This is a genomic window from Maribacter sp. UBA3344 (assembly GCF_002362375.1).
GTDB lineage: Bacteria > Bacteroidota > Bacteroidia > Flavobacteriales > Flavobacteriaceae > Maribacter > Maribacter dokdonensis.
In genome coordinates this window covers 286,778-344,448 of record NZ_DERI01000008.1, presented here as the reverse complement: position 1 = coordinate 344,448, position 57,671 = coordinate 286,778, and the positions used below count along the sequence as shown (strand labels likewise).

Annotated in this window: 59 protein-coding genes (2 of these 59 running past the window's edge); 33 read left to right on the top strand and 26 right to left on the bottom strand. The window is 36.5% G+C overall.

Annotated features, from left to right (window positions below; translation table 11 throughout):
* Positions 1-654 carry the 3' portion of a Gfo/Idh/MocA family protein gene (locus B2Z27_RS04720; protein ID WP_286812754.1) on the top strand. It extends 483 nt beyond the left edge of the window, so 654 of the gene's 1,137 nt are visible here — the last part of the coding sequence; the start codon falls outside the window, past its left edge; its stop codon occupies positions 652-654.
* Between the two features lie 128 nt (positions 655-782).
* On the opposite strand, the gene B2Z27_RS04715 is transcribed toward B2Z27_RS04720, so the two are convergent.
* From B2Z27_RS04715 to B2Z27_RS04700, 4 genes are all read right to left on the bottom strand, one after another.
* A complete protein-coding gene (locus B2Z27_RS04715; protein WP_286812753.1) occupies positions 783-1,661 on the bottom strand; it encodes a PhzF family phenazine biosynthesis protein in 879 nt (292 codons plus the stop codon).
* A gap of 62 nt (positions 1,662-1,723) precedes the next feature.
* The gene (locus B2Z27_RS04710) at positions 1,724-2,254 is read right to left on the bottom strand and encodes a sigma-70 family RNA polymerase sigma factor (RefSeq protein ID WP_286812752.1); all 531 of its coding nucleotides are present in this window, start codon (positions 2,252-2,254) and stop codon (positions 1,724-1,726) included.
* A 47-nt stretch (positions 2,255-2,301) separates the two neighbouring features.
* The gene (locus B2Z27_RS04705) at positions 2,302-2,787 is read right to left on the bottom strand and encodes a GNAT family N-acetyltransferase (protein ID WP_286812751.1); all 486 of its coding nucleotides are present in this window, start codon (positions 2,785-2,787) and stop codon (positions 2,302-2,304) included.
* A gap of 140 nt (positions 2,788-2,927) precedes the next feature.
* On the bottom strand, positions 2,928-3,797 hold the full coding sequence (locus B2Z27_RS04700; RefSeq protein ID WP_286812750.1) for a CPBP family intramembrane glutamic endopeptidase: 870 nt from the start codon (positions 3,795-3,797) through the stop codon (positions 2,928-2,930).
* A gap of 254 nt (positions 3,798-4,051) precedes the next feature.
* On the opposite strand from B2Z27_RS04700, the gene B2Z27_RS04695 reads away from it, so the two are divergent.
* Positions 4,052-5,107: an IS110 family transposase gene (locus tag B2Z27_RS04695; protein ID WP_286812749.1), complete on the top strand. Its 1,056-nt coding sequence runs from the start codon at positions 4,052-4,054 to the stop codon at positions 5,105-5,107.
* Positions 5,108-5,415: 308 nt separating this feature from the next.
* On the opposite strand, the gene B2Z27_RS04690 is transcribed toward B2Z27_RS04695, so the two are convergent.
* From B2Z27_RS04690 to B2Z27_RS04675, 4 genes are all read right to left on the bottom strand, one after another.
* A complete protein-coding gene (locus tag B2Z27_RS04690; RefSeq protein ID WP_215998004.1) occupies positions 5,416-5,814 on the bottom strand; it encodes a DUF3997 domain-containing protein in 399 nt (132 codons plus the stop codon).
* 197 nt (positions 5,815-6,011) lie between these two features.
* The gene (locus B2Z27_RS04685; protein WP_215998005.1) at positions 6,012-6,416 is read right to left on the bottom strand and encodes a hypothetical protein; all 405 of its coding nucleotides are present in this window, start codon (positions 6,414-6,416) and stop codon (positions 6,012-6,014) included.
* Positions 6,394-7,896: a hypothetical protein gene (locus B2Z27_RS04680; RefSeq protein ID WP_215998006.1), complete on the bottom strand. Its 1,503-nt coding sequence runs from the start codon at positions 7,894-7,896 to the stop codon at positions 6,394-6,396. Before B2Z27_RS04680 ends, B2Z27_RS04685 begins: the two co-directional genes overlap by 23 nt.
* Positions 7,893-8,417, bottom strand: a complete 525-nt coding sequence (locus tag B2Z27_RS04675) for an ATP-binding protein (protein WP_286812748.1) — start codon at positions 8,415-8,417, stop codon at positions 7,893-7,895. Before B2Z27_RS04675 ends, B2Z27_RS04680 begins: the two co-directional genes overlap by 4 nt.
* A gap of 336 nt (positions 8,418-8,753) precedes the next feature.
* Between B2Z27_RS04675 and B2Z27_RS04670 the strand changes: the two genes are divergently transcribed.
* The 7 genes from B2Z27_RS04670 (at position 8,754) to B2Z27_RS04640 (ending at position 12,805) form a co-directional block, all read left to right on the top strand.
* Positions 8,754-10,076, top strand: a complete 1,323-nt coding sequence (locus B2Z27_RS04670) for a 2TM domain-containing protein (protein WP_099193156.1) — start codon at positions 8,754-8,756, stop codon at positions 10,074-10,076.
* Positions 10,077-10,097: 21 nt separating this feature from the next.
* Positions 10,098-10,550, top strand: a complete 453-nt coding sequence (locus B2Z27_RS04665; RefSeq protein ID WP_286812747.1) for a pyridoxamine 5'-phosphate oxidase family protein — start codon at positions 10,098-10,100, stop codon at positions 10,548-10,550.
* A 143-nt stretch (positions 10,551-10,693) separates the two neighbouring features.
* On the top strand, positions 10,694-10,978 hold the full coding sequence (locus tag B2Z27_RS04660) for a 2TM domain-containing protein (protein WP_091603337.1): 285 nt from the start codon (positions 10,694-10,696) through the stop codon (positions 10,976-10,978).
* 18 nt (positions 10,979-10,996) lie between these two features.
* Positions 10,997-11,287: a 2TM domain-containing protein gene (locus tag B2Z27_RS04655; protein ID WP_286812746.1), complete on the top strand. Its 291-nt coding sequence runs from the start codon at positions 10,997-10,999 to the stop codon at positions 11,285-11,287.
* Positions 11,287-11,625: a 2TM domain-containing protein gene (locus B2Z27_RS04650; protein WP_071342444.1), complete on the top strand. Its 339-nt coding sequence runs from the start codon at positions 11,287-11,289 to the stop codon at positions 11,623-11,625. The genes B2Z27_RS04655 and B2Z27_RS04650 overlap by 1 nt, the downstream gene beginning before the upstream one ends.
* A gap of 1 nt (position 11,626) precedes the next feature.
* Positions 11,627-11,986: a 2TM domain-containing protein gene (locus B2Z27_RS04645; protein ID WP_286812745.1), complete on the top strand. Its 360-nt coding sequence runs from the start codon at positions 11,627-11,629 to the stop codon at positions 11,984-11,986.
* A gap of 54 nt (positions 11,987-12,040) precedes the next feature.
* On the top strand, positions 12,041-12,805 hold the full coding sequence (locus B2Z27_RS04640) for a LytR/AlgR family response regulator transcription factor (RefSeq protein WP_058103123.1): 765 nt from the start codon (positions 12,041-12,043) through the stop codon (positions 12,803-12,805).
* A 24-nt stretch (positions 12,806-12,829) separates the two neighbouring features.
* Here the strand turns inward: B2Z27_RS04640 and B2Z27_RS04635 are convergent, their stop codons facing one another.
* Positions 12,830-14,035: an LETM1-related biofilm-associated protein gene (locus B2Z27_RS04635; protein ID WP_091603343.1), complete on the bottom strand. Its 1,206-nt coding sequence runs from the start codon at positions 14,033-14,035 to the stop codon at positions 12,830-12,832.
* Positions 14,036-14,237: 202 nt separating this feature from the next.
* On the opposite strand from B2Z27_RS04635, the gene B2Z27_RS04630 reads away from it, so the two are divergent.
* From B2Z27_RS04630 to B2Z27_RS04620, 3 genes are all read left to right on the top strand, one after another.
* Entirely contained in the window at positions 14,238-14,948 is a 711-nt protein-coding gene (locus tag B2Z27_RS04630; RefSeq protein ID WP_058103121.1) for a DUF4331 family protein, read from the top strand.
* A gap of 22 nt (positions 14,949-14,970) precedes the next feature.
* On the top strand, positions 14,971-15,741 hold the full coding sequence (locus B2Z27_RS04625) for a DUF4331 family protein (protein WP_286812744.1): 771 nt from the start codon (positions 14,971-14,973) through the stop codon (positions 15,739-15,741).
* 132 nt (positions 15,742-15,873) lie between these two features.
* Complete coding sequence (locus tag B2Z27_RS04620) at positions 15,874-17,151, top strand: tetratricopeptide repeat protein (RefSeq protein ID WP_286812743.1); 1,278 nt, start codon at positions 15,874-15,876, stop codon at positions 17,149-17,151.
* A 345-nt stretch (positions 17,152-17,496) separates the two neighbouring features.
* On the opposite strand, the gene B2Z27_RS04615 is transcribed toward B2Z27_RS04620, so the two are convergent.
* Together B2Z27_RS04615 and B2Z27_RS04610 are read right to left on the bottom strand one after the other, a co-directional pair.
* A complete protein-coding gene (locus tag B2Z27_RS04615) occupies positions 17,497-19,740 on the bottom strand; it encodes an efflux RND transporter permease subunit (RefSeq protein WP_286812742.1) in 2,244 nt (747 codons plus the stop codon).
* Between the two features lie 131 nt (positions 19,741-19,871).
* Entirely contained in the window at positions 19,872-20,663 is a 792-nt protein-coding gene (locus B2Z27_RS04610; RefSeq protein WP_286812741.1) for a DUF547 domain-containing protein, read from the bottom strand.
* A 209-nt stretch (positions 20,664-20,872) separates the two neighbouring features.
* Here B2Z27_RS04610 and B2Z27_RS04605 point away from each other — a divergent pair, with 209 nt between their 5' ends.
* Both B2Z27_RS04605 and B2Z27_RS04600 read left to right on the top strand, forming a co-directional pair.
* Positions 20,873-21,577 (top strand): glycosyltransferase, encoded by a 705-nt coding sequence (locus B2Z27_RS04605; RefSeq protein WP_286812740.1) that lies wholly within the window; start codon positions 20,873-20,875, stop codon positions 21,575-21,577.
* Positions 21,570-22,613, top strand: a complete 1,044-nt coding sequence (locus B2Z27_RS04600) for a VOC family protein (RefSeq protein WP_286812739.1) — start codon at positions 21,570-21,572, stop codon at positions 22,611-22,613. Before B2Z27_RS04605 ends, B2Z27_RS04600 begins: the two co-directional genes overlap by 8 nt.
* A gap of 9 nt (positions 22,614-22,622) precedes the next feature.
* On the opposite strand, the gene B2Z27_RS04595 is transcribed toward B2Z27_RS04600, so the two are convergent.
* The 9 genes from B2Z27_RS04595 to B2Z27_RS04555 form a co-directional block, all read right to left on the bottom strand.
* A complete protein-coding gene (locus B2Z27_RS04595) occupies positions 22,623-22,805 on the bottom strand; it encodes a hypothetical protein (RefSeq protein WP_286812738.1) in 183 nt (60 codons plus the stop codon).
* Positions 22,806-22,969: 164 nt separating this feature from the next.
* Complete coding sequence (locus B2Z27_RS04590) at positions 22,970-23,764, bottom strand: anti-sigma factor (protein ID WP_286812737.1); 795 nt, start codon at positions 23,762-23,764, stop codon at positions 22,970-22,972.
* Position 23,765: 1 nt separating this feature from the next.
* Positions 23,766-24,302, bottom strand: coding sequence for an RNA polymerase sigma factor (locus B2Z27_RS04585; protein WP_215998020.1), 537 nt, complete (start codon positions 24,300-24,302; stop codon positions 23,766-23,768).
* A 74-nt stretch (positions 24,303-24,376) separates the two neighbouring features.
* Entirely contained in the window at positions 24,377-24,970 is a 594-nt protein-coding gene (locus B2Z27_RS04580; RefSeq protein ID WP_286812736.1) for a superoxide dismutase family protein, read from the bottom strand.
* Between the two features lie 148 nt (positions 24,971-25,118).
* Positions 25,119-25,757 carry a YceI family protein gene (locus B2Z27_RS04575; RefSeq protein WP_286812735.1) on the bottom strand — a complete coding sequence of 213 codons (639 nt, stop codon included), beginning with the start codon at positions 25,755-25,757 and terminating at the stop codon, positions 25,119-25,121.
* A gap of 28 nt (positions 25,758-25,785) precedes the next feature.
* Positions 25,786-26,511, bottom strand: coding sequence for a DUF2490 domain-containing protein (locus B2Z27_RS04570; protein ID WP_286812734.1), 726 nt, complete (start codon positions 26,509-26,511; stop codon positions 25,786-25,788).
* A 34-nt stretch (positions 26,512-26,545) separates the two neighbouring features.
* Positions 26,546-28,465, bottom strand: a complete 1,920-nt coding sequence (locus B2Z27_RS04565) for a S9 family peptidase (RefSeq protein WP_286812733.1) — start codon at positions 28,463-28,465, stop codon at positions 26,546-26,548.
* Between the two features lie 34 nt (positions 28,466-28,499).
* The gene (locus B2Z27_RS04560) at positions 28,500-31,736 is read right to left on the bottom strand and encodes a VPS10 domain-containing protein (protein ID WP_286812732.1); all 3,237 of its coding nucleotides are present in this window, start codon (positions 31,734-31,736) and stop codon (positions 28,500-28,502) included.
* A gap of 641 nt (positions 31,737-32,377) precedes the next feature.
* A complete protein-coding gene (locus B2Z27_RS04555; RefSeq protein WP_339634287.1) occupies positions 32,378-32,971 on the bottom strand; it encodes a methyltransferase domain-containing protein in 594 nt (197 codons plus the stop codon).
* A 154-nt stretch (positions 32,972-33,125) separates the two neighbouring features.
* Between B2Z27_RS04555 and B2Z27_RS04550 the strand changes: the two genes are divergently transcribed.
* The 16 genes from B2Z27_RS04550 to B2Z27_RS04475 all read left to right on the top strand — a co-directional run bounded on the left by B2Z27_RS04550 (position 33,126) and on the right by B2Z27_RS04475 (position 47,180).
* The gene (locus tag B2Z27_RS04550) at positions 33,126-36,353 is read left to right on the top strand and encodes a S41 family peptidase (protein ID WP_286812731.1); all 3,228 of its coding nucleotides are present in this window, start codon (positions 33,126-33,128) and stop codon (positions 36,351-36,353) included.
* Between the two features lie 110 nt (positions 36,354-36,463).
* Positions 36,464-36,940, top strand: coding sequence for a hypothetical protein (locus B2Z27_RS04545; protein WP_286812730.1), 477 nt, complete (start codon positions 36,464-36,466; stop codon positions 36,938-36,940).
* A gap of 228 nt (positions 36,941-37,168) precedes the next feature.
* Positions 37,169-38,065: a DUF5677 domain-containing protein gene (locus tag B2Z27_RS04540; protein ID WP_286812729.1), complete on the top strand. Its 897-nt coding sequence runs from the start codon at positions 37,169-37,171 to the stop codon at positions 38,063-38,065.
* Between the two features lie 148 nt (positions 38,066-38,213).
* Complete coding sequence (locus B2Z27_RS04535) at positions 38,214-38,567, top strand: hypothetical protein (protein WP_286812728.1); 354 nt, start codon at positions 38,214-38,216, stop codon at positions 38,565-38,567.
* 509 nt (positions 38,568-39,076) lie between these two features.
* Positions 39,077-39,595, top strand: coding sequence for a RidA family protein (locus B2Z27_RS04530; RefSeq protein WP_286812727.1), 519 nt, complete (start codon positions 39,077-39,079; stop codon positions 39,593-39,595).
* Between the two features lie 198 nt (positions 39,596-39,793).
* The gene (locus tag B2Z27_RS04525; protein ID WP_286812726.1) at positions 39,794-39,994 is read left to right on the top strand and encodes a PspC domain-containing protein; all 201 of its coding nucleotides are present in this window, start codon (positions 39,794-39,796) and stop codon (positions 39,992-39,994) included.
* A gap of 388 nt (positions 39,995-40,382) precedes the next feature.
* On the top strand, positions 40,383-41,492 hold the full coding sequence (locus B2Z27_RS04520; RefSeq protein ID WP_286812725.1) for an alpha/beta fold hydrolase: 1,110 nt from the start codon (positions 40,383-40,385) through the stop codon (positions 41,490-41,492).
* A gap of 84 nt (positions 41,493-41,576) precedes the next feature.
* A complete protein-coding gene (locus B2Z27_RS04515; protein WP_286812724.1) occupies positions 41,577-42,101 on the top strand; it encodes a hypothetical protein in 525 nt (174 codons plus the stop codon).
* Between the two features lie 88 nt (positions 42,102-42,189).
* Positions 42,190-42,621, top strand: a complete 432-nt coding sequence (locus tag B2Z27_RS04510; protein WP_286812723.1) for a hypothetical protein — start codon at positions 42,190-42,192, stop codon at positions 42,619-42,621.
* Between the two features lie 68 nt (positions 42,622-42,689).
* Positions 42,690-42,857 (top strand): hypothetical protein, encoded by a 168-nt coding sequence (locus tag B2Z27_RS04505; RefSeq protein ID WP_157490837.1) that lies wholly within the window; start codon positions 42,690-42,692, stop codon positions 42,855-42,857.
* 107 nt (positions 42,858-42,964) lie between these two features.
* A complete protein-coding gene (locus B2Z27_RS04500) occupies positions 42,965-44,377 on the top strand; it encodes a carbon starvation CstA family protein (RefSeq protein WP_286812722.1) in 1,413 nt (470 codons plus the stop codon).
* Positions 44,378-44,450: 73 nt separating this feature from the next.
* Entirely contained in the window at positions 44,451-44,939 is a 489-nt protein-coding gene (locus B2Z27_RS04495; RefSeq protein ID WP_286812721.1) for a phosphoribosylaminoimidazolesuccinocarboxamide synthase, read from the top strand.
* 97 nt (positions 44,940-45,036) lie between these two features.
* The gene (locus tag B2Z27_RS04490; RefSeq protein WP_286812720.1) at positions 45,037-45,435 is read left to right on the top strand and encodes a hypothetical protein; all 399 of its coding nucleotides are present in this window, start codon (positions 45,037-45,039) and stop codon (positions 45,433-45,435) included.
* A 126-nt stretch (positions 45,436-45,561) separates the two neighbouring features.
* The gene (locus B2Z27_RS04485) at positions 45,562-46,107 is read left to right on the top strand and encodes a pyridoxamine 5'-phosphate oxidase family protein (protein ID WP_286812719.1); all 546 of its coding nucleotides are present in this window, start codon (positions 45,562-45,564) and stop codon (positions 46,105-46,107) included.
* A 20-nt stretch (positions 46,108-46,127) separates the two neighbouring features.
* Positions 46,128-46,520, top strand: a complete 393-nt coding sequence (locus tag B2Z27_RS04480) for a VOC family protein (protein WP_058103094.1) — start codon at positions 46,128-46,130, stop codon at positions 46,518-46,520.
* Between the two features lie 51 nt (positions 46,521-46,571).
* Positions 46,572-47,180, top strand: a complete 609-nt coding sequence (locus tag B2Z27_RS04475; protein WP_286812718.1) for a hypothetical protein — start codon at positions 46,572-46,574, stop codon at positions 47,178-47,180.
* A 92-nt stretch (positions 47,181-47,272) separates the two neighbouring features.
* Here the strand turns inward: B2Z27_RS04475 and B2Z27_RS04470 are convergent, their stop codons facing one another.
* Positions 47,273-47,749, bottom strand: a complete 477-nt coding sequence (locus B2Z27_RS04470) for a Dps family protein (RefSeq protein ID WP_286812717.1) — start codon at positions 47,747-47,749, stop codon at positions 47,273-47,275.
* 196 nt (positions 47,750-47,945) lie between these two features.
* Between B2Z27_RS04470 and B2Z27_RS04465 the strand changes: the two genes are divergently transcribed.
* Positions 47,946-48,845 carry a sterol desaturase family protein gene (locus B2Z27_RS04465; RefSeq protein WP_286812716.1) on the top strand — a complete coding sequence of 300 codons (900 nt, stop codon included), beginning with the start codon at positions 47,946-47,948 and terminating at the stop codon, positions 48,843-48,845.
* Between the two features lie 61 nt (positions 48,846-48,906).
* Complete coding sequence (locus tag B2Z27_RS04460) at positions 48,907-49,533, top strand: DUF998 domain-containing protein (protein WP_286812715.1); 627 nt, start codon at positions 48,907-48,909, stop codon at positions 49,531-49,533.
* 170 nt (positions 49,534-49,703) lie between these two features.
* On the opposite strand, the gene B2Z27_RS04455 is transcribed toward B2Z27_RS04460, so the two are convergent.
* The 3 genes from B2Z27_RS04455 to B2Z27_RS04445 all read right to left on the bottom strand — a co-directional run bounded on the left by B2Z27_RS04455 (position 49,704) and on the right by B2Z27_RS04445 (position 53,124).
* Entirely contained in the window at positions 49,704-50,948 is a 1,245-nt protein-coding gene (locus B2Z27_RS04455) for a metal-dependent hydrolase family protein (protein WP_286812714.1), read from the bottom strand.
* A gap of 13 nt (positions 50,949-50,961) precedes the next feature.
* Positions 50,962-52,389, bottom strand: a complete 1,428-nt coding sequence (locus B2Z27_RS04450; RefSeq protein ID WP_286812713.1) for an amidohydrolase family protein — start codon at positions 52,387-52,389, stop codon at positions 50,962-50,964.
* Positions 52,390-52,527: 138 nt separating this feature from the next.
* Positions 52,528-53,124 carry a YdeI/OmpD-associated family protein gene (locus B2Z27_RS04445; RefSeq protein ID WP_099193122.1) on the bottom strand — a complete coding sequence of 199 codons (597 nt, stop codon included), beginning with the start codon at positions 53,122-53,124 and terminating at the stop codon, positions 52,528-52,530.
* Between the two features lie 126 nt (positions 53,125-53,250).
* Between B2Z27_RS04445 and B2Z27_RS04440 the strand changes: the two genes are divergently transcribed.
* Positions 53,251-56,646 (top strand): ThuA domain-containing protein, encoded by a 3,396-nt coding sequence (locus B2Z27_RS04440; protein WP_286812712.1) that lies wholly within the window; start codon positions 53,251-53,253, stop codon positions 56,644-56,646.
* 73 nt (positions 56,647-56,719) lie between these two features.
* Here B2Z27_RS04440 and B2Z27_RS04435 read toward each other — a convergent pair whose 3' ends face one another.
* Both B2Z27_RS04435 and B2Z27_RS04430 read right to left on the bottom strand, forming a co-directional pair.
* Complete coding sequence (locus B2Z27_RS04435; protein WP_210707450.1) at positions 56,720-57,187, bottom strand: GAF domain-containing protein; 468 nt, start codon at positions 57,185-57,187, stop codon at positions 56,720-56,722.
* A gap of 94 nt (positions 57,188-57,281) precedes the next feature.
* On the bottom strand, positions 57,282-57,671 hold the 3' portion of the coding sequence (locus tag B2Z27_RS04430; protein WP_286812711.1) for a YkgJ family cysteine cluster protein. 216 nt of this gene lie beyond the right edge of the window; the window shows 390 of its 606 coding nt (coding positions 217-606); the start codon falls outside the window, past its right edge; its stop codon occupies positions 57,282-57,284.

Here is a 57,671-nt window from a genome sequence, read left to right as displayed (position 1 = left end):
GGTTGGCCCAATTACTGGCCGGGCTTACCGCCAATGCACTATGCTACACATTGTGTAGGACCGGTTTTAGGATTAACTCAGAATGAGGCAGAATATGTCTCTTGCTTTGGGTCTGGTACAATTCGCGATGAACTAATTAAAGAATACAATTCACCATTCGCTGTAGAAACTACCCATATTAAATTTAGAAATTCCGATTTAAGTGCTCAGGTATATCGCTCTTTGTTTGATGTTGCACGGCAGTATAGGGAAAGTTTTGAAGTATACGGTTCCAAGAAATCTGTAGAATGGCCGTTAATCGAGGGTAAACCCCTTGTAATGCATACGGCCAAGAAACCAGAACAGGAAATACCTGAAGAGGTTGTCTGTCCGGATTTTGCAAAGTTTTTGCCCAAAGAAATTCAGTCATTTACCACACACGGCGTATATGATGAGGATGATAATCAACATTTATCCTTTACCCAAGGCGCTGGTCATGGTGGTTCTCACCCTCATTTAGTACATGCTTTTGTAAACGGTTTGCTCAATGATACTACTCCTTATCCGAATGCAAAACAGTCTGCTAATATTACATGTGTGGGTATTTTATCACACGAATCCGCTTTAAAAGGAGGAGAGATCATAAAACTGCCAGATTTTACTTTTACAGATTAAAATACAGTAGGGCTTTAAATTATAAATACAGTCTTAATGACCATTTTAGGGCATTAAGACTGTGTAATATTATATTAATGGTTCCAGATTATTTTTATTAAATAATTAAATGAATGATAAGCTCATTTTCAAACATCGATCTCAACAACTAATTGTTTGTTCAAAATGCCTATGCCGCCTGCCATTAAACCGCTTATTTCTTCCTTTTCAATTTGTAATTTAACGGTAATTAAACTGGGCGAAGGCGGTGCCATATATTTACCTTGTTGAATATGAAAAGTACTTTTCTTTTGCTTTAAAATATCAAATAAATAGCTCCCCAGCGGACCGGCGGCCATACCTGTACCGGCTTCTTCCAATATACCATAACGCGGACCGAACATTCTTGCGGTAGCATCATATGAAGTATCTGTGGTAAACGCATAGTAACCAATGAGATTCAACTCGTCGCTGATTTTATTGATCATGTCAAAATCGGGTGCTATATTCTTTAATATTTCGCTGTTTTTAACGGGAATAAGTAAAAATGAGTTTCCCGTATGTGCGGATAGCATAGGGACATTTGGTAAAACGTCCGCTGTACCTAACCCTAGCGACTGTAAAACGGCATGTTTGTCGTTTATTTCAGTATATTTTGGAGGCAATTGCTCCATAAACGCTAAATCCCCTATGATTTCTATTTTTCGACTGCCATCGATCGTTTCTTTTGAAGAGCTATTTTTGGTTAAAATGCCCATTTGCTTTAAATAAGAGAATGTGGCAACAGTGGCGTGACCACAATGCGCAATTTGCTTGTTGGGCGTAAAAAAATCTAATTTAAAATCGTCGGTTGTAGATTTTGATACAAATGCCGTTTCAGATAAACCAACCTTTTTGGCAATTTCAAGTTTGTTTTTGTCAGTTAGGGCATCTGCGTTTAGCACAACTCCTGCAGGGTTACCACCTTTACCATGTTCGGCAAAAGCATTTAAAATTTGTACGGTTATCTTTTGTTTTAACTTTTCCATTTGTAATAATTTATGTGTTATACAAGATGGACGCTGTGCACTGGAAAAAGACGTAGTAATTATTACTTTTTTTCAAAATCTATTAATTTGCCCGTATTATCAGACGCTACATTTGGGCAATCTAGGATATTCTCCTTTAAAATTTCCTTGGCTTTTTGGACCCTGGATTTTGTACCGGAATAGGAGATGTTTAAATGCTGGGCAAGTTCTTTTTGCGAATAATTTTGAAAAGAAGTCAATATAATGGCTTCTTTATGATGAGAGGATAGGTCTTCAATTTTTTGATTGATACAATTTGTTAGGTTGGCGTATTCAAAATTGTCACTATCCACTTCGGGGAAATCCATGTCGTTTATTGAAATAGTTTTATTGGAAGATTTTCTATAGTGGTCAATAATACTGTTCCGTGTAATTTGATATACCCAAGAGGTAAGCTTAGAGGTGTGTTTAAGCTGATGTATTTTAGTTTGAACCTTTAAAAATACTTCTTGATGAATATCTTTAGCAATGTGTTCATCCTTAATTCTCCCTAAAATGAAGGCATACAGTTCTTCATTTAAATCTATCCAAATGGTGTTAAGTTCGGTTTTCACAATGGTAAGTTTTAAAGGGTTTAGGTCATATATTGGAATTGATGCGTTTATGAATATGAATTTTCGGCATTGTTTGCTTTGGTTTGATCACCCTTATACACATTGGGGTTATGTTTTTCCATATATAATTGAGGATTAGGCAATGCTGTAAAGCCATATTTTTTATAAAGCCATTCAGCGGTGTCGGTTAATAAAATCCAGCGTCTTAATCCTTGGAGGTTAGGGTGTTCCGTTATTTCGTCCATGAGCCATTTACTCAATCCTTTTCCTCTATATTCCTTTAAGATATAAACATCTCCTAAATAGGCAATGGTAGAGAAGTCACTAATTATTCTGGCAAAGCCAATTTGTTTGTTTTTGTAATACACCCCAAAATTTAGAGAATTTTCAATGGATGTTTTTAAAGTATGGATAGGAATTCCGTTTGCCCAATCGGTTTCGTTGGCAAGAAATTTATGAATGCTTTCCACATCTAACTTGTTCTTGTCCGTTGAAATGGTAAAATCATTTTTATGTACTTCTCTAATTATCATTTTACTGTATTCATTTTATTTTGATTGATGCAAAGCTAAATTTGAATATTTCGTTTACCCGCAATTTTCAATTTAACTACCGTATAAATATACATAGTTCTGAATGTTAGACCCTAAGCCCATATTGTTTGTAGGTTGTTTTAGTAGTAGTTATATTTAATGTCATAGTTTTCCCCAAATATGTCTACAATTTTGCTTTTATCAACACCATACTTAGATTTAAATTTTGCGTCTATTAAAACATCATCCACGTAAAATGTTTTGGGTTTGTATAAAGTGTCAAGAATGTGTTGAAGTGAGTATTGCTTTATATTCATCTCAAAGATTTTACCGTTTGCGCTATCTATTTTAATTTCTTGATTGAATTTTTCATCAAAAAAAAGTTTTTCATGGACACTTAATGAGTACTTGTTACTATTAAGCTTAATTGGATTTTGAATTACCAATATCAAGCCTGGCAGAGCAAGTAATACTATGAAATTCCACAGGCTATGATAGAAAACTCCATAAATGAATGAGAGCCTAACGCGTATAAAAGATATGATTAAACCACCTAGTATTTGACTTATTATAGTGAAAGGTGCTAGAATATAAAATACATTTTCATTATTCGTGTAATTGGTAAGGTGGACTAAACCAAACATTAAAGCTGATAAATAGACTAAAATATGAAATATACTTTTCCATTTTTTAATACTAATAAATCTAGTTTTGAAACCTTTATATCTTAAAAAATATCGAAATATCAATTCTTCAATAAGCGGCATCAGCATAATGTAACCAAAAACCATTACCCAAATTGTTTCATGATAATTTATTCTATCCGTACGAACATCTATAAGTAGATTCATACCCCATTCAATTGGAGCAATTAATACAAAAGTTATTATTAGTTCAAAGATTAGAAGAATGAAAATAAAGGATGTTTTTTCTTTGAAACTTAACTCAAATCTAGTGTCTGTAGGATTTTTTATAAAATGATATAAATCAAGAAGTGTTTCTTTTATCATTTAATATTGAATTTCTGCTGATTTTTAAGTTATGAACAGTACGGGAGCAAACTAGCGTTTGCTTTCCGACATGCACGTAGCGAAACCTTTTGGTTTTGTTTTATTTTTTTCTTGTCCAAAGCGAAATCCCAAAGATTTCGCGACTTCATAAAAATACACAAACCTTTCGATTAAGCCCGAAGCCCGTATTGTTTATAGCATCGATGAAAAAGCAGCAAGTCGAGTATCTTTAAAGTTCTCTAAAACAATAAGATATGAACACTCAACAAACTGCTTGCCCGAAGTTATACATTGGTATCGATATTCACAAACGAAGCTGGAAGGTTCACTGTTCAACGGATCTGTTCGCTGGTAAGTCTTTCAGTATGTCGCCAGACCCAAAGCAATTACATAGTTATGTTTCAAAACATTTCAAGGAGTATGAAGTTACCGTAGCTTATGAAGCTGGTTGTTGCGGTTACCACGCTCATCGTTGTTTTGAGAGTTACGGTTGGCGAAGTCTGGTAGTCAATCCAGCAGACATTCATAGAAAGGGCAAAGAGAAACATACCAAGACCGATAAGATAGATGCGCAGTTGATAGCGAGAGAATTGAGGGATAACCGATTGCGGAGTATCATAGTGCCGGACAGGAAACGTGAAGAGCTTCGTAGTCTGTTCAGACGCAGGAATGACCTTGTAAAGGATTTCAGAAGGGTCAAGAGCTATATAAAGATGCAATTGTTGTATTTTGGAATCAGGGAACCTGAAGAGTTCGACAATGACCATTGGAGCCATAAGTACAGAAATTGGTTAGATGATATAATGTTCGAGTACCCAACGGCGAAGGCCACATTGGATAGTAGAATGCGTTTTTTCCGTTTTGTGGACCAAGAGCTTCGCGATGTGTCCACACAGTTAAGAAGGTACTGTAAAGTGAATTATAAGAAGGATTATCTATTACTGAGAAGTATACCTGGTATCGGAGGTATCGTAGCCTGTGGCATATTATGTGAACTAGGGGATTTAAGACGTTTCAACAACATTAAACATTTGGCAGGTTACGTAGGTCTGGCACCAAGTATGTATCAAAGCGGAAACAGTCAAAGGACAATGGGAATGACCCCACGTGCAAACCGCTTATTGAGAAGTTATTTTGTAGAGGCATCTTGGCAAGCGATACGTGCAGACCCCGTAATGCAGGCCTACTATCGTAAACATCAAGGCAAGAACGTAAAAAGTATCATTGTCAAAGTAGCTAGAAAGCTGCTAAGTAGAACCTTGGCGGTAATTAAAACAGAAGTTCCATATACCATTGGGGTTATTGAATGATAAGTAGAAAAACTAATAAAATAAAAATCATAACAAAGCTCTGATATAGTAGTAAGAACCGTACCACAAAACAAAACCCGTGACCTGTACTATTAAGGATCACATTTTTAGCAAGTGACCGGTTTTATTATAATTTATAATCATACAGATGCCGGTGACGTTTCAAGTTTCGAACCGATCACACATAGGAGTGCGAGCAAGTTATATAAAAAGGAAAAAAAGGTGGTTTAAGGCAAAAAAGAAAATATTAATTAACTTTAAGAAACTGGACTAAGGCTTTTCATAGGAGGTTTTGTTGTATGCAGTTTTTATTTCAGTACCTCAAAAACCGTAGTGAACTCTAACTTTTCAGAAACCTGCAATTCCTTTTTTTTAGATTCAAATTGCTCTAATGTTAATGGAATGCTTTTACTTGCTCTAGCCACTTCAATTAAATGATAATACGTAACATTTTTGTTCAGTCCATTCACAGAATCATTGGGATGGCTTTTTGCAATTATGTAATCATCATTATGTCCAACTTCAAAAACAGTCTGTTCCACAATTAATTCAGACTGGTGTTCTCCAGGAAAGTACCAAATACTCATTTCGTCCAACGTATTATTAGCTGTTAGCCAGTATTTGTCCGTTATTTCTTGTTCCACTAATCCCACACCAAATAAACACGATTGAAGGAGAATTACGAAAAGGATTCCAATTTTTCTCATCAGTTTATTTGTTGATTTTAAATTGCATACAACGGTCGTGTATATGGCTCGTAGCGTATAAATTAGCGATTATTTTCGGATTAAGTACAAGCCAGATTTTTAAATTTTACTATTTATCTTTTTTATTGGAAATCGTCAAATTTAAAAATTTGGCGACTTCGCAAATATGCCTTAACTTCGTTCAAGCAACTAATTAGCTATGAGCTATATACGTTGTTGTGCAACGTACTTTCTCGCAGATAAGCAAATGACTGTGGCGGATTTAATCCGAAATTTTGCTTGATACAAAGTCCGATTTTATACTTTTTTGGATTTTTAACTTCTATCGCATAACCACTTTCTTTTCCATTAAAATATTTCATATAATAATCTTCCGAAATTCCCGAAAACTTCGAAGTTTGATTCCATAATTGGTCTAATTCTTCGTGAAAGATTCTATCAATCTCAAATTCGCCTATTACTTTGCTAATTGGTGCAGATGCATAAACAACAACTTTTTTAACCTCTTTGTTTTTAAATAATGTCCGACGAAATTCAAATTTCTTGGTGCCATTAAAAATCTTATTTGCAAATTCTGGTTTAATCGATAATATAACTTTCATTAGCTCTTGCTTCTTTTAGTATTTGTTCAAATTTATCATCACTTATTGGTTCAAATCCTCGTGGTGCGTTTTGTATGATATTTAAATCCCTCAATTTCTTTAGGTTAACTTTTGGCATTGGAAACGAGTCAATGTATAAAAAATTTACAATAAATGGTCTATTATTTTTATTCCAATTCCAATATTTTTTTAATTCTTTATCATCAAATACACTACGTTTTCGGCAAAGTTCAATAAAATGGCTTTCGTCCCGAATATTAGTAACTATATTTTCAACCACACCAATCGTTGATACTACTCCAGCGTAATGTCCGCCTGTTCTATAAAAAAGAACTAAATCTCCACCATTCAAACCTCTGTTATAAGAACGTGAGATATAGACCTTTTTAATAGCATTTCTATAAGGTTCATTTTCGGTAAAATTTTGTGGTGATTCATTATTTAAGATAGAATCAGGAAATAATTCTGTATGATATTCTGGGTAAATTGGTACAATCCATTTGGTTGTGTTTTTTGATACAGCTGGAAAGGATAATTTTGGTTGCTGAAGGTTAGGTGTTGGTTTGCATTGTCTAACATAGACTTGTTCAATGCCATTGTTTGTAGTTTTAGTTCCCCAATGTTTAAAACCCCAATCTTCAAGTAAATAAATTAGTCTTAATTGCTCATCTCTTTTGTTAAAAATAGTTACATAAATTTCTTCAACGTCATATTGTAAGGCATTGTCAAATATTACTTTTAGAAATCTTTCTCCTAATTTGTAGCCAGTTGAAGTAACCTTAAAAGTTCCTATTTTGAGTCTTTTCTTTTGAGGAAATGCAGGTGCTATATCATTATATATTTCATCGATGTTTTCTTGTTTTAGATATAGGAAGGCTTTTACATCTCCGTCCGTAATACACACATAAGAAATATTATCGGCTTTTTTATTGAACCAGTTTCCAAATTCGGCATAGTCTTGTTTGAAAGAGTCGAAAAATGTATCGTCTATGTTAAGATTTCCAAAGTACTCTTTCTTTACTGCTAATACTTGATAATTTTTTAATTCGGGATTTTCAGCGATACATTTTTCTAAAAATGCATCGATTTTGAAAACTTTTTCAGCACAACCTAAAAAGTTAGCCTTTCTATGAATTCCTCTATCTTCAGTTATTAGATAGTCAACGCGATTATTGTATACCTCATTTAATATACTCGTATCTATAAAGTCGTTGCGTGATTTATCAGATTGTCTAATTTGCGTTATTAATTGGTCATCGGCTGATTCAGTTTTCAATAGATTGTAGTTGGCAATCTTAATTTTCATCGTTTTAACCACTTCCTCATCTCGATACCCTGAAATTTCTTCAATTGAAAGTGGATGAACGCATTTATCAAATTTTAGTTTATCAAGCCAGTTGAAAAGTAACCCTATATCTTCGTTAAAAACACGATTTGCCTCACGATGAATTATTATGTTAGTATCAATAAGTATTCTCATAATTTTTCTAAATATTCAAAAATTGAAGTTGTGTTTCCATCGATAACTGTTAATAAAGGTATATCTAATTTTTGCGAAATGTATTTGGCGTGTTCAACTTCCATCGCTTGCATTTCTTCAAGAACTTCTAATTTGTAAGTTGAGTTATCTCTTTTTTTTAATCTTTCAAAGATTATTTTAGGCTCGCAGGTTAGTAATATTATTGATTTTGGTTGGATTCCAATAAATGTAGATTCGTCGATTTTTTCAGGTTCTCCTTTTGAGTTTAGTAATGTGAAATGTCCGTCAAGCAAATACTTTTTATTTGGCTGTATTATTTTATCTAAATTGGTTAATAACCTATTTTGTGTTGTACCGAAATCTTGAACTTTTTTATTTTTTAAATCGCTTATCTCATTCCATTTGAGGACTTGACTTGCAGATAAATGTTCAAAATTGAATTTTTGAGTTATTTTTTCGCAAACAGTACCTTTTCCAACTGCGTGTATTCCTCCGATAAATATTATATTTCTATCTCTCATAGCGTTGGTTCAGTATGTTGCACAACAATTGTATATGTGCACAATTGCACATATATCATATATATCAATGCTTAAATCTAGGAGATTTTGACAATTAAGGAAAGAAAAATCTATCAAAAAATTCAGTTATAAACCTGTACTATAGTTCAATATAAAATGTATAACTGGTTTTCATAACAGTTCAGTATCAAAAATCTACAATTGGATCCTTATTTCTTTTAATTGGGTAGAAAAGGCTTCATGTTTGCTTTTGACAGGGGTATTATTAGAAAGAGGTATACTTCTAAAATGAAATCCCTAATTTTAAAAATTAGAAAGCAATAAAAGAAAAGGTGCATGGGTAGTTTTTTAAAGGTGGTAAGAACGGCAATTATCATAGCGCTGGTTATGGAACTAGTTCGGTTGCTTTTAACTGATTGGGAAAGCATAACCTTATATCGTGAATTGGAATTTACGGGAATAGCCTTTCTCTACTCTTTTGCACTTTCTATGGTTAATATGTATTTCAGCGACTATATTTCAAAAAAATATAGTTGGGAGAATGATACAAAAAAACGCTTATGGTACGGTGCCTCGGGCTCTATTATACTAACGGTCTTGGCATTTGGTCTGGTACGTGCATTTACCGAAGTATATATTTTTGGGCATAGCTTTAAGGAGTATATAGCAGGAGAAAGAGTAGAGTATTATTTTTATGCCTTAGTGGTAACATTAGTAGTTTCCTTATTCTTACATGCTTTTTACTTCTACAAAGCGCTACAGGATACCAAGGTAAAAGAGCAGAAAATTATTGCAGGCTCGGCATCGGCAAAATTCGATGCTTTAAAGAATCAACTTGATCCACACTTCCTCTTTAATAGTCTTAACGTACTTACCAGTCTCATAGAGGAAGACCCTATGCAGGCCCAAAAGTTTACTACTTCGTTATCAAAAGTGTACCGCTATGTGCTGGAGCAAAAGAGCAAAAATTTAATTTCTGTAGATGAAGAGCTTAAGTTCGCAAGAACCTATGTACGTCTATTGAAAATGCGTTTTGAAGATAGTATCGTTTTTGAAATTCCAGATGAGGCAACAAACCCAGAGGCCAAGATTGTACCGCTGTCACTTCAGCTGTTGTTAGAAAATGCGGTAAAGCATAATGTGGTTACTTCGGCCAAACCATTGCATATTAAGATTTATGAGGAAGATGGTTACTTATACGTTACCAATAACCTGCAAGAAAAGCAAGTGGTAAAAAAGAGTAGTGGTGTGGGCTTGCAGAACATTCGCCAACGGTATGCTATTCTTACCAAAAAAGAAATGCAGATCTTTAAGTCGGGCACCGAGTTTAAGGTACGTTTACCTATGTTGACCAATACCATATCTTTTAAAGAGACGCAAGATGAGCATATAAGCGCAAAACGATATGAGAAGGCTAAACGTCAGGTAGAAGAGATTAAAGGCTTCTATGGTAATCTTACTTCGTATTGTATTGTAATTCCGATCTTGGCCTTTATAAATTATAGGACCACCAGTTTTACCTGGTTTATTTTTCCTGCCATAGGTTGGGGTATTGGTTTACTGGTACATGGGCTTAAAGCGTATGGCATTAACCCCATACTGGGTAAAGATTGGGAAGAAAGGAAAATTAAACAGTATATGGAAGATGATAGGTTCTAATACGGCCAAAAGTAACATATCATGAAGATTACAGATCACATAAAAGATTCTATGAATGAAAGTGTTTTATGTTGGTTGGCAACAGCATCTATTGATCTGGTACCCAATGTATCCCCAAAAGAGATTTTTAGTTTTTTTGAAGATGATGTTATCATCGTTGCCAATATAGCATCTCCACAAACGGTAAAGAATATTAGGCAGAACAAGAATGTTTGTATCAGTTTTATAGATATTTTAAAGCAGAAAGGTTTTCAGCTTAAAGGAACTGCTGAAATTATTCAGAGAGACCACCCAGTCTTTGCTAAAATGGAAGAAGTGCTTTTAGAACTTACCAAAGGAAACTTTCCGTTTGCAACCATAACCAAAATTAATGTTCATAGCGCCAAGCCTATTATAGCCCCAAAATATGTGCTATATCCTGAAACTACAGAGCAAGAGCAAGTAGAAAGTGCCAGGAAAACATACGGTTTATAGTCCTTGTTCAATCTTAAATCTTCTTAAACTACAATTCAGTCATCAAAAATTACAACTGGGTATTTCATTTTTTAAAAACTTGGGTTATCTGCCGAAATTTGAAGTATAGAAATTAAAACAGGATTAACCTAAAACCTATAAAGATGGAATCAAATATAACAAACGACCAAAATTACAAATACCAAAAGGCTAAAGAGAAAGTACAAGCGATCAAGGGCTTTTACGGAAATTTAATGGCATACTGTATTGTCATTCCAATTTTGGCCTATATCAATTATTCAACCACCAGTTTCCCTTGGGCAATTTTTCCAGCATTGGGTTGGGGTTTCGGGTTGGTTATGAACGGACTTTATGCCTATGGCTACAACCCACTTTTTAGTAAAGATTGGGAAGAGAGAAAGATCAAAGAGTTTATGCAAAAATCGTAACCTAACAAATTGAAGATCATGGAAAACGCAAAATATAATAGAGCAAAAAATAGGGTAGAGGAAATCAAGAAATTTTACAACAAAGTACTCTCTGCCACAGGAACAATTATCATAGTAGCAAGTATTAATTATTATTTGAACGAATGGGAGTATGCCTGGTTTCTTTGGGTGGTATTAGGTTTAAGCATAAGCTTGTTTTTTAAAGCAAATAAAATCTTTAACTTGAATCCGTTTATGGATCGCGATTGGGAAGAGAGAAAGATGGAAGAATTTCTACGGGAAGAAGAAAACGCAAAAAGATGGAAGTAATGGAACTCAACGAATTTGAATACGCGGACAAATTGGCAAGGGCCCGTAAAAAGGTCAATGATATAAAGGCATTTTATAGACATGCTACGGTGTACGTATTGGTCAATATTTTTATTATAATAATTACGGTTTCGGCAAGAATGTCCGGTGGTGAGTCTTTTTCAGAAGCGTTCTTTCATTTTGCTACGTTTTCCACGCCATTCTTCTGGGGAATAGGTTTGGCATTCCATGCCGCCAAAGTTTACAACAAAAATATGTTGTTCAGTAGGGACTGGGAAGAAAGACAGATCAAGAAATTGATGGAAAAGGATAAAAAAGAAGCGGATAAATACAGGTAATATGGAAACTACATCAATTGAAAACAACCATAAACTGGCTTATGCCAAGCAAAGAGTTCTTGAAATCAAGAATTTTTACAAGCACCTAGGTACATTTTTAAAGTTAAATTTTCTAGTGCTATTATTTAAAATTCAAGTGTTCGATAGATTTATAGGTGATATGGATCTAGACACCAAATTTGTGTATTGGTTAGAGTGGAACATTTACAGTATACCCATTATTTGGGGTGTTGTTGTAGCCTTTCATGCACTTTATGTTTTTGTATTAAAGTATAAAGATTGGTCTGTGTTCAAACCCAAATTTTTAAAAAATTGGGAGCAAGAAAGAATCAATGAAATTTTAAGGCGCAATGACCATTAACCAAGAATTATAATTTATAATTATCTTACATATACCCACCAAACCAAATTACCTATGAGAACCATTATAATAGAAGATGAAAAGCCTGCAGCGCGTAGATTGGGCAGAATGTTAGAAAGTTTAGATCTTGAGGTTTCTACAATGTTACATTCTGTTGATGAGGCTATACAATGGTTTCAAGAAAATGAACATCCAGATTTAATATTCTTGGACATTCAACTATCTGACGGACTCTCATTTGAGATTTTTGATGTTATTGAAGTGCACAGTGCCATTATATTTACCACTGCTTTTGATGAGTATGCCCTTAAGGCCTTTAAATTGAATAGTATTGACTACTTGCTAAAACCAATAGATGATGAAGATTTGGAGCAGGCGGTCAAGAAATATAGAAAACGCTTTAAGGTAGAAAGTGAGCCTAATAAAATTGCCTTAGATTTTGAGGATATTAAAAAGTTATTGGTAAATCCGCTAGAGCGCGAGTATAAAAAACGTTTTACGGCTAAGGTAGGACAGCATTTAAAGATTATAAATTCAGAAGATGTAGAGTGTTTTTATAGTGAGAACAAAGGCACTTACGCGGCAACAAAAGATGGTCGTAATTATTTATTGGATACTACTTTAGAGCAGTTAGAGGATGAACTTAAACCACAGGTATTCTTTAGGGTAAGTAGAAAGTTCTTTGTGAATATTGACCATATAAAGGATATAGTATCCTATACGAACTCTAGGTTACAGATCAAGCTTAAGAACAATAACGACCATGAGATTATAGTGAGCAGGGAAAAAGTTAAGGACTTTAAGCTTTGGTTAGAATAGAATTTTCAATTATTTGAAAGTGAACTATTTGCGATATAGGTCTTCTTCTTCGTCAATTCTGTTTTCATCAAAGGCCGATGGTAATAGCTTTGGAATTAACTTAATAAAAATAGGAAGCAGAATTGCCCCGCCCGGTAATATGAAAATCGCTAAAGAAGGTATGCTCTTAAAAATATCCAACAGTTGATTTTGAACCTTCCTCTTTTCCTCATCACTTAGATCTCTTACGGTAGATTTAGATAAAAGGGCTACCAATTCTGCACTTTGAGAAAGCTCTTTATGTAATCTTTTGCTGTTACGTAAAATAAGTTTCTTTACAATTTTACCCATGCTGTCGTAAAATTGCTTGGCTAAATTCTTTTCCTTTAGATAAGGAATGGTATCAAAATTAAGTTTGAAAAATTCGGTAACGTCGGTAATGGAGGTTGAGATAATAGTATTGTCAAAACCAAGGTCTTTACCAATGCCAAAAATGAAATCGGACTCCGTATAATCTAAAGAATGGTCTTCCCAAACGGTTAAACAGGCCATATCAAGTAAATATCTGTTTTCCCAATTATCCTTATTGTTCAATAGTCTTTCCCTGTAAGAACCATCAAAATTATTTTCGGCACAGTTAATATAGGTTAATGATGATGCCAATAATTGCGAAAGCTTATTGTCTTTTCTGTCCAGTTCCTTAGAACTTAAAGCATGGTAGCTAATATTTATGGCCAAATATTCAATTTCTTCCGCCTTTTCCTTTAAAGCGGGGTTGTCGTTTAAAAAATGCTTAAAAAGTAGTACATCTATAAACAGTAGTGAATTGGTAATAAGACTATTAAAAGTTTTACTGATAATATTATCCTCAATATATATTCTAGAGGTCATCAACTTTTCTAGTTTGGCAGAAGTTTTATTACCGGTAAACCACTTATCAAAAAAACTCTCGTTGTTGATTTTTAAAATTTCATAAAATTTGAATACCTGTTCTATAAATATGGAATAGTCTTCGCCACCTTCAATACGGTAGGTAAAATACAGGGCATGTAGTAGGTTGATTTTAGCCTTCTCATCTTCAGAAAGGGTATGCTCCAATACAATAAAATCTGGTATGCTGGCATTTAGCCCGTATACAAAACCGCTTTTCTTTAGGGTAGTGTATAGCGCTTCAAAAGTTGGGAATGCATCTTGGTGTTTTTGCACCAACGAACCATATTTCTCGATCCAACCAGAGGAAGACGGGTTCATAATCTTAAGAATTTAACACTGCAAAGTTAGCTAATTATTAATTCAAACCTTTTTATATATAAGTACTTCTACACTATAAATGGTTTTTTTGATGATATGAATTTTAAGGATTTGGAATAAAATTAAATTTTTTTTAAGAAAAAATGAACCTTCTCTTTTTTACTGCGTAAGTAAGGGTGATTCTAATCTAAAAAAAGAGATAATGAAAAAATCAAAATTATTTATGGGACTTGGGGCTTTGGCCCTAGTAGGAGGTCTTTTAGTAGCGGCAGATCATATTGATGCGCCTAGCTCTATGGGAACCACGGCAGATATTGCCGATTTTTATGCTTTTGAACCAACAGAAGGTTCAGACAATACCGTTTTTGCGGTAGATCTTCAATCTAATGTACTGCCAGATTTGGCTTATGGTACGTTCGATGAAAATGTATTACTGGAAATAAATATTGATACCGATAATGATTTGGTAGAAGATTTGGTAATACAAGCCATACCAAGAGATGGTAAAATGTACTTTTTTGGTCCGGTTGCACCAAGTGAAACAGGTTTGAACGGTTCAGTAATGGTAGATGCGCCATTAGGTTCAGTTGACATTTCTGCTGAAACTGCTATTGTAGAAACTACGGATAGTGGAGTTTCTTTATTTGCAGGTCCTAGACAAGATGCTTTTTTCTTTGACTTCTTTCAGTTCAATGAAGTAATTGGTGGTACGGCCCCATTAGGTTTTAAACCAGCTGGTGACCCAGATTCTACAGATGATGACGATGAAACTGCAGTCGATACTTTTGATGGCGCCAATACAATGGCCATAGTTGTTGAAATTCCTAATAGTCTTTTAGGAACTACAACAGGTCAAAATGCTTTGGGTCTAGAAGTATATAAGACTTGGGTAACTACAAATGTTAAGCAATAATAACTTTTTAAAAAATAGTAAGATGAAATTTAAAAATATAAAATATACGTTTTTGTCTCTTTTGGCAGTAGCCGCATTAGCTTCTTGTAGCGATGATGATGACAATACACCAGTAGTGGTTACACCAACATGTGATGATGGTATTATGAACGGTGATGAAACCGGAGTAGATTGTGGTGGTACATGTACCCCATGTGAAGAAGCTATGGACCCAATGGAGCCAGACTTTACAGGTACTTATGCCCAAGTAGATTTTATGGGTAGACCAGGTATCAATACGGTGTTAAGTGCAGATGGTGATATTAAAGATGCTCATAACATGTCTATTCCTTCAGAAATGGCTGCAACTTTTCAAGCAGATTTTGAAGCAAGGTTAGAGGCATATCATGATGTGTATGCTAACATTTTAGGAGCTGATCCTGCAGATGTAAACTATGAAAACAACATATTAGGTTTAGATGCACCTACATTAACAGGTTACTTGGCTGCCGATGTTTTAGAGGTTGCTCCTAACTTACCTACTACATACTTTAATCCGGGTACCGATTTTGATAATGATGGTAGAATTTTGGTACCAGATGGTGATGAGGTTGCTTTGACAGGTAGAACTCCACAAGATGATGTTATTGATGTGTCATTGATTTTATTGTTCGGTGGTATGGAAGGAGACCGTTTTAGTGGTCAAGATACCGATGATGATGGTATGGCAGATTTACCAAGATTAACCTCAGATGGCGTTGGGCTAACAGCCACTGTAGGTACTACGTTCCCATATTTGGGAGCACCAGAATAAGAAGTTGCCTTCACCTTACTTATTGTTAACGGTAGGTAAGATTGGCACATCCCTAAATTGTTTATGAAAGAGAAGGGAAGGGAGGGTTGAAAGGCCCTCCCTATTTTAAACGATCCACAAAAAAACAACCTTATGAAATTAATAAAGCTTTTAATAATAGTGTTACTGGTATCATCTTGTGATACTAAGAATCATGATGCAATTGCAAACAAAAAAGATTACGATAAATATTTAGTAGCTAACGAGGTCAAGACCACATCAAAATATTTTGATCTTTGGAACTCTAAAATTAGATCAGACAGTATGCAGCTAACCAGTTTTGGTGTAGTAGGCGGGGAGTACAGCAGGTATTTTCAACAAACTGGTGATATAGCGTTTTTAAAGAAGGCTGAAAAAAGTTTAAAAAGGGCCGTTGATATTGCCAATATAGGTAAACCCGGTTTTTACAGGTCGCTGGCCAGAAATTACATTTCCCAGCATCGTTTTAAAGAAGCCCTTCAGTTAGCAGATTCTGCAGCGGCAATAGGTGGTGATAAAACAGAAACCCAAAGTTTGTACTTTGATGTCCATATGGAACTAGGAAACTATGATTTGGCAGAAAGCTATTTAGATAGTTTAAAGAACATGTCAGATTTTGGATACATGATCCGTGTGGCTAAATGGAACGATTACAAGGGAGATTTAGATACGACCATAAATTTTATGGAAAAGGCTAGAACGAAGGCCGAATTGTCTAAAAATAATGATTTAATGTTATGGAGCTACACCAATTTGGGCGATTACTACGGGCATGCCGGTAGAATTGAGGATTCATACAATCATTATTTAAAAGCGTTGGAAATTGATAACAACAATGCATACGCTAAAAAAGGTATTGCATGGATCGTATTTTCCAATGATAAGAACTCTAAAGAGGCCATTCGCATTTTGGACTCCGTTACCAAAACCTATGATGCACCAGATTATTTTCTGTTAAAAGCGGAAATTGCCGACTATTCCGGTGATGACTTAATTCGTACAAAGAATTTGGACGAGTACTTTACCCGCGTAAAGGATAAAGCATATGGTGATATGTATAATGCCTATAACCTGGGCTTGTACATTGGTGAAACCAAACAATATGACAGTGCCTTGATTTTGGCACAAAGGGAGGTAGATAATAGGCCTACACCAGAATCTTATAGTTGGCTGGGCTATAGTCACCTTAAAAATGGGGACAAAGAACAGGCTATGAAGATTATGGATACCTACGTATACGGAAAAACATTTGAACCTGCACTGCTTTACCAAGCTGCCGAGGTATACAAGGCAAACGGAAAAGAAGACAGAGTTAAGGAAATTAAAGGAGAATTAATAGGAGCCATTTATGAACTGGGTCCTGGTATGGAAAAGCAAGTCCATGATCTGTAATTGATAGCCCAATTATTTTCATTTCATGTTTGTTTTAGGTTGGATTGTTTTTTTTTCAACGCCACGATGTAAAGTCGTGGCGTTGTTATTATTATGCATTTCGTCGAATTTTTGGTTTTTTTTAACAGGCGCATAGATGAAATACATATATTTATCGACCAAATACATTTTAATGTGCGCCCCACGACTTTAAAATGTGAACTAAAAGTAACCAAGTAAACCAATTAGTGTTATGGAATACCTACTCTTTACATTATGGATCAGCTTAATGATTTTATTGGTCGGCAAAACTATAGTTGCCTACAGGTCTTTGCAAAAGACATTAAATCGTACCAATAGCTCTATTTAAATCAATTTTCTTAGCAGTACCGGTAATAATAGTAAATCTAATATCAATGCTGTTACCAAGGTTACACTAATGATCAACCCAATGGTAACACTGGGCTGATGAATAGAAAACAGCATTACCATAAATCCGAAGAACAATATAATGGTTGTAATGACCAGGGCTCTACCTGTTTGTGCAAAGGTTTTCTCAATGGCCGCCTCTTTTTCCAGCCCTTGGGTAATACCTAACTTGTATTTTCCTAAAAAGTGAATGGTGTCGTCTACCGCAATTCCAAATACTATGGCGAATACCACAGATAACGATGCTTCTAACGGAATACCCAGAAAACCCAACATGCCACCTGCAAATAAAATAGGTAGGATATTGGGCACCAATGAAATCAAGAATATTTTAATATCCTTGAAAACAAAAGCCATAATGACCCCGATCAATAATAAACCATAGAGTAATCCTTCAAGAAGACTACTTCTTATGTATTCGGAATTTTTATCCAACAAAATACTCTTACCCGTTACTTTTATTTTAACCAGAGAGGTGTCTAATTGGGTTTTGGCAAAAGCATCAATGTTTTCATAAACCACTTTTAGGTTGTCTGTTCCAATATCTTGTAATCGGCCATTGATACGTGCAATAGATTCATCTGCATTTACAAATTTTGCAAGCTGTTTGCGTGCAAGTTTACGCGTATCTTTTTGATATTTTAAGAACGTTTTTTTGTCTTGTGGAAGCTTAAAGAAAGCCGAGTTGTTTAGGTTATTGGCCTTGTTCAATATTTTATAGGCAAGGTTAGAAGATTGTAAGCTCCCTATACTTTCAATTGTTTTAAGGTACGTAAGCAATTTTTCAATTTCCAAAGCCACTTCATATTCGGTTACCTTATGGTCATTAACACCCATTACAGCAATTTCCAAGGGTCTAAATCCTGCATAATTGTCCTGAAAATATTCAAAATCTAAGGCAATTTTACTTTCAGAAGGTAAGGTCTGTTTAAGTTCTTGGTTGGTCTGCACCATATATATACCTAAAATACAGAGTGCGGTAAAAAGTACAGTACCGGCAATAATGGTTTTAGGAAAATTTTTGGTGAACGTATTGATCTTTAATAAGTAATTGACCCAATTTTCTGATATGCTTTTACGCCCCACCAACGATTTTTCCGGTAAACTTATTAGCAATGATCCTGTTAGGAATATTACCGTAATATAAGCTACCAAAACACCAATGGCGGCATTGATTCCAAATTCTTGGATGCTCACTAATCTAGATGATAAAAGCGTCACAAAACCAACGGCAGTAGTTACAGAGGTAAGTAAGGTAGTCATACCCACTTCTTTTAATGATGAGGTTATGGCCGCATATCGTGGAATGTTGCTTTGTAGTTTTCGTATATAACTATCGGTTAGGTGTATAACATCAGAAGTACCTACAATGAGCATTAATACAGGGTAAAATGCTGCCATAGCGTTCAGTTCTTTGCCTAGCCAGCCCAAAAGCCCCATAAACAATAAGAGTGACATGGCTATCGAGAAAACCGAAATTAAAACTACGGGCATACTTCTGTACACCAATAGAAGAATAATAAACACCAAAATAGAAGCTACTATAGTGGTTGTCAATACTTCGCTCTTTTGCATTTCTACAATAGCTTCATAAAAGAAGGCCCTACCAAGAATATGGTAATTGGGCAGATTATTCGCCTTTAAAGATGCCCTAATTTGATTTAAAAGTTGTTTAGACTGCTGGTAATTGAGGTTGTCTTCGGTTTGTAAGGCCAGTACCATTGATTTTCTGTCCTTAGCAATAAGCGTATTTATGAATAGGGAATCAGATTTTATTTTGTCCCAATCTTGTTCATATAAATTGGGGTCTTTGATATGGATAATGGGCAACGTTGTATAACCAAAAGATGTCTTTAGAGGGTAGGATAACGAGGTGATAGAGCTGCTTTCCAATACAAATTCAAAATCCTTGCTTTCTTTGGAAATTGCCTGGAACTTTTTTAAAAAGTCTTCTTGAAATACGTCTGTAGGGTTCTTTACGGCAATGAGTAAAAAATTGTCATCAGTACCAAATTCTTCAACATACTTATCATAAAAAGCCAAATCAGGATCTTCTTCAGGAAAAAACTGACTAAAATCGAATGAAAATTGGAGCTCATCCAATTTAGAGACCGCCAATACGCCTAGTAGTATGAACAGTACAACAAAAAACTTTTTAAGGAAACCAAAGTCAACCTTCATAGAAAAGTATAAATCTATTTCGGGTGCAAATTTAACACTCTATAAGCTAATCAACGTACTAAGAACCAAATAAGAATATTTCTTATGTTGGGGTAACTAATAACTAAAGAACCCAAAACACCATACTATGGCTACAATTCTATAAAGTTGTCCAAATAAAGGGTCCAGTCATAGTTGGTGTATTCAATATCTACATCTTTTGTAGAAGGTATGATATCGTTTTCTTTCAAGATTTTTTTAACACCGTTTTTTCCGCCAAAATCTCCCCTAAACCAATTGAATAATGATGTTACCTTAACTACATTGGTTTCTGTATTGAACTCACTTGTTTTTTCTAGATGTTTTTTTGTGCCTATTTCTAACTGTTCTGGTAGGCGTTCCCATTCATATATGGCTACTGGCGGACAATCTTTGGCGCCACAGTTCAACGCAAAATGTATATTGTACACAGGTTTGTCAACTCTTAGTTTTCGTTCAAATTTGTTAGGGAACCATTTGCGTATATAGCCTAGGCCGTATTCCCATTGAGATTTTCTAATAAGACCATGTTCAATTTTTGCAAACGAAACCATTTCACCGGCAATCTTAATTTGCTCCAATTTAAAGAAACTGCCACGGTCATCATACAATTCAGGATTATTCTGCAAAATAACCTGTATATAAGCATTGTAAATATTCAACCAAAACGCCAAACGTTTATCATTGGTGTCAAGAGCGGCATCCAATTCCTTAATGGTGGTATTTGCTAAAATATTTTGTATTTCCTGAGTATCTTCTTCGGCTTTTATTTTATGCAAGAAAGATTCTGATAGCTCATTGAAATCAACGCTTTTGTCACCAGCTTCCGTTTGTGCCTGTAAATTGGTTTTAGCCGTACATGATAATGCAAATAGAGCAGCTAAAAAATATAGTCTTAATTTCATAATGTAGTTTTAGGTCACCTTACTTACGTAAATGTATTTGAAAGGTTTGTTTCACCTTGGTCGAGTATATGTTTAATTGATTACGTTAACTTTTTTATAATTATAAAGCCAGTATTAAAACTATTTTGACCAACTTACGTAAATAAAGTAAAGTTGGTGTCAATCAAAACAATAGTAATTAACCAAATTTCTGCGAATCAACCAGTTATATGATCAGTATAATTATACCTGCCCATAATGAATATGATAATCTACAGCGACTTTTTAGTATTGCATGTTTTTTAGAGCATAATAAATTAGTAGAAGTAATTGTAGCCTTATCACCCGGTAATTCTGACGATATTGAATTACTGGAATGTAATAGCAAGGTAAAAATACTACGTTGCAAGAATAAGGGTAGGGCTTCTCAAATGAATGAAGCTGCTAGTATGGCATTAGGCAATACACTGGTTTTTTTACATGCTGATGTAGTACCGCCTGCTGAATTTATAGATAATATATTGCAAAGTTTAGAAGATGGCTATGATGCAGGATTTTTCTCTTACCGATTTGATAAGGATAAATGGTATCTACGAATAAATGCAGCCTTTACGGCTAAAGACGGCTTGTTTACGGGTGGCGGTGATCAATGCCTATTCATAAGGAAAGAAGCATTTGAACAGCTAGGCCGTTTTAATGAGCAACAGGTGCTTATGGAAGATTTTGAATTTTTTGCAAGAATGAAGAAAGAGCGGATATCTTACACCATAATAAAGAACGATTTGGTAGTTTCGGCACGTAAATATGAATCTAATTCGTATTTACGGGTCAATTTGTCCAATTTCATCTTAGTGGTACTTTTTAAGTTGGGATATCCAGGAAATAAATTAAAATCGCTTCATAATAAATTGATACGCACCCCATATAATGGTTGAAATAATTAACGGTATTCAACAAATAGGCATTGGAGTATCAGATGTCAAAAAAGTATTTAATTGGTATAGAAACCATTTAGGTTTTGATATTTTATTATTTGAAGATGAGGCAGTTGCGTCATTGATGTCTCAATATACCAATAATAAGGTTGAGAAAAGGGAAGCGTACCTATCGCTCAACATGACCGGTGGTGGTGGTTTGGAAATTTGGCAATTTAAAGACCGAATTCCAGTAGCATCTGAAAATCCTATAAAATTCGGCGATTTAGGTATATACGCTATGAAGATAAGATGTGGTAATCTTATGAAAATGCACACGTACTTAAAAGAATTAGGGGTACTTAATTTATCGCAGATAAGCCATACCCATAAGCCAAATTTCTATTTTAACGACCCCTTTGGAAACCATGTTCAGCTGGTAGAAGATATGTATTCCTTCTCTAAGCAGTCTTCATTAAATGGGGGAGTGCTAGGTGCTGTTATAGGGGTAAGTGATATTACGAAATCTATGGGGTTTTACTCTACTATGCTGGGGTATACTAAAGTGGTGTACGATGCAATAGATTCAGTTTTGTCTACCGATAAGAAAAAGTGTAGAAGAGTAATATTACAGCAAGAACGTACTTCTGTTGGTGGTTTTGGAGACCTTTTGGGACCTACGCAACTAGAACTTGTTCAGCTGCTAAATGAAAGGCCAACCAAGATTTTTGAAAATAGGCTATGGGGTGATCTAGGTTACATTCACCTATGTTTTGATGTATCTGGTATGGCTGCGATAAGGGAAAAGGCGATCAATAATAACTGTCCTTTTACGGTAGACAGTGCCAACAGTTTTGATATGGGCGACGCCGCCGGTCATTTTAGTTATATGGAAGACCCAGATGGCACGTTGATAGAATTGGTAGAGACTCATAAGGTACCTATCTTAAAAGCGCTAGGTTTGTATCTAAACCTAAAGAAAAGAAATCCAAATAAGACCTTACCTAAATGGCTAGTAAAGAGCCTTGCCCTACACAGGGTTAATACAGACCGTTGATTCTATGGGTTAACTTTGGCTGGTATTTCTAATGAGTCCTATACCCGAAAAGAAGAAAATGGCACCTAAAACACCATAGACAATAAGTTGTTTTGTTGTTCCGCTGCTATTAGCGAATAATATTGCAGTATAAACCAGCCCACCGATTCCTAATAAGGTAAGCACCGTTCCAAAAATTTTCTTTAAATCCATGTTGGAAAAATAATAAAAAAAATGGGCAGTTTTTATAAACTGCCCATTAATACATAATTTTTTATTGCCACCGCCAAAGGATATAATACCTCTAGGCTTGCCTCTAATTTAAAAGTATGTTTCCTTTATATGCCTCATGGGCTTGCCCGGAGGTGTTTTACTTCTTATGAAGCATTGACGACCCCAAGGGTATACAATTGTTCAAGGGTTGGCGATTCACTACCGCCAGCAGGTTCTAAGGTAATACCAAATGCCTCTGAGTCATTAGGATTATTTAATGCAAAGACTTTGTTTTCATCTGTTGCAAAATCTTCAAGAAGACCCATACTGGTTGGTGTAAGCGGCGAAAGTTTAAGAGACCAAACTTGGTAAACAAAACCATCTGGTGGTTCTGGCAGCCCTTTGGCATCTATAAATACTTTTTCTTCTTGTTTGTTCCAATACGCCTTGGCGTATGAAGTAGGTGAAACGTCCTGCCCTCCTAAAGGGATAACACTAATATTCTTATCTCTAAGTGTATTCAATAATTCTTGGGTCTGTTCTAAAGAAGAATCGGTATCGGCAATTTGCTGCTCCAAATCTACATTCTGCTTTTCTACCACTTCAATGTTAGATTTCAATTCTTGATTTTGCTGATACATCCAGAAGAGTCCTACAGCCAATAAAATAGATGCAGCCCAACCCATATAAGATAAGAATGGAGTACTACGTTTTTCATTCATATCAACTACCTTGACCTCACCATTAATTCTATTCATCAATGCTTTAAATGAATAATGATATCCTGGTGAAGCTTTTCTGGACAATTCTAATATTGAAGCCTCAATTTCCTCGATTTCCTTTTTTATTTCTGGATACACCTTGGCATAGTTGGCAATCTCAAGATTTTCTTTCTCTGAGAGTGTACCGGCTACGTAAAGCTCCAAAATTCCCGATGCTATGTATTTTTCTACATCCATACTATCTTACCTCCATATTCTCCCGTAATTGGGAAATGCAACTTCTATTTCTTGTTTTTACAGTGCCTAAGGGAATTTCCAATTCTGCTGCAGCATCTTTTTGTGTATAACCCCTAAAGTATAACAGTTCAATGATCTGAACACATTTTTCCTTTAAATTATTAACAAGTTTTCTTAGACCTTTAGTATCTACAGATGAACTTTCTTCTTCTTCCCTGTGCTGTAAAATACCTACGAAGTAATCTGCGGAAAGATTCTTTTTGTCATTTTTATACGACCTACTGCGTATTTCATCGATAGCTGCATTTCGGGCTATGTTAAGGATCCATGTGAAAAATCTACCTTTAGAAGAATTATAACTTTCACAGTTATTCCAAATCTTTATAAATACGTCTTGACAGATTTCTTGGGACAAGGCATCGTTTTTTACTATGGTATTGATAACACCACAGATATTTTCACTATACATGCCATATAGCTTTTCGAAAGCCAAAGGGTCTTTCTTTTTAAATTGATCAACCAATAGGTCTAATTGCATATTAAATATTTTGTAACGGTTAAAAATAGAAAAAGCTGTTCTAAGAACAGCTTTTATCCTAAATATTATTAACCCTATTCAATAATACCGGCACAGCTAACACGTGCACCTGCATCACCACTAGGTTGAGAAGTGTAATCATCAACACCTTGGTGTACAATAACCCCTTTTCCTAAAATGTTCTTATTTTCATCATCACAGCCAATACACCATTCGTCTGTTGAAAACTCAACTTTGGCGTTACCATCGGCATCTGCGGTAAAGTTACCTATATCACCTTTATGATATCCTTCGCTTGCTCCCCATTTACCATGTGGCTCATTAGTTGGGTTCCAGTGTCCTCCAGCAGAAGAACCATCGGCTGCAGTACAGTCTGCCGTTTGGTGAATGTGAATGGCATGTTCTCCTTCACTTAAACCAGAAAGTACGGCTACCATATCTACTTCGCCATCATCTTCGGTAAAAATGACTTCACCTTTAACATTGCTATCATTTTTTGGTTCAAGCATAAACTTTACAACAGTATCTTGTTCTGTCATTTCATTTTCTGCCTCATCCATTAATTCTTCCATTTCCTCTTTAGCCTCTGATGCTTCTTTTTTTACTTCTTTGCAACTGAAGACAGCCAATAGTGCCAACAGTGCTAATTCAACTTTTAATATTTTCATGTTAATCTATTTTAGTGTGAAGCAACAAATTAGCCAATAAATAATGTAATATCAAGTAGTTAAGTGCATAGAGCAATACTTTTAATCTTTAGTGATAAAAAAAGAGGAGCGTTAACGCTCCTCCTTATCTATACATATATAATAGGTATTATTTTTTATCCAAAAGCACTTCGGCTTTAACGGCAACTTCGCTCCAAGTTTTGCTCACACCATCTTTACCGGTATGTAAAATTTCACAAGCTTTGTTTATAGAGGCAACGGCATCTAAAGCGTTCCAGTTTTCCAAATCCATTACACCACTAAAAGTAATTTTGTTGTCGCCATCCATTTCGTAGGTAAGGGGTATATTTTGGGTTTCACCATTTAAGGTAACGTCTATAGAGCTATTTTCGCCTTCTGCCTTAACCACACCAGAAATAAGCTCGGTATCTTTTAATACTCCAAAAAAGAATTCTAAAAGCTTTGGGTCTCTAGTACCGGTAGGGTCATTGGTAAACAAACTGCTTACGGGAATGCTAAATTCAGTTCCGTTTAAAGCTTCCATAGCAGTTGCTCCACTTGTTGTATTAGTAAAGTTTATCTTTTTGAACATACCGCCAACTGGCACTTTATCAGTTGTTTTGTATGCGGTAAAACTTACCTTGGTAGAGTCTTGAACCAAGCTGTACATGTCAGCAGTTTCTGCTGTGGCTTCAACATTTTTAGAATCTTCACTTTTTTTAGCGTCCTTGCAACTTGCGAAAATGATCAATAATGCACTCGCGAAAGTCAATGCTATTTTTTTCATAATAATGTAGTTTGTTTATGGTATAAATTTACTTCTTCTTTTTAAAAATGCCACGCAGATCGGTGTTATAAAAAACACCAATTTGTAGACGATCGTAATTAGCCCCTGTAAAGTGATTTTTTAAGTAGCCAAATTGCATGCTTAAATCTTCGGTAACATTAACCCCAAGTGCAGCATAGGCACGGTTTTGACCAAATGCACTGTCTTGTAGATTTATGAAAATCTCATCATAGAAATTCAAGAAAAAGATATCGGTTAGGGGCAAGGTCATTTGAATTCTATAACGGGCTCTGTGCAATGTGTTGTTTTCACCGGTAAAATTGTTTTGTACAAAGCGCTGCTCTAGGCGGTAACGATGTTCAAAATTAAATTCCCACACTTTGTTTTTAAGAATGAACTGCTCAAATATGCGATGTTCTGAAATTGAATTGTTTTCAACTAAGGTATTTACACCAAATTCATCAAGCTCCGTAAAAGTAGGGTCGGTTTCAATAAATCCGTAGCCTAAAGTGGCAATAGCATCAGGGTTAATGTGATAGTTGATACCTGTACGCAGCAACAACTGATTAAAGTTCGAAGCCATTTCATAATATCTAAATTGTGCTTCGGTATGTATGCTCCACTTATCGGCTATTTTGTTCGTTCCAAAATACATGAACCAACTACCAAAATCGTCTTCTCCTGTACCACCACTTTGAGCATTTATTTGATTAATAGTTGCTAATAATACTAGTAACGTAAAAACTTTCTTCATTCTTTAATTTAATATGAAACTTAAAATTTTGGCTTTACTTATCGCCTTCTTCAATAGGTGTTGCTTTATCCTTCTTCAAATACAAATCTAAAAAATCTAAAACCCTACTATACGCTTCGATCTGATTTTCTTTTTTTACAAAACCATGACCTTCATCTTCAAAGAGCACGTATTCTACGGGAACACCGTTCTTTTTTACACCTGCGACAATTTCGTCAGATTCTACTTGTAATACTCTAGGGTCTTGAGAACCTTGTAAAACAATTAGAGGTTTGGTCACCTTATCGGTATGAAACAAAGGGGAAATCTCTTTTAACCTTACGGAATCTGCACTGTATGGGTCTCCTAATTCCTTATATAAGGCATCTTTAAAAGACTCCCACCATGGCGGTATACTTTTTAATGTTCGTACCCAATTGGTTACACCAAACAAATTTACCCCAACGGCAAACTCTTCTGGGGTATAGGTCAATGCCGCCATAGTCATATAACCACCGTAAGAGCCGCCAATAATTCCAATTTTATTGGCATCTATTTCTGGCTGTTGGGCAAGCCAATTTTTACCTTCTACACAATCTTTTAAATCCTTATCGCCATGGTTTAAATCATCCATTTGATAAAAAGTTTTGCCATAGCCGCTACTACCTCTGTTGTTAACGGCTAGTACGGCATAGCCATGATTGGTCAAATATTGAATAAATGAGCTAAAGTTCTGTCTACTTTGTCCGCCCGGTCCGCCATGAACCCAAACCAATGCAGGTACTTTGGTGTCCGCGCTTGCCTGGTGGGGCTTGTAATAAATGGCAGGAATTTCAACCCCATCAAAAGACTTGTAACGTATTACTTCTGCGTTCACCAAGTCTTCACCATTTATTTCGCTATTTAAAACATTGGTCAACTGGGTCTGTTCTTTGGTTTCTAAATTATAAACGAACAAATTAGAAGGGGTGTGTGACCCACCAGCATAAAAACGCATTAGTTTTTCATCATCTGAGAAATCTACACTAGTTACGTCCAAACCATCCAAAGAAGGAAGAACAACATTTTCACCGGTGCCAACATTCTTTATTTCAATGACATTCTTGGCATCTTCGTTAATATAGGTCACTTGATAGGTACCGTTTTCCGTGAAATAGGTACCCCATATATCCCAATTTTTCTGCATCACCTTTTCTCTGTTGCCCGTGGCAATATCGTACTTCATTAAATAAGAGAATTCCTCTCCATCATCTGTGGTATAATACAAGGAAGAACCATCATTGGAAAATCCAGAGCTACTGTTGGCGCTTTGATTTTCATTGATTTTGGTCAGCTTTTTATCTGAGACGGTGTAAATAAACAAATCTGAATCATTGGTATTGATGGGCTTGCCCAAGGTTATATATTTCTTGTCCTCGGAAATTCCGTCAATGCTATAACCTTCCGTATTTTCATAGATCAGGGTAGGCTCAAGAGTTTCTAAGTCCATTTCATAGATATCATCATTTCTAGGGTTTCTCTCGTTAGAAGTATAGTAAAAACTCATATCATCTTCTGCCCACCCGTAGAACGATGCACGGGCACCTTCTGCCGGTGTAAGGTCGGTCTGCGTACCGTCTAGATCTCTGACGTAAATATGAAATATCTCATCACCATTTCCATCCATTCTAAACAACATGCGTTCATCTTTTGGAAAATAGGATATGGCGAATACAGAGGCACTGTCAGACATAGTAACGGGAGTCAATTCACCGCCGCTTGTAGGCACTGTGTACATGTTGTAAATACCAGATCTATTACTTGAGATAAGTAATTTAGAATTATCAGGGGAAAAACTACCGCCACCAATGGCTTCGTTATCCATCATTTGTTTGATGGTATAGGTCTTCATCGTTTCTGCAATAGAAGGTTTTTTAGGTTCTTCTTTACAGCTTAACATAAGCGTAAACACAAAGCAAGCCATTAGGTACTTCATAGTAGTGGTTTTTAGATTGTTAGACTTTTACATATTAATTCAAATTAAAAACTTCTGTTTCTTTAAAAGGTGATATATCTAAGCTTTTCATATTAGTTTGGTATTCTACCCATTCTTTGGCGAAGAAAGCATTTGTTTTTTGTAGTGCGCTCTGCAGATCATCTTTGGCAAATTGCATTAATTGTTTTTCCGTTGCCGTCATACCGGTTTTTCTAGATCCTACGTAGCGCCTTGCAATTTGAATACGTTGCATTACCGTCATTTCTTTACTACGGGTTATTCCTTGTCTTTTATCGACCTTACCTAAATATATAGCGGTGATAGAATCTATTTGTTTAATGATATCTTTAGAGGCGTCTATTTGTTCTTTGTACTTTTTATCGTCCTCTTTTTTCAGATCTTTTTGAAATTTCTCTGCAACCTCTTTACTTTTTGCCAATTGCTGTACCGCATCTGCTGCTGTCTGCATGTATGATTCCAATTCTTTTCCGTTTGCATAGGCTTCATTGATCCCTGTTTGAGATACTTCTAAACGTGGGTCTGATTTTACCGTAATCGTAGTTTCTTCTTCCAGATCACCGTATAACATTTTTATGGTATAGGTGCCTGGTTTTACGTCTAAACCGCCAGATTCTTTCTTTTTGGTCTGTACTTTTCTAGAAGGTCTATCCGCGCCTTTTTCATCCATTCCCCAGTAGATTCTGTGAAATCCTGCTTTTTCTGGAGTCTTGTATTTTAAAGTTCGAATCAGTCTGTCGCCATCGTAAAAATCGAACTGAACGGAATCTTTCTTTTGAACTCCGGTCAACGCAACGCTATCTGTTTTTTCTTCTGTTTTTTCTTCGGATGAATCCTCTTTTTTACCCTTCATGCCCTTGCCTTTTTTGGCAGCTTTTTTACCTTCCTTTAAATAATAGGTAATCATAGCACCGGACTTTCTGTTTTCACCTTGATAAAGACCATCGGCACCAAAACGACTGCCTGTAGGTTGTTGGTAGGATGCCTGATATGCCGTTGGCGGATTAAATAATTCTATTTCCTTGTTTAAAATGGTAGCATCTGCGGCTAGAGCTCGTAACGGACGAATATCATCCAAAACCCACGCAGCACGACCAAATGTACCGATTACCAAATCCTGCTCTCTTGGGTGAATGGCTAAATCTTTGGTAGAAACCGTTGGGAAACCTTCGGTCCATTTCTGCCATTTTTCTCCGGCATTGAAAGAAACATACAATCCGTCATCGGTACCTAGGAACAATAAATTAGGATTCTCAGGGTCTTCAATAATAGATAGGGTATAGCTTTCTACATCTGTGGCATCAACAATTCTTGTCCAAGTTTTACCATAGTCTTTGGTGCGGTACGCATATGGCGTATAATTGAATCTTCTATAGTCGTTGGCGATCAACAATGCTTCACCCTTATTACGGGTAGATGCCTTTATTTGCGGAATCCAACTTCCTTTAGGTAAGCCTTTGATGTTTGCGGTTACTTCTGTCCAGGTTCCACCTCCGTTTTGGGTATAGTGCACACGACCGTCATCAGAGCCTACCCAAAGCATATCCTTTTCAACTGCAGAGGGTTCAATGACCAAAATTGTGGTATGGTTTTCGGCACCGGTCGCATCCATAGATAGACCACCACTTTCACTTTGCTTTTGTTTTTCTGGATCGTTAGTTGTCAAATCAGGTGAAATTACTTTCCAAGTCAATGCCTTATCCGTACTCTTATGTACAAACTGACTACCAAAATAAACGGTACTGGTATCAAAAGGATCTTGACTAATGGCCGAGTTCCAATTGAAACGTAATTCGGTATCCGCATCTGGTGGAGTAGGGCGTACAATGTAGTTATCACCGGTTACATGATCAAAACGTTGTACGTTACCTTGTTGGCTCATGGTATACCCATATCTGGAATCTACAGGATCGGGAACAACATCAAAACCATCACCAAAACTAATTTCTTGCCAGTAGCTATTACGAATTCCCTGTGCTTTCCAAACATAGGCAGGTCCTCTCCAAGAACCGTTATCTTGCATACCACCATAGACGTTATATGGATATTCATTATCTAACGCAATATGGTAGAATTGCGCAACGGGAAGGTTGCCCACAAATCGCCATGTTTTTCCGCCATCTTTAGAGATATTGAGTCCGCCATCATTACCGTCCATCATAAACTGACCGTTTTCTGGGTGGATCCAAAAGGCGTGATGATCGGGGTGTACCCCGTTGTCCGCACGGTATGCAGGCATCAATTGCGTAAAGTTTTTACCGCCATCTTGCGAAACGTTCACATAGGTGAATACGGAGAATACCCTGTTCTCATTTTCAGGGTCTACGTAAATCTCAGAGTAATAGAAAGGTCTGTTACCTATATCGCTCTTATCGTTTACTTTTTTCCATTTAAAGCCGCCATCTTCAGATTTGTACAACGCATTCTTTTTGGCTTCAACCAAGGCATAGATAACCTCAGGTTTTCCCGGAGCAATGGCTACACCAATTCTACCCAGGTCACCAGCTGGTAAGCCATCTTCCTCGCTTAATTTTTTCCAATTTTTACCACCATCGTGGGTCATGTAAAGTCCGCTACCCGCGCCACCGGAGTTAAAGAACCAAGGTTCGCGCTTGTGTTCCCACATGGCAGCGATCAGTTTATTAGGGTTGGTAGGATCCATAATAAGATCTGCAACCCCTGTTTTATTGTTTACGAACAACACCTTTTCCCAAGTCTCGCCACCATCGGTAGTTTTAAAAACGCCGCGTTCTGGGTGTTCTCCCCAAGGAGATCCAATAGCACCTACATAAACGGTGTTAGGGTTCATGGGGTCTATTTTGATTCTGTGAATATGTCTGGTTTTTTCAAGCCCCATAGATTTCCAGGTCTTTCCACCATCAAGGGATTTGTATACTCCGTACCCACCGTTTAAGCTATTTCTGGGGTTACCTTCACCAGTACCGGCCCAAATTACCGACGGATTACTTTGTTGAATGGCCACGGCACCAATAGATGCGGTCACTTCTTTATCAAAAATAGGTTCCCATTTTACGCCACCGGAAGTAGATTTCCATAATCCGCCAGAAGCGGTACCTACATACATAATATCCGGATTGTCATTGACAACATCAATGGCGGTTACACGACCGCTCATACCACCGGGACCAATGTTACGGGGTTTTAAGTCTTGAACCAGGTCCATTTTAAAATCTTGTGCAGTAACGAAAATAGATGCAAAAAGCATCAACAGGGAGAGTAATCTTCTTGTCATTTGAGTGGTTTGTTAGTTATGTTTCTAAAAATAGCGGAAAAGAAAAGGAAGTATTCTTAAAAGGATGTTAACAGTATGTAGTTTTGAAGAATCCGTAATCCTTTATCAGTTTTGTGGTCCAGTGTTCAGTTGGCAGTAACAGTTTTCAGTTAATGGTTACAGTGTAATTTATGGTGCTGTATGGTCAGTTCGAGTCGATTTTTAGTTAAAGCATAGTGGGAACTGAAAAGTTGCCTGCCTGACGATGGGCAGGTATCGAGAATTTTTGGAACACATAAAGGTTCTCGATACCCTCCTTCTCGGCGGGCAAGCAAATTTCTCGTTCCTCGAAATTCACTCGAACTGACAAATAGTGATTAAGGTCACTGAGCGTAGCCGAAGTGATAGTTTGTTCAGTAGGCAGTATCAGTTTTCAGTTTTCAGTTAACAGTAGCAGTTTTCAAAAACCAGTTTCGCTATGAGTTTTTCATTCTTGTTTTACCACGTTGTAAATAAGGTCACTGAGCGTAGCCGAAGTGATAGTTTGTTCAGTAGGCAGTATCAGTTTTCAGTTTTCACCAATAGTTGAGCCATGCGTTTCTCTTAAACCAAGGTCACTGAGCGTAGCCGAAGTGACCGAGCAACGAGCAACCAACAACCAATCAAAGAACTTGAAAAATCCCGAACAACTCGTTTCCTTGTCTTGGTTTAATAGAGTTATAGCAAGGATCGAAAGTGATCGTTTTAAAATAGGGCGATAAATAATTGGTGTACAGGTCTTTGTTTCCGCCAAAAGGTCGTTTTTCCATATCACCGGTAAGGGGAAAAGTGAACCAGAGTCCCACTAATTTCCCATTAGGTTTCAATAGGCTTGCCATTTGTTTGGCATAGGCATTTCTATTAGCATCGGTAGGTACAAAGGAGCAGAAAAAGGTTTGCTCTAAAATTAAATCGTATTGCCCTTTGAACTCAAAAAAATCAGATTGGTGCATGTTTGCATCGGGGAAATCGGGGTTTCTTTTTTTAAATTCTTTAAGCGGAATTTCAGAAATATCTAGAATATGGACGTTGGAGAATCCTTGTTTCCAAAGGTATTCGGCTTCGTAAGCATTTCCGGCACCCGGAATTAAAATCTGAATCGATTTATCGGTTAATTGATCGGCATATTCTTTAATGGGCGTAGAAGGGTAGCCAATGTCCCAGCCCATATCTTTATTCATATACCTTTCTGTCCAATAATGCTCTTCTTCTTTCAAGATAATATAGTATTTGTCGGTACAGTAAATTTAATCAGAATTAGCCAATTTCTACCATCTATGCAGAATTGTATACCATTGATCATAGTTTCATTGCCGTAGATAAATCAAATACCTATCTTTCGTATCTACTAAATACCAACTACTTAAATACATGAAATACTCTTTTTTATCGGTAATGGCAATTTGCCTAACGTACGTATGTTCAGCGCAGACAAATCCACAATGGGCACGTTACCCGGCCATTTCTCCCAACGGTGAAACTATTGCGTTTACGTACAAAGGAAACATCTTTACAGTGCCTGTAGATGGTGGCGTGGCAAAACAGCTAACGTACCACGTTGCTAATGATTATGCTCCGGTTTGGAACAAGAACGGAGAAAGAATTGCTTTCTCCTCGGACAGGTACGGCAATTTTGATGTGTATATCATGGATGCCAAAGGCGGACCGTCAACCAGATTGACCTATCATAGTAACGATGAAAAGGCGTTCAGTTTTTCTGCTGACGATACCGTAGTTTTATTTGGCGCCATGCGATTGGATGATGCCGAGCATCGGCAATACCCAACAGCATCACAACCAGAATTGTACAGTGTTCCCGCAAATGGGGGCAGGGTAGATCAGGTGTTGACCGTTCCAGCAGAAGATGTACAAGTAAATGCCGATGGCTCTAAAATGGTGTACCATGATAAAAAAGGCTATGAAGATGCCTTTAGAAAGCATCACACATCTGCTATTACCAGGGATATTTGGTCGTATGAACCAGCAACGGGAAAACATACCAAATTAACCATTTTTAAGGGAGAGGACCGTAATCCGGTATTTTCAAAAGACGGCAGTGCCATTTACTATTTAAGCGAGCAAGAAGGCTCTTTTAACGTCTTTTCCATGTCGTTGACGGGAGCACCTGAAATTACTGCACATACCAGTTTTAAGACTCACCCGGTACGCTCATTAAGTATTGGGGACAATATCTTGGCATTTGGTTATGATGGCGAAATTTATACGCTAAAAGCCGGAGAAGGTGCTAAGAAGGTAGAAATAATAGTAAGAACGCAAGAGGATAGTAATGCTATCACCTATAAATCGGTCAACGGTGGTGTTCAAGAAATGGATGTAGCCCCTAACGGCAAAGAAATTGCATTTATAAGCAGGGGAGAAGTATTTGTGACCTCGGTAGATGGTTCTTTGACCAAGCGTATCACCAACACCCCGGAACAGGAACGCTTTGTAAAGTTTATGCCAGATGGCACATCTGTAGCGTACAGCAGTGAACGTAATGGCAAGTGGAGCATTTTTAAATCTTCAAAGGTGCGATCGGAAGAGCCCTATTTCTTTGCGGCTACCCTGATCAAAGAAGATACTTTGGTAACGTCTGAAAATGACATCTATTTGCCTGAGTTTTCTCCAGACAGTATCTATGTGGCATATATAGAAGATAGAAAGACCTTAAAGGTCAAGAATCTAAAGACAAAAGAGGTCACCACATTATTGACTCCAGATGAAATCATACATATGAGGGACGGAGATCAGTATTACCAGTGGAGTCCGGATAGCAAATGGCTATTGGTAGACTGGAGTGTTTCATTGAACAACACGGAGGTGCTTTTAATATCCAAGGATGGGAAAAAGCGTAAAAACCTGACCCAAAGTGGCTATTATGAGTACTACCCAAAATGGGTGAATGATGGTAGTCAGATCATGTATTTCACTAACCGTAACGGTCTAAAAAGTTATGCTACCAGTGGTTCTTTTGAGACCGATGTATATACCATGTTCTTGACCCAAGAGTCTTGGGATAAATTCCACAATACCAAAGAAGAGTATGATCTGTTGAAAATGATAGAAGAGACTAAAAAAGAAAAAGAAGGCGAGGATAAAGACGATAAAAAGAAGAAGGATAAAAAGGAAGAGAAGCCAAAGGTAAACACCTTAAAGTTCGATTTGGAGGATGTAGACCGAAGAAAGGCGCGATTAACCATACACTCCTCTAAATTGTCTGATGCCGTACTCTCTAAAGATGGGGAAAAACTGTACTACCTGACCAAATTTGAAAAGGACTACAATCTTTGGGAAACCGAAATACGTACCAAAAGCACCAAAATGTTGGTGGCACTAGGTGCAAAATCGGCAAGTTTACAGTGGGATGCCAAGAAGGAAAACTTATTTCTATTATCAGATGGTAGCATTTCTAAAGTAGATGTTGCGGGCGGTAAAAAGGAACCGGTAAAACTGAATGCCGAAATGGTATTGGATGCCGATGCCGAACGTAAATTTATGTTCGATCACATTTGGCTAAAGACCAATGGCATATTTTATACATCTACCTTTCATGGAATTGATTGGCAAGCTATGCGTACCGAATATGAAAAATACCTGCCGCATATTGGCAATGACTTTGAGTTTATGGAAATGGTATCGGAAATGTTGGGAGAGCTGAACGTTAGTCACGCCGGCGGGCGCTTCTACGGTGCCATTGAAAATGGTGATGAAACCGCATCGTTGGGTATTTTTATGGATTATGATTATAAAGGCGACGGAATAAAAATTACCGAAGTCATAAAAGGCGGTCCGTTGGATAAGGCTGGCTTTGACATTTCACCCGGCATGATCATACAGAAAATAAACGGTGAGACCATTGGTGCGGACACAGATGTGGCGCGCTATTTAAACCGCGTTGCTGGAGATTTTACCCTGCTTGATATTGTGGATGAAAAAGGTAAAAAGAAACAGCTGACCGTAAAGCCTATTTCGCTAAGGGAAGAAGGAGGTCTGTTGTATGATCGTTGGGTGAAAACCAATGAAAAAGAAGTATTGAAAAAAAGCAACGGAACCTTGGGCTATGTGCATATACCAGGCATGGCAGACGGTCCTTACCGTACCATTTATGAAGAAATGCTGGGCAAGTTCAATGATAAAAAAGCGGTCATTATAGATACCCGTTTTAATGGTGGTGGCGATTTAGTAGCAGACCTGGCCATGTTCTTTACCGGTATACCATTTTTATCTTACGAAACCGAAGATAGGGTAGTAGGTGGCGAGCCAACCTCTAGGTGGACAAAACCAACTTTGGCCATGTTCAACGAATCTATGTACAGCGACGGTTCTTGCTTTGCGAGCGGTTATGTGGATCTAAAGATCGGTAAGACCGTGGGAATGCCCGTACCGGGTACCTGTAGCTTTGCCGGTTGGGAACGTTTGCCCAATGGAGGTGTTTGGGGGGTAGTACCCGTAAGTGCCAAAAACAAAGCAGGCGAATGGATGGAAAACAACGAGACCGATCCAGAATTCATTGTTAAAAACCAACCCGGTATTATTGCAAACGGCATTGATCAGCAACTGGAGAAGTCAATAGAGGTGTTACTGAAAGAGGTGAAGTAAAGCTGAATTTAGGAATAAGGGATAATTACGATTGTACATTTATCTTTATATTTAGGGGTATGTACAATTGTGTTCATATACAATAGTTGCCACACATTTAAACAAAATCAATGAGTAAAATATTATTCACAATTTTAGCCGCGTTAGGAATAAATTTTGGAGTGAAATCACAAACTGAAAAGCTTGATAGCGGATTAAAAAATACCCTAAAAATTACGGCTGACCGATTTGAAAATAAAAATCACGCATTTTTGATAAACTTAGCAAAAGACAATACTGTTATAATGCAAGTTGTTCACGGAGCACTAATTGAACAAACAGCCACACCAAAAAACTCATTTAACTTCTCGATAAATCTGACATTTGACAACGAAATGGAAAAGTTGGCTAAATTCCGAACGTTAGAATTGGTTGATGATTTTGAGTATTATGAATTTGACGGAATTCCTTGTTACGCAATGAATATGGGAAACAACCAAGAGAAAACCCAAAAGGTGTTATTAGAAATACTAAACAAAGTTTACGGATTTGAAAACTCTGATATGTTCGAATTCGAAATTTATGACCAAGGACCAGTCAGACGCTAAAAAAACGTGTGGCAACAAAACCTAAACGTAATGCGGACTTTTGGGCTTAATCGAAAGGTCTGTGTATATTTATGAGGTCGCTAAATCTTATGGATTTAGCTTTGGAAAAGAAAAAATAAAACTAAACAATAAGCTTTAGCTTCTTGCGCAGACGGAAACGAAAAGTTTCCTAGCCTCCGCACTACGCTTAGCTCAAGCGTTAGCCACAATACGAAAATCACACCCGAATTGAAAATAGATTTAAAAACTTTCATTGCCCTAAAAGAATATCATCTCATAGATTCAGTTCTTGCATCATTTGAAAGTTTAGAACTAATTACAAAAGCTAATACTGAATTAATCCAGTCAATTTATGATTCTAAACCAAAACTTAAAGAAGGCGAGGTTTTTATCGAAACTCTTTCAATCAAAATTTTACTTGCAACAAAAAGTATTATAGAATTAGGAAAAGGAACAAAAGTTTCGGCTTTAACAAAAGATAGTAATGTGAAACTATTAGACTTTCCTTCAATAAATATTCTTACTCGTTCGATAATTGAGGCTTTTTTAACATTAGAATATCTTTTTTTTAACGATTTGACTCAAGAGGAAAGGAATTTTAGATTTTATGTTTGGCAAATCTCTGGTTATAAATCGAGACAGAATTTTTTTAACGAAAGAGGAGAACTAAAAGAAAACGTCACTGAAAAACTCAAAACTGAACTTTCAGAAATTAAAAGACTAAAATTAGAAATTGAAAAGTCACCATATTTTAAAACTATAAAAAAGCAGAATTTATATAAGTTAGACACTTACGGACTTCCAAGATTAGAAAGTTGGTCAAAGCTTTTAAAACAAAGCACTTTGAAAACTTCCATATTTGGAACTTCATATAAGCTATATTCAAATTATGCTCATTCTGAATTTATTTCACTAATACAAATGAATGGTAAAAGCACTTTAAATAAAGGGTCGAAAGAAAACAACGATGCAATTTTAACAGCTTTGAGAGTTGTTAAAATGATTAATTGTATTTCTATTGTTGGACTGAAAAATAAATTTGATTTTGCTTCAAAAGTATTTGAGAAATATGATGAAGAAACGAAAACGACAATTTTATTTTGGAACGAATTTGGAATAGAATAAATACTGTGGCTAACAACGTGATAATTAATGGCTTGTTCGAGCCTACTCATGAAAATCCTCTCGGATTTTCTATTCAGTTTGTATTTGCTAAATTAGTTGCTTAAACCACGCAACTAATCTTATGCAAAACCGTTACCAAATATTTAAAATGAATCTTAGAAATTTATTGTTCTTACTTGCGTTAACAATGTTATCCGGATGTGGATGTACGGACGATGTAACCCTAGATTATCAACTGTCAGATTTTGAAAAATCACTAATTCCCTTTGATTCTGATACAGAAGTTGAATTCATTACTGATGGTCAGGTAATCATTAAGGCATTAAATACGGCAAAGACAATCGAAATAATGGATTTGAATTTTTCTTATGACGAAAGCTGTATGTCCACCCTGATCGAAATACATGAGAACGAATTAAGATTTGAAAGCGAGGGAAAGCAATTTGGTTATAGAGTTGCGAAAAACTACGGGAATAGTTCTAATATTGGGGCGACCGATTGAATTATTTCATATGGTGCAGAGGAAACGAATATGGAAAACCTAGAAGAGAGATTGACTAATATTTCAACCGACGGATTTGAATTTAATAACGTAATTGTTCTGAATTCAATCGATAATTCTACATTCATAGTTTGTAAAGCTAATAGAGGAATTGAATTTATAAAAAACAGCGACGGTAGTTATTTAAAGCGTGTGGAATAAAGCATTAGATAACCAAGCCTAAACCTAACGCGTTCTAATAGGTAAAACCAAAAGGTCTGCGTATATTTATAAAGTCGCTATCCCGATAGCTATTGGGAATAGATTTAGCTTTAAATAAGAAAAAATAAAGCAAAACAATAAGATTTAGCGTCATGCGTAGACCTGCCTGCCGGCAGGCGGAAACGAAAAGTTTCCTTACTTCCCCACTACGCATAGCACAGGCCATGTGCTTCATACTGAAAAACGAAACGGATAATAAAACGGGAAAGCCGAAAACCGACCAATGTAGGCACTAAACAATGAGAATTATGAAAATACCAACTAACCGATTGACATTAATCGCAACACTTGTTGTATTGACATTTGTATTCCAAAGTTGCGAACAAAAACAAAAGGAGGAAACTAGAGAAGTGGAAGAAGAGGTAATTGTTGAACCAGAGAAACCTGAATATTTTCTATTGCGACCAGAAGTAGAAAAAGCTTATGGATATTCTCATGCTGTGAAAATTGGGAATAGCATTAAAATTTCTGGTGCTGTAAGTATGGATGATGAAGGTAATCCAACTGCTATTGGCGATATGGAACAGCAGATGAAGAATTGTTATGCAGATTTGGAAAAAATATTGAAACACTTTGGTTGCACATTTGACGATGTTGTAAAAGAAGATGTTTTTACTACTGATATGGCACAAATGTTGGAAAAATCAGCATATCGTGCTGAAATATATAAAAATGGATTTCCAACTGGCTCTTGGCTAGAAGTAAAAGGATTGGCACTTCCTGAATTTATGGTTGAAATAGAACTCGAAGTGCATAAATCGGAATAAAAAGTACGACAACAGAACAAGGTAATTGAAATTTAGACAGATTCAACTATCTCGAAACAAGATTGGGACAGGCTGTGCTAATCCACTCGGAATTGCTTACGCCCTTGATAAACCGAAAATAATCGCTAATTTAATCCGTAACTAACGGTTATGCGAGACCGTTGTGTGCAACTAAATGACCTAACCTAAAATAAGAATATGAATAACAAAAGATTTAAAAAATCTAATGATAAAATGATAGCTGGAATTTGCTCCGGAATCGCTGAGTATCTTGATTGGAAAACCAACCACGTAAGAACAATTTTTTTAATCGCAACATTATTAGGAGCTTCAGGACTTATAATTTATACTATTTTAAATTTCATAATGCCTAATTCTAATACTGATTATTTAGCTTAAAAAGATATTTCAATTATTCTTTTTAAAATCATGCTAATTTAAACGTTAGTAAGATTGAAATCAACCAATGACTAAGACTATAGAAAATATCATTATAGTTCTATAATCGGAATTTCATTAAAAAACGAATTTTCCTTTATGAAAAAACTGTTTAGCAGTGATAAATCGATTAGACTTAGAAGATTGGTTTAAATATGAATTTGAAAATATATAATCAAGCTATGAACAAAAATGTATAACCACAATTACGGCAGATTTGACTTCGTCCGAATTCACTTGGAATTGCTAACGTATGTGTTAAACCGATAATTATCGCTAATTTAATCCGTAATTGTCTGATATAGAATACTACAGTAGCAAGAACAACCATAAAGCGTATAATAATCATATGAAAATAATAAAGAAAATAGGAAAGTGGTTTTTGGTTTTACTGGGAGCGCTAGTTGCATTTATTTTAGTTGTTTTATTAGTTATACGAATCAATAGTTCCGGAGAAGAAGAACCTTTTTTAGATGAACAAGGTAATGTACTACCAAATAGTATTGCCATGCACGAGGACATGACCATTAACGGAGTGCCACAACGAATTACGATTAGGGGAAAAGACAAAAATAATCCCGTGCTACTAATAGTTCACGGAGGACCGGGTGCACCAATTTTACCGGTTATTTATAAACTTACTGGGATTGATTTAGAAGATATATTCACGGTTTGTTATTGGGATCAAAGAGGGTCTGGGCTAGCTTATAATGATAGCATACCTGATTCAGCCATTACCTTAAACAAAATAGTAGATGATGGTTTGCAACTATCAGAACATTTAAAAGAGACTTTTAAAAAGGATAAGATTTACATTGAAGGCTTATCATGGGGAACAGCAGTAGCAGCTTATATGGTACAAAAACAGCCTGAATTATATCACGCCTATATTGGTAGTGGTTTAATGGCTAATCTTTCACTTTCAGAAGAATTGTCCTATGAATTTGCACTATCGGAATCACAAAAGCACAATGATACTATTTCAGTCAATCTATTAAAACAAATTGGAACGCCACCTTATATTGAAAACTCAAAAAATTCAGTAGCAGAAGCCTTTGAAATAGAAAGACAAATTGTAATGAAATATGCACCGATAAAATTAGAAACCGACTTCAATTTTATTAAAAGTATGTTTTTGGATAATGGATTAACGTTTAGCGAAAAATTTACGGATATGATCAATAGTCCAGAAACTTACTATCCTGCAGCTAAGATTTTACAACCCACTGCAATAGATATGAATTTAATGCGTGATATCCCAGAATTTAAAGTACCCGTGTATATATTACAGGGAGACAATGATCATTTTACCGAAACGACTGTAGCAAAGATGTATTTTGATTCCATTAGGGCGCCTTCAAAAAAATGGTTTTTATTTGAGAATGGCACACACGGAGTACAGGTAGAATATCCAGAAAAATATCGTTCCATATACATCAACGAAATATTGAAAAAATAATTTGTACGAAGACGGAAACAAGAGGTTTATTTACCTTCATATGATGTTTAGCCAAGCTATTATCTATATTTAAAAAATGAAATTATGGACGTATTAAAACTAGCAATAGAATGGGCAAAAGCCGAAGTATTTTCAACACGTTTCTTTATTTTCTTTGCAATTGGTTTTTTAATCGCAAGTGTAGGATTTTGGCAATTGGGAAAAACAGATTTAGCAAAGGCATATATCATTCCAACGCTAATAGTAGGTATCTTACTCTTAATAATTGGTAGCGGCACTAACTATGCCAATAATAAAAGAATTAAACAATTTGAAAAGGATTTTAATTCCGATGAAACTGCCTTTTATCAGTCCGAAATTGAACGATCTGAATCCACTATTAAGCAATTTGTGGCGGTATTTAAAATTGTTCCCATATTAATCATCATTGCGGCATTATTAAATCTATGTTTGAATACTCCCACTTGGAGAGCAATCAGTATTTCATCTCTTTCCATGTTAATGGTCATATTATTCATTGACGGAAATGCACTGTCAAGAATAGAAAACTACCACAAAACATTAAAATTGTTGGACTTGAATAACAGAACAACTAATAAAATGGAGTAATTTGTCTTGTGTTTCATTAGAAAAGTAACACTCACAATTGCCTTGCTTTTCTTACGAAGCCGTTAGCAATAATAGCATTTGAACGCAAATGGAAAAGAAAAAGATACATTTTGACCATATGAAAAGCTGGATTTGGATATTCGTTCTATTTCTTTCTCTAATTTTTATTTTGGTGGTTTTTTTTGAATTATTTGAATTTGAAAATCCAAAACTGAACAAAAGAATAAGTGCTATTGGATTTTTTCTACAACTGGTTTATTTCAGTAAAATGTTTTGGTATAAGAATTATGTTCAATGGAACAAAAAAGGAGCTATTGTTCGGGTAAACTCTTGGATTTCAAAATCATTGAATTTTGACCAAATCAAAAAGACCGAATTAATTCAGAATACATTAATAATTACAAAGAACAATGGAGAAATAGTTACGTTTGACCTAAATGAAATTAAAGAAACTGATACTCAAAAACTGAATGAGATAATAGTAAAAAATACTATTGCCAATAACGTATTACGCAACTAGAGCAAATTGGACTATGATGGTATCCGTTGTAATTGTTAACATCATTATTTTATCTAATCCACCACAAAATGAAAAAACTATTCACCCTTCATAATTTAAAATTCGTATTAGGTTTCGCAACCGGATTTATTATTTATGATGCCTTTGCAAAAGATGAAATTGACTGGGTAAAAGCAATTGTTGTGGCCATTTTGTCTGTGGTTATAATGTTTGGGATTGATAGGGTAAAAAAATAGGATTAAATTTGCTTCGACTTAAGGCTAGAAAATTCTTCTTACTCCTATACCGGTCACTTGTTAAAGCAAAAATTCAATTCATTTTATACCAAGTCTAAAATAACCTCATGATTACATTTATTACGTCAATGATTTTATTGGTTTTGGGGTATATGTTCTACGGCAAGTTCGTGGATAAAACCTTTCAGCCCAATGAAACCAAAGATACTCCCGCACACACTATGGAAGATGGGGTAGACTTTGTGCCCATGAACAGTAATAGAAATGCATTTATTCAAATTTTGAATATTGCAGGGGTAGGTCCCATTTTTGGCCCCATATTGGGTGCTTTGTACGGTCCCATAGCATTTATTTGGATCGTGCTTGGATCCATCTTTGCAGGTGCCGTTCATGATTACCTTACCGGTATGATTTCCTTACGTTTTGGCGGTGCACATCTACCAGCGTTGGCATCTCGGTTTTTAGGGAAATCATTTAGTCACGTGGTTAATTTCTTTGCCCTATTACTTTTAATATTGGTGGGCACCGTTTTTGTAACCGCACCCGCAAATATGATCAATGATGTTATTGGTTCGGAAACCAGTTATTTGACCATAGTGCTTTTTGCCATATTCTTTTATTACATAGTCGCAACCTTGTTGCCTATAGATAAGATCATAGGTAAAATTTATCCTGTACTTGGTTTGTTGCTCATATTAAGTGCCATTGGTATTTGCATAGGTATGTTCGTTATTGGAAAACCTATTCCGGAGCTTACGTTTCAAAATATGCATCCGCAGAATATCCCATATTTTCCGGTTATTTTTTTAACGATATCCTGTGGGGCATTATCGGGTTTTCATGCCACGCAATCGCCCATTATTTCGCGCACCATCAATAATGAGAAAGACGGTAGAAAAGTATTTTATGGCATGATGATTCTTGAGGCTGCCATTGCCATGGTGTGGGCAGCGGCATCCATGAGTATTTTAGATGGAGACCAGTTAAATGTGCTGTTGCAAAACGGAGGCCCTACTGCCGTGGTAAACAAAATTGCCATTATTTCATTAGGAAGCATTGGCGGTACCATAGCTGTTTTGGGCGTTATTGTGCTACCCATAACATCGGGAGATACCTCGTTCAGGGCTGCACGTATGATTATTGCCGATTATTTGAAGATAGACCAAAAAGTATTGAAGAATCGGTTTATGGTAGCAATTCCGTTGTTTATCATCTCGTTCATTTTAACCAACATGGATTTTCAGTTATTGTGGAGGTATTTTTCATGGGCAAACCAAGTTACGGCTGCTATTGCCCTGTGGATCGGAGCAGTTTATTTATATCAAAAGAAAACGTATTATTTAATAGCCTTAGTCCCCGCATTTTTTATTACCAGTGTTGTAGGATCTTACATATTTTATGACCCAAATGTTGGGTTGGGATTGGATATTCAAATATCCAATTGGATCGGTATAGGAATTTCAACCTTGATTACCATTCTGTTTTTTAAAAATAAGAGGGAACAGGGAGTACCACATTAAATCATCAATAAACTTCGTTGCAAAGTAGTAGCAATGAAATGTATTTTGTCACCATAAGCGTTAATTAGAATTAATGGAAAACGAAAAAGTATTTAGAACCAAAACTGGATTTTGCCATATTTTACCGGACAGAATTTTGCTTACTAGGGATGGGGTTAAAGGTAATGTTGCAAATGCTACTGTTGGTAAAAGTATCACTGGAGTTTTAATTATTTACGGTGGTATAGCTGCATTTTTATTGTTTTCGGCATTTCAAAGTTTTCAAAAAGGAGAGATAACTATTGCCGTGGTGTATAGCATAGTTGGTCTGTTTTTGGTATATGGTATTTTTAAAAGTCTGAATAATTCCGCCACACCAATTATCCAAAGAGATAAAATTAAAAGTGTAAAATTTAAGAAAGCGATTTTGGCAATTACCCGGTCTAGATTTGAAGTTGTTTTTGAAGAGGATGGGGTTATTAAAAAGCGTATAATTATGTTGCCGGGTATAATGGGTAATGGGCAGAATGAGACTGAAAAGGCTAGGAAAATGATGATTGAAGAGAACTTGTTAAAGGAATAACATGTAGTTTTTGTGGAACTATTCTAGTTTCATAAAATGTTAAGGCGAAATCGTACTACAACCTCCTTTAAATATTAGTCGGTTTTAGATAAAATCAATGATAAGAAAAATACTAAAAAAGCTATCCTGGTTCATTCTTTATCTACTGTTTAATGCGTTTCTGTTTATAATTGAATTAAAAGTATTGTTTAAAAGAGATACTTCTGGCTACAGCGGCGGCAGTGGTGTTGAGACTGTAGACGATATTTTAGAAGCCATAAGTGCCATGTTCAATATCTTGGAAAGTATTGCAATGATCGGTTATTTTTATGTAACCGTAGCTTTGGCTATTTTAGCCTTAGTGCTATTTATACCGGTGCAGGTGTATTATATAAAACCGAAATTTACAAACCGCAGTAAGAGCTTTTGGTATGGTTTATTGGCTTCTTTTGCGGTAGTGCTTGTATTGAAATTACTGCTATATGCTTGGGTTTTTATAGATGAAAATTACCTGTAGAACCCATGTACGGATTCTATTTGTCCAATGTTGTAATGAGCACATGTAAAGACTACTGGTCCATTGGGAAGAAATAGAAACAAGAAGTAGTACCTAGAAAAATTACACATAACAAAAATTAAAGGCATGGGAAAGAAATTAGAATCCATTACACCCCAATTACAGGAATTTATTGAAAAGCAAAAAGTATTTTTTGTGGGTACTGCGGCTGCAGAGGGCAAGGTAAATGTCTCGCCAAAGGGTACGGACTCCTTTCGGGTCATTAACAAGAATAAAATTGTTTGGTTGAATCTTACCGGTAGTGGTAACGAAACGGCTGCACACCTGATCAAAAATAATAGAATGACCATAATGTTCTGTGCCTTTGAGGGTAAACCTATAATTTTGAGATTATATGGTGTAGCTAAAATATTCCATAGAAGAGATCAAGAATTTTCAAAGTACATTAACCTTTTTCCTGAAAATACAGGGTCCCGGCAAATTATAGAAATGCAAGTGGACTTGGTACAGACCTCGTGCGGATTCGCCGTTCCGTTCATGGATTTTAAAGAAGAGCGAACTACTTTAAACGATTGGTCTAAAAAGCAAGGTGAGGAAAAGATCAAAGAATATTGGAAAAATAAGAATACCAAAAGTATAGATGGTTTTGAAACCCATATTTTAGGAAACTAACAGATAAAATAAACAATATATTGAAGCAATCCATAGCACGCATAGCATTGGTCGTTGATGATTACGATAAAGCCATTGAATTTTATACTAAAAAATTAGACTTCCTACTGGTGGAAGATACCCCGTTAGAAGGGGAAAAACGTTGGGTCACAGTTACGCCACCAGGGGATGGACAATGCACTTTGGTTTTAGCAAAGGCGGACAATGAAGCGCAGGAGTCAAGGATAGGAAACCAAACAGGCGGACGGGTATTTCTATTTTTGTATACAGATGATTTTTGGCGAGATTACTATGCCATGGTAGAAAGAGGTGTAAAGTTTGTTAGAGAGCCAGAAAAGATGCCGTATGGTATGGTAGCCGTATTTAAGGATCTATATGGCAACCTATGGGATTTATTGGAACCTGCTTCTTAATTATAGGTACATTTCAAACCAAAGAAGATAGTGCTGAAGTTTTTAAAAAATATGTTCAAGTTAAACGGGCTCACCGGTTTTACCATTTCTAGAAATGCCATAACCGCTAAAAGGCTGCTCTGTGGTATTGGAACATCTAACATAGGGAAAAGCAGTATTGAAATTTCGGATTACCCTTTTGAACCTTCGGTCGTCTATCCTTCAGCAAGCATAGAAGCCCATGAAATTGAGGCTATTTCCTTAGAGTTTGGTGTGTGTAAAGTATATGTAAAAGATGATATTGTTTTTGTATCCGCTGAAAAGAAGAAGGAGCTAGCGCATTTCGCCAAAGTTCATAATTTAAAATTGATTCCCTATAGTTGGAATTGGGATTTGCTTCTAGAACCATACTTGGATACGGAATTTACCAAAGAGAACGAGCAACGGGTATTGGAGAGACTTCTGGAAAACGGATTTACCGCCACTGAAATCGATGCCATAAGAGCCGAAGTGAAAAAACAAATGTATGCCTATAATTTTGATACCATGCTTTGGGATTGGTGTAGTCTAAGCTTATCTGATGTTTTGAGCGCCATGCGTGCAAAATACAATAAAGTCCAATTTCGTGACTTTTATAGTCGCGCTTTGGAAATTGAAAAACGTTCCCCAACAAATACATAGTAATCTTACTATCTTTTAAGTGGAAAAGGGATATAAAAAAATGGCAAAAATCTAAGTAGACTTTTGCCATTTTATTTAGGTAAAACTATGTGCTATTGTAAGGTAGACTTAAGCATCCAGATTAGCTTTTCCTGTCCGGATATTAAATCGCTAACCAACGTAGCGGTACCTTCATCATTGTTGTCAGATGAAAATTCCAAAATTTCTCGCTCTTGAATCAATAACTCGTTCAAGTTATCTATCAATAAAGATATACCTGTAGCACCGTCAGACACTTCTTTGATGATTCTAATAGTCTTGTTGTCCAAGTAATCTTCAAACGTATGTAAAGGTTGTTGATCTAGGGTCAAAATACGTTCAGCGATCTCATCAACGGTTTCAGTAGCTTCGGTGTATAACTCTTCAAATTTTTCATGTAGAAGAAAGAAATTGCTTCCTTTTACATTCCAATGCATACCTCTCAAATTCATGTAATGAATTTGATAGTTAGCTAAAAGAAGGTTTAATTTATCACTGATCTCTATTTTGTAATCTTGGTCTATTCCCACGTTTTTATGTAAAGTTTCCATAAGTATGTTGTTTTAATTTCTTGATGTAAAATTACGAATAAAGCCCCTGTTTATGGGTGACTAATGTTACATAACCCATACGATTTTCTTATACTGCTATCATTTTTTATGAGTGATAAAAGTTGTCTTTTTAAGCAATTGTAGTTGACCAAATAGATTCGTAAATTAGAAAGGTTAAAACAGATAATTAACCGCCATGCAAATACCCGAAATACCTAATTTAATACACTATGCCATTCCTTTTTTTACGGTCACGGTAATTTTAGAAGTATTACTGTCGGTAAAGATCAAGCTACATGATTATGAGTTTAAAGATGCGGGTACTTCAATTGTAATGGGGTTGGGTAATGTGGCCATTGGCTTGGTAACCAAGGGCATTGCATTAGGGTTCTTTTATTTGCTGTATAATTTCTACCATATTTTTGAAATTCCGTTTGCGTGGTGGTCTTGGTTAGTACTCCTATTTGCAGAAGATCTTTGCTATTATTGGTTTCATAGAACCAGTCATGTAAGTCGGTTTTTCTGGGCTAGCCATGTGGTGCATCATTCCTCTAAAAACTACAATTTAAGCACGGCTTTAAGACAATCTTGGTCTGGCGGATTTTACACCTTTATTTTTTGGACTCCGCTCATACTCATCGGTTTTCATCCGGTGATGGTTTTGGTACAGATGTCCGTTAGTCTTATTTATCAATATTGGATTCATACAGAGTATATTACAAAACTGCCCAAATGGTTTGAAGCTGTTTTTAATACGCCCAGTCACCACAGGGTACACCATGCCACCAATCCGCAATATTTAGATAGAAACCATGCCGGAATTTTTATTATTTGGGATAGATTGTTCGGCACCTTTGAGCCCGAGGTGGAAAAACCGGTATACGGTTTGGTAACGAACATAAACACGTATAATCCCATAAAAATTGCTTTTGGAGAGTGGTACAAAATGTTGACCGATTTCTTTACTTCAAAAACCTCATTGGTAAACAGGTTCAAATACTTGACAAAACCACCGGGCTGGAAACATGATGGCACTAGTATTCTTTCTACAGATTTACGGAAGGAATGGGAAGAAAGTAAGAATGCGGAATTGTAATTGCTGTAACAATACCGAATGATTATCGTCATATAAACAACCAACCAATTCAATTTTCAAAATGAGCAATAAGCTAGTAGCGTATATAGGTATTTTAGGAGTTAGTTTATTTGCAATTGCCGCTATTGTTGGTCCGTTGTTAATTGAAGATTATAGCATAGTAAGTCAGTACATTAGTGAATCTTTTGCTGTTGATACTAGGTATGGTACCTATTTACAGTATTTGGGTTATGTACCTAGCGGAATTCTCCTTACTATATATTGTTTTAGTGCACCCAACAAATTTCCAAGCTCAAAGTTAGTGGTAGCGGGATTTTATGGTTTGGCACTTTTCTACGGCATGGGAACCATATTGGTAGGATTATTTCCATGTGACGCCGGGTGCCCAACAGATGTAATGGACTCCAGCCTAGCTCAACTTATACATAATGCAGTGGCATCTTTAACGTATATATTTTTTCCTATTTGTTTGATGGGAATCGGGTTGGGTTTAAAGAAATCTGAGAACTACGATCGCTTATCTCAAATAGCGATTGTTACGGGAATCATCAGCGGTATTTTCATATTCGCGCTATTCTCTAATCCAGAATCTGGCTATAGAGGTATTTTACAACGTATAATAGAAACCTGTTTCATTGTATTTATAGTTTCTAGTGCGTTGAGAATTACCAAGGATGCGGGAAAATAGTATTAAGTACTTAGTACAAAGTATCAAGTTCAAAGCATTTAGTATTAAGTACAATGATTAATAGTCTAGAAATAGCTGCGTTGCGCTCGTTATGGCGAACAACCAACAACGAAAAACGAAAAACGATTTTTGGTCACTGAGCGGAGCCGAAGTGAACGGACAACCAACAACTATTCCCTATAAACCATCCCATCTTTCATTACAAAAGATACATTTTTCATTACGGAAATATCCTTGGTTGGATTTCCTTCAACGGCAATGATATCAGCTAGAAAGCCTTTTTCTAAGTTTCCTAATTGGTTTAAGTGAAACATTTTGGCATTGTTAGAAGTGGCGGAAATTAAAACGTCTAAGGGTTTCATACCATAGTCCACCATTAATTCCATCTCTCGATAATTTTCTCCATGGGGAAAAACACCAACATCGCCACCAAAAACAATTTGCACGCCAGAATCGAGCGCCATTTTAAACGATTTTCGTTTCTGTTGAATTCGTTCCGGCTCAGGATCGGTGCTTTTGTTCCAACCTCTATATTGTGTAATGGCATCACCTGCGGCAAGGGTAGGACATAGGCCAACACCTTTTTCTTTCATCAATTTAAAAATTTCAGCTGTACCACCGTCGCCATGCTCAATGGTTTCTACACCACCAAGAATGGCTCTTTTCATGCCTTCGGGAGTGCTGGCATGGGCAACTACATATTTACCCGCCGTAGTAGCTGTAGCAACCATTGCATCGATTTCTTCCTGAAGAAATGTAGGTTTGGAATCGGCACCCGGTGTCCATCGGTAATCGGCATAAATTTTTATCAAATCTGCACCGTTACCCATTTGCCTACGAACGGTGGTAATACAATTGTCAACACCACTTGTAGCTTCTGCACCTAAGGGTACCGTTACGCCATCATGAAAACCTTTTGGACCGTATGCGCCCGTAGCTACAATAGCAGGTCCCGCAACCAATAATCGCGGTCCGTCAATAATACCGTTTTCAATGGTTTTCTTTACGTATACATCTGTATAACCTGCACCTTCGGCCCCAAGGTCTCTCATGGTGGTTACACCTGCCATTAAAGAATTTTTTACATGTACCGTAGCCCTAACGGCACGTTCAACCGGAGACTCCTTTAGAACTTGGTCGTTCCAATCGGTTTCATTGTATGGGTGTAGTAAAATATGGGAATGCCCTTCAATAATACCGGGCATTAAAGTAGTTCCCTCCAATTCAATTTCAGTGGTGTGGTCAGGTAGATCCATGTCAGATAATTTACCGGCATATGTTATTAGATTTTCCTCTACTAAAACCACCCAATTTTCATGCATTTCCGTACCATCAAATACTCGGTCTGGTTTTAAGAGTGTTTGTGAAAAACCAAGATAACAAGAGAATAGTAGGACAATAAAAAAGGATTTCATGGCAATAGTGGGTTTAGTGAACAATAGCAGATGTTAAAAGGCTGTCCAGGTCTGATTTGGAATGGTGGGTTCCGTTGGATAGCACCATATAAATATCTTGTGTATTTGTAATGTTTTCTAACGGATTGCTGTTGAGTAAAACAATATCGGCAATTTTACCTTCGGTAATAGAACCATAGTCCGCATCTTGTTTTAAAAATAATGCTCCGTTATAGGCTGATGATTTCAGGGCATCTAGCGGAGAAATTCCTGTAGCAACCATAGCTTCCATTTCTTTATGTAATGATATGCCTGGGTAGGTAAAGCTATTGTAAGCCCCACTATCTGATCCCGCCAAAAGTGCTACTCCGTTTTTATTCAAGTTAAAAGCCAGTTCGCCAAAGAATTGATCTAGTGCTTTTCTGTCGGCAACCTGTTTTGCAGAAGCATTTTTTACCCGGTCAATTCTGCCTTTATAAGTTTGCTGTATTCCAAGACCCATATATTTTAAGTAGTCATCATCAGCATGGTCAAATTCATCCAAATAACTAAGAACCCTACCAATGTGTAGTGTAGGAACAACAAATACATTGTTCCTTTTCAATTTGCCGAATGTTTTTAAAGCGGTGGAGTCGGCATATGAAGACTGGAGTAGGGGCATAGCATCCCAAAATCCGATTTCTTTGTCTATCAGTTTTTGGGTGATTTCCTTTTCATTGCTTGAGCATCCTTTCATGATGTAATATAAATGCTCTACAGCATCTATACCTGCATTAATGGTAGCATCTAGTTCAACGGTAAAGGGCATATGTCCAGAAGTAATTAAGCCACGTTTTTCGCTTTCCTGGATCACCTTCAAATAATTTTCACCAGAAATTCGGCTATCGTAGATTTTTACAAAGTCAGACGGTATAGCTTGCAAAGAATCTAAGGCAGTGATAATATCTTCATCGGTTTCAACCTCTAATGAACCTGCCCAGGTACCTTTTGGACCGTCAATTTTAGGTCCAGATGTAAAAATGCGTGGTCCAATAAGTTCTTTGTTTTCAATAGCCTTACGCCATTTTAAAACCGATGAGGTTAGGTCTCCGCCAGCATCACGCACCGTGGTAATTCCGTTGGCCATAAAAAGCTTAAGAAAGTTCTTATTGGTATCAATTAAAGAATCTCCACCCCTAAAATGGGTGTGATTATCCCAAAAACCGGGTATTATAAATTTATTTGTGGCATCTATCACCGTATTGGCTTTTAGATGATCAGCATCAATGTCTTTCGTAATTTTGGTAATCCTATTATTGGAAATTAAAATATGTGCCGTTGAGACCGATCCGTCTTCTAGATTGATGACAGCACCATTTTTGATCAAAGTGTCATAGGTAACCTCTTTCTCCTTATTACAGCTTACAATTGCTATGAGTAAACACAAGGCAATAGCTTTCATCATTTTCAATACGCTCATCATATATATGCGGTTTTGCAAGGGTAAGGTAAAAAGAATATGCGGTACATTATAGTTTAAGCCTTATATTCTATGGCATTTTAGACATTGGTAATGAATGTATTATTTATTACCAAAGTGATTAAAAAACTCGGGTTAATTTCATTTTTTAATAGCCTGCCAACCACCGCCATTTCTATATTTGATATTCTCATGGGCATGTTGTATAATTTCCTTTATACGTTTCGCCTTGGTTTCTTCTCGCTTAGCTTGGTTTAACCAATATAGGTAGCTTTTGCGTTGGCTATGGGTAAAGTTCTTGAAGTTGGTATGTGCCTGGCTATTTTTTTCAAAAGCAATTTGTAATGCTTCGGGTATGACTCCGTTTTCAACATCATCTAAAGAAGTCCATGATCCATTTTCTTTTGCAATTTTAATCGAAGCTAATCCTGCTTCATGCATTAAGCCATTGGATTTTAAATCTTTAATATGATTTTTATTGACCTTGCTCCAAACGCTTTTGGGTTTTCTTGGGCAGAAGTATTGTTTTCGCTTACCGTCACCTAAACTTTTTACCGTACTGTCAATCCATCCATAGCAAAGTGCTACCCTAACAGCTTCTTCCCAGCGCATACTTTCGTTTTCGTGGGCAACGGAGTAGAAGATCAGGTGAATACCTTTATAGTCGGAATGATTATTATGTAACCAATTTTTGAATTCAGTGTCATTTTTAAAGTATAGTTCGGGTATTTCTAACATAATTCTATTAAAAGGGTATTAATTTATCATAAATGTACAATGTTTAATATAGAAACTATTGGTTAATACAACTGCACGCCCTATTTTTATGCATTCTAAAATCAACTAAACAACAACGAATAACGTATGAAAAAAATCTTCAATGCGCTGCTTTTGGGCTTTGCGCTTATTATTGTCTCATGTGGTGGCAATAAACGAGAAGGAGAACCAAAGGTATTGGTGTTCTCTAAAACAATGGCTTTTAAGCATGCATCTATACCAGCGGGAGTTGCAGCAATCCAAAAGCTAGGATTAGAAAATGGATTTGCAGTAGATACTACCAAAAATGCAGAACTGTTTACTGATGAAAATTTAAAGCAATATTCAGCTGTTATCTTTTTAAGTACAACGGGTAATGTCTTGGACCAATACCAAGAAGCGGCTTTTGAGCGCTACATTCAAGCCGGCGGCGGTTATGTAGGTGTACATGCTGCAGCAGATACTGAATATGACTGGGGTTGGTACAATGACTTAGCAGGAGCTCAATTTTTGAGTCACCCAAGAGGAATGCCAAATGCGGATTTTATTATCAAGGACAAGAATTTTGTTGCTACACAGTTTTTTACCGACTCTGTGTGGAACAGAACGGATGAATTGTATAATTACAAGAACATCAATCCAGATGTAAACGTATTAATGACTTTGGACGAATCTTCTTATGAAGGTGGGCAAAACGGAGATTTTCACCCCATAGCCTGGTATCATGATTATGATGGTGGACGAGCATTTTACACGGGTGGCGGACATGCCGATGCCAGTTATTCAGAAGACCTGTTCTTAAAACATTTATTAGGTGGTATTCAGTATGCCATTGGTGAGAACTTGGTATTGGATTATGGAAAAGCTACTTCGCAAATACCACCAGATGCAGATCGTTTTACCAAGGTAACCCTAAGTGAAGGTATGTTTTTTGAACCTACCGAAATGGCGGTATTGCCAAACGGAGATGTTTTAGTGGCTCAACGTAGGGGAGAGGTAATGCTGTATAATGATCAAACGCAAGAGCTTACAGAGGTTCTAAAGTTAGATGTTTACAGTAAAACATTAAATACGCCCGGTGTAAATGCCGAAGAAGGCTTAATGGGCTTGCAGAAAGATCCGGATTATGCAAACAATCACTGGATCTATTTATACTATGCACCAACAGGTGATCAGTGGGTCAACCGTTTATCACGATTTAAATTTGTAGATGGTAAGTTTGATACGGACTCTGAGCAAGTAATTTTAGATGTAGATAGTCAAAGAGAAATTTGCTGCCATACAGGTGGTTCTATAGCGTTTGGACCAGATGGTTTACTTTATTTGTCTACAGGTGATAATACAACGCCATTTAACGAAAAAGGGGCTAAATATGTTCATAGTGGTTTTGGACCAATGAATGATATACCAGGTCATGAACAGTATGATGCTCGCCGCTCGTCAGGTAACACCAATGACCTACGTGGGAAGATTTTAAGAATTAAAGTAAAAGAAGATGGTTCTTATGATATTCCTGAAGGAAACTTGTTTCCTGTAGGTACGGAAAAGACCAGACCGGAAATCTATACTATGGGACATAGAAACCCGTACAGAATTTCGGTAGATATGAAAAGGGGTTATGTATACTGGGGAGATGTTGGTCCAGATGCAAGAGCGGATAGTTTAGGCACAAGAGGTCCTAGAGGGTATGACGAAATGAACCAGGCAAAAAAGGCAGGAAATTTTGGTTGGCCCATGTTTATTGGCGATAACTATGCCTATAATGAATACAACTACGAAACAGGTGAGAGCGGACCGGAGTATGATCCTGCCAAACCAATGAATACCTCACGCAACAATACGGGATTAACGGAATTGCCACCGGCAATGCCAGCCTATGTTTATTATCCTTATGATGATTCACAAGCTTTTCCACAAACAGCAACAGGAGGTAGAAATGCCATGGCCGGACCTACATATTATTCAGATATGTTTCAAGGTGATGAAAAATTGCCGAGCTATTACGATGGAAAAGTTATTATTTACGATTGGATGCGTGGTTGGATGTTCGCAGTTCATTTAGATGAAAATGGTGATTTCAGTAAAATGGAACCGTTTGCTCCAAATATTAAGGTCAACAACTTAATTGATATGGAAGTAGGTCCAAATGGTAAAATTTACCTTTTGGAATATGGTAGCGGTTGGTTTTCACAAAACGCTAACTCCGCTTTAGGCTATATTCAATTTAACGGCGGAAATAGACCTCCGTTAATAGATAATATTACTGTAAGTGAAACGGCTGGTAAAACCCCGTTAACGGTAAACGCTACTGTTGAAGCAAGTGATCGTGAAAATGATGCCATAAAGTACATCTGGGATTTTGGAAATGGAGATACCAAAGAAACTACCGAGCCAAAAGTATGTTATAGTTATGCGGATGCCGGAGCCTACAAGCTAAAGGTAACTGTAGCGGACGATAAAGGAGCCGAAGTTATAAGTGAAAGCACTGGTATTATTGCGGGTAATTCTAGACCGAAAGTTGCTATAGCTATAGACGGTGGCGCACCAGCTTTTTATCTACCGGGACAGAAAATTTCATACGACGTTTCGGTTACCGATCCAGATGGCACAGCTATAGATCCAAACAATATTTTTGTAAGTGTGGATTATTTGGAAGGCATGGATAAGGTTGCTATGAGTATGGGACACCAACAAGTATCGGCAGCGGTAACTGGTAAAGCCTTAACCCAAGCGATGGATTGTAAAACTTGTCATAAAGAAGCAGAAGCATCCATTGGACCAAACTACAAAGATGTTGCCGCAAAATATAAAGAACGTAGAGATGCGTTAAAGTATATTCAAGGCAAAATCAAAACTGGTGGAAATGGTGTTTGGGGGGAAGTGACCATGCCGGCACACCCAAATATTACAACCGATGAATCTAGACAGATTGCTCTTTACATACTTTCCTTGAACGGAGATGAAAAGAAAGAAAAGTCGTTACCGGCAAAAGGTACAATTACGGCAGAATCATCTGCACCAGGTAACATGTTAGTGATAACGGCTAGTTATACCGATGCTGGGGCAGAAGGTACTATTCCTTTGACCGGTTCTAAGACCATTGCAATACCTAGCAGCACGGTAAAGTTCAATGATCAAATGAAATTGGACGGTATGCAAGCAATGCAGTTTGGTGGAATGGACCTATTATTGATCAATAAGGCTGCCGGTTGGTTCATGTTGGAGAACATGTCATTAAAAGGAGTAAAGTCCGTTAGTTTAACTGCCGGATGGCAAGAAGCACCAAACATGTATTTTGATTTTGAAATACATGAAAACACTCCTGATGGTCCGTTGTTGGGCAAAGGTCAAATGCCATCACAACAACAAGGGTCACAAGGTACTATGATTACAATACCAATAACAGGTAAAGTATCGGGTGATGGTCCATACTATATAACCTTTAAAGGCGAAGAAGGTAAAGAGTTGGCACAAGTAGCACTTACCGGAGCAGTATTTAAATAGAAATGACTTAATTGAAATGAAAAGCCCGCTGTATAGCGGGCTTTTTTTAGTTATAATATTAGGAGAGCACAAGCTAAACCAATCTTTTGCCCAATAGTTCTCCTATCTCCATAATCAAATCTGATTCATCTTGTGTAAAATCATAGGGAATCGGCTTTGCGATACCTATAGTGCCATAAAGTGTTTCATTATAAATTAGTGGAGCGGCTAAGGAACCTTCAACTTTGGTGTCTTTTGCAGACGGTCTGGCAACACCGGAATCATCTGTTTGTAGGTTACACATTTCAACAGGTTTTCTTCTTTCAGCAGCAATACCGGCCATGCCTTTACCAATAGGAATGGTAGATAATTTAGGTATTAAGAATTCAGGAATACCAACTTGAGATTGAAGTTGTAATAATTTGCTTTCATCCAAAAAATGTAAGGTACCCGTAGAACAATCAAAATGATTCAAGATTGCCTTAAGTAGAAGCTCCCAATTAGGAGCGTCTTTTTCGAGTTCTGATTGTATGGTTGATTTAATTTCTTTTACGCTGTTCATTAATCTGCTCTTTTCTAATATCGCCAAGTTATAGTTCGATATTAGGCTTGTTCATCGTAAAGATACATTTTATCTCCTTTTTTTAAAGAGACTATTACGCCACTTTTTTATATCTGGGTGGTCTGCGGTATGCGTAGTAACCTAAAACAACTTGCAATGCTTTTGCTATGGCAATTCGTATAGGAAACAATTCGGCGCCCAATGATTCGTCAATTGAACGTAATTGCATATAGTAATTGCTAATAAGCGGATAGTTCTTTTTGGACGAAATATGAATTTCTGCCATTGCAACGGCTTGCGGCTTTTGTTCCTTTATAGGTTTACAGGTTACTAAAGTAGGGGTATTGTTTTTATGCAACATGGCAGAAAAACCAAATAGTCTGCAAATTAGACCCCGATGGGCATATTCTGAACAAAATCCTTTTGCACCAGGGGCAATTAGTTTGTTTAAAACGGGACATAGTTTGGTTGAGGTATCTTGTTC

Bases quoted from the DNA above. Each gene is read 5' to 3' on its own strand.
- B2Z27_RS04715 (WP_286812753.1), bottom strand. From the start codon at position 1,661: ATGGAAAAGTTAAAACAAAAGATAACCGTACAAATTTTAAATGCTTTT.
- B2Z27_RS04705 (WP_286812751.1), bottom strand. From the start codon at position 2,787: ATGATAATTAGAGAAGTACATAAAAATGATTTTACCATTTCAACGGAC.
- B2Z27_RS04700 (WP_286812750.1), bottom strand. From the start codon at position 3,797: ATGATAAAAGAAACACTTCTTGATTTATATCATTTTATAAAAAATCCT.
- B2Z27_RS04695 (WP_286812749.1), top strand. From the start codon at position 4,052: ATGAACACTCAACAAACTGCTTGCCCGAAGTTATACATTGGTATCGAT.
- B2Z27_RS04690 (WP_215998004.1), bottom strand. From the start codon at position 5,814: ATGAGAAAAATTGGAATCCTTTTCGTAATTCTCCTTCAATCGTGTTTA.
- B2Z27_RS04685 (WP_215998005.1), bottom strand. From the start codon at position 6,416: ATGAAAGTTATATTATCGATTAAACCAGAATTTGCAAATAAGATTTTT.
- B2Z27_RS04680 (WP_215998006.1), bottom strand. From the start codon at position 7,896: ATGAGAATACTTATTGATACTAACATAATAATTCATCGTGAGGCAAAT.
- B2Z27_RS04675 (WP_286812748.1), bottom strand. From the start codon at position 8,417: ATGAGAGATAGAAATATAATATTTATCGGAGGAATACACGCAGTTGGA.
- B2Z27_RS04670 (WP_099193156.1), top strand. From the start codon at position 8,754: ATGGGTAGTTTTTTAAAGGTGGTAAGAACGGCAATTATCATAGCGCTG.
- B2Z27_RS04665 (WP_286812747.1), top strand. From the start codon at position 10,098: ATGAAGATTACAGATCACATAAAAGATTCTATGAATGAAAGTGTTTTA.
- B2Z27_RS04660 (WP_091603337.1), top strand. From the start codon at position 10,694: ATGGAATCAAATATAACAAACGACCAAAATTACAAATACCAAAAGGCT.
- B2Z27_RS04655 (WP_286812746.1), top strand. From the start codon at position 10,997: ATGGAAAACGCAAAATATAATAGAGCAAAAAATAGGGTAGAGGAAATC.
- B2Z27_RS04650 (WP_071342444.1), top strand. From the start codon at position 11,287: ATGGAACTCAACGAATTTGAATACGCGGACAAATTGGCAAGGGCCCGT.
- B2Z27_RS04645 (WP_286812745.1), top strand. From the start codon at position 11,627: ATGGAAACTACATCAATTGAAAACAACCATAAACTGGCTTATGCCAAG.
- B2Z27_RS04640 (WP_058103123.1), top strand. From the start codon at position 12,041: ATGAGAACCATTATAATAGAAGATGAAAAGCCTGCAGCGCGTAGATTG.
- B2Z27_RS04635 (WP_091603343.1), bottom strand. From the start codon at position 14,035: ATGAACCCGTCTTCCTCTGGTTGGATCGAGAAATATGGTTCGTTGGTG.
- B2Z27_RS04630 (WP_058103121.1), top strand. From the start codon at position 14,238: ATGAAAAAATCAAAATTATTTATGGGACTTGGGGCTTTGGCCCTAGTA.
- B2Z27_RS04625 (WP_286812744.1), top strand. From the start codon at position 14,971: ATGAAATTTAAAAATATAAAATATACGTTTTTGTCTCTTTTGGCAGTA.
- B2Z27_RS04620 (WP_286812743.1), top strand. From the start codon at position 15,874: ATGAAATTAATAAAGCTTTTAATAATAGTGTTACTGGTATCATCTTGT.
- B2Z27_RS04615 (WP_286812742.1), bottom strand. From the start codon at position 19,740: ATGAAGGTTGACTTTGGTTTCCTTAAAAAGTTTTTTGTTGTACTGTTC.
- B2Z27_RS04610 (WP_286812741.1), bottom strand. From the start codon at position 20,663: ATGAAATTAAGACTATATTTTTTAGCTGCTCTATTTGCATTATCATGT.
- B2Z27_RS04605 (WP_286812740.1), top strand. From the start codon at position 20,873: ATGATCAGTATAATTATACCTGCCCATAATGAATATGATAATCTACAG.
- B2Z27_RS04600 (WP_286812739.1), top strand. From the start codon at position 21,570: ATGGTTGAAATAATTAACGGTATTCAACAAATAGGCATTGGAGTATCA.
- B2Z27_RS04595 (WP_286812738.1), bottom strand. From the start codon at position 22,805: ATGGATTTAAAGAAAATTTTTGGAACGGTGCTTACCTTATTAGGAATC.
- B2Z27_RS04590 (WP_286812737.1), bottom strand. From the start codon at position 23,764: ATGGATGTAGAAAAATACATAGCATCGGGAATTTTGGAGCTTTACGTA.
- B2Z27_RS04585 (WP_215998020.1), bottom strand. From the start codon at position 24,302: ATGCAATTAGACCTATTGGTTGATCAATTTAAAAAGAAAGACCCTTTG.
- B2Z27_RS04580 (WP_286812736.1), bottom strand. From the start codon at position 24,970: ATGAAAATATTAAAAGTTGAATTAGCACTGTTGGCACTATTGGCTGTC.
- B2Z27_RS04575 (WP_286812735.1), bottom strand. From the start codon at position 25,757: ATGAAAAAAATAGCATTGACTTTCGCGAGTGCATTATTGATCATTTTC.
- B2Z27_RS04570 (WP_286812734.1), bottom strand. From the start codon at position 26,511: ATGAAGAAAGTTTTTACGTTACTAGTATTATTAGCAACTATTAATCAA.
- B2Z27_RS04565 (WP_286812733.1), bottom strand. From the start codon at position 28,465: ATGAAGTACCTAATGGCTTGCTTTGTGTTTACGCTTATGTTAAGCTGT.
- B2Z27_RS04560 (WP_286812732.1), bottom strand. From the start codon at position 31,736: ATGACAAGAAGATTACTCTCCCTGTTGATGCTTTTTGCATCTATTTTC.
- B2Z27_RS04550 (WP_286812731.1), top strand. From the start codon at position 33,126: ATGAAATACTCTTTTTTATCGGTAATGGCAATTTGCCTAACGTACGTA.
- B2Z27_RS04545 (WP_286812730.1), top strand. From the start codon at position 36,464: ATGAGTAAAATATTATTCACAATTTTAGCCGCGTTAGGAATAAATTTT.
- B2Z27_RS04535 (WP_286812728.1), top strand. From the start codon at position 38,214: ATGAATCTTAGAAATTTATTGTTCTTACTTGCGTTAACAATGTTATCC.
- B2Z27_RS04530 (WP_286812727.1), top strand. From the start codon at position 39,077: ATGAAAATACCAACTAACCGATTGACATTAATCGCAACACTTGTTGTA.
- B2Z27_RS04525 (WP_286812726.1), top strand. From the start codon at position 39,794: ATGAATAACAAAAGATTTAAAAAATCTAATGATAAAATGATAGCTGGA.
- B2Z27_RS04520 (WP_286812725.1), top strand. From the start codon at position 40,383: ATGAAAATAATAAAGAAAATAGGAAAGTGGTTTTTGGTTTTACTGGGA.
- B2Z27_RS04515 (WP_286812724.1), top strand. From the start codon at position 41,577: ATGGACGTATTAAAACTAGCAATAGAATGGGCAAAAGCCGAAGTATTT.
- B2Z27_RS04510 (WP_286812723.1), top strand. From the start codon at position 42,190: ATGGAAAAGAAAAAGATACATTTTGACCATATGAAAAGCTGGATTTGG.
- B2Z27_RS04505 (WP_157490837.1), top strand. From the start codon at position 42,690: ATGAAAAAACTATTCACCCTTCATAATTTAAAATTCGTATTAGGTTTC.
- B2Z27_RS04500 (WP_286812722.1), top strand. From the start codon at position 42,965: ATGATTACATTTATTACGTCAATGATTTTATTGGTTTTGGGGTATATG.
- B2Z27_RS04495 (WP_286812721.1), top strand. From the start codon at position 44,451: ATGGAAAACGAAAAAGTATTTAGAACCAAAACTGGATTTTGCCATATT.
- B2Z27_RS04490 (WP_286812720.1), top strand. From the start codon at position 45,037: ATGATAAGAAAAATACTAAAAAAGCTATCCTGGTTCATTCTTTATCTA.
- B2Z27_RS04485 (WP_286812719.1), top strand. From the start codon at position 45,562: ATGGGAAAGAAATTAGAATCCATTACACCCCAATTACAGGAATTTATT.
- B2Z27_RS04475 (WP_286812718.1), top strand. From the start codon at position 46,572: ATGTTCAAGTTAAACGGGCTCACCGGTTTTACCATTTCTAGAAATGCC.
- B2Z27_RS04470 (WP_286812717.1), bottom strand. From the start codon at position 47,749: ATGGAAACTTTACATAAAAACGTGGGAATAGACCAAGATTACAAAATA.
- B2Z27_RS04465 (WP_286812716.1), top strand. From the start codon at position 47,946: ATGCAAATACCCGAAATACCTAATTTAATACACTATGCCATTCCTTTT.
- B2Z27_RS04460 (WP_286812715.1), top strand. From the start codon at position 48,907: ATGAGCAATAAGCTAGTAGCGTATATAGGTATTTTAGGAGTTAGTTTA.
- B2Z27_RS04455 (WP_286812714.1), bottom strand. From the start codon at position 50,948: ATGAAATCCTTTTTTATTGTCCTACTATTCTCTTGTTATCTTGGTTTT.
- B2Z27_RS04450 (WP_286812713.1), bottom strand. From the start codon at position 52,389: ATGATGAGCGTATTGAAAATGATGAAAGCTATTGCCTTGTGTTTACTC.
- B2Z27_RS04445 (WP_099193122.1), bottom strand. From the start codon at position 53,124: ATGTTAGAAATACCCGAACTATACTTTAAAAATGACACTGAATTCAAA.
- B2Z27_RS04440 (WP_286812712.1), top strand. From the start codon at position 53,251: ATGAAAAAAATCTTCAATGCGCTGCTTTTGGGCTTTGCGCTTATTATT.
- B2Z27_RS04435 (WP_210707450.1), bottom strand. From the start codon at position 57,187: ATGAACAGCGTAAAAGAAATTAAATCAACCATACAATCAGAACTCGAA.